This window comes from Streptomyces sp. S.PNR 29 (assembly GCF_030386795.1).
In the GTDB taxonomy this organism is placed as follows: domain Bacteria; phylum Actinomycetota; class Actinomycetes; order Streptomycetales; family Streptomycetaceae; genus Streptomyces.
On sequence record NZ_JANUQM010000008.1, the window covers coordinates 57,672 to 114,572 of the forward strand.

The window sequence follows — 56,901 nt, forward strand, 5'->3', positions numbered from 1 at the left end:
ACCGCCTGGGCGCTCGCCGCCCGTGGCGGTGACGCGGTCGCCGTCGAGCGGTTCGTGCGCGCCCTGCACCGCGACGTCCTCCGCTATGTGGCACACCTGTGCGGCGACCCCCAGGCCGTGGACGACCTGGCCCAGGACACGTTCCTGCGGGCGCTCGGCAGCCTGCACCGCTTCGAGGGGCGGTCGTCGGCCCGCACCTGGCTGCTGGCCATCGCCCGCCGCGCGGTGACCGACAGCCACCGGTACGCGGCGGCCCGGCCCCGCCTGCACGACGTGGCGGACTGGCGGCTGGCGATCGAGCTCGCCCAGCCGTGCGACCTGCCGGGCTTCGACGAGGGCGTCGCTCTCCTCGACCTGCTGGCCGCGCTGCCGGACGAGCGGCGGGAGGCGTTCGTCCTCACGCAGCTGCTCGGCCTGCCGTACGCGGAGGCGGCCGAGCTGAGCGACTGCCCGGTCGGCACGATCCGCTCCCGCGTGGCCCGCGCCCGCACGACGCTCATGGCACTGCTCACCGAGGCCGAGGCACCCACCCCGGCCGCACTCGTGGCCGCCTGAACGACCCACTCGTCGACCGGGTGTTCGTCTCCACGGCACCCGGTCTTCATGTCGGCGATCGCACGGTGTACGACAGGCAAACCAAGATCAGCCGACGCTTCGTCAGTCTTTCGACCTGAGAGGTTTCGCATGACCCGTCACTGGTCCAGCCGGATCAGCGTCCTGGCCCTCGCCACGGCCCTCGCTCTCCTCACCCCGTTACCGGCGGCGGCCGGCAACGAGCCCCCGCCGGCCCTGACACCCCGCGCCGAGACGCCCGCCCTGCACGACGACGAGGCGGGCGGCAACGCCGACGCCGACGACCCCGCCATCTGGCGCAACACGGCCGACCCCGACCGCAGCCTCGTCGTCGCCACGGCCAAGGAGGGCGGGCTGCGCGTCTACGACCTCGCCGCGCGACTGGTGCAGTCGATCCCCGCTCCGCCCGGTCCCGGCGCCGGTGACGCGCCCGGCCGGTTCAACAACGTCGACCTCGTCCACGGCCTGAAGCTGACCGCCGGCCGAGCCGACGTCGCCGTCACCACCGACCGGGGCAACGACCGCCTCCGCTTCTACCGCATCGACCCGAACACGCCCGGCCGCCCCCTCTCGGACATCACCGACCCGTCCGCCGTCCCGGTGTTCTCCGCCGGCCAGGCCGAGATCAACGACCAGCGCACCGCCTACGGCCTGGCCACCTGGACGGACCGGGCGACCGGTCGCTCCTACGCCCTGGTCAGCCGGCGGGAACGCACCAGGATCGCCCTGCTCGAACTGACCCCGACCGCAGGCGGCAAGGTCGCCTACCGGAAGATCCGCACGCTGGACCTGCCCTCGTCCTTCCGGCTGCCCGACGGCTCGTCCTGGTCCCCGTGCGCCGAACCCGGCGAACTGCCCCAGGTCGAGGGCATGGTCGTCGACCCGGACAACGGCGTGTTGTACGCAGGTCAGGAGGACGTGGGGATCTGGCGTCTGCGCGCCGACCTCACCGCCGCGCCCGAACTGGTCGACACCGTCCGTGAATACGGCGTCCCGGCCACCTACGACGACGCGACCGAGGAGTGCGTGGCCGGCGACGACCCCGGTTACGGCGGAACGCATCTGTCCGCCGACGTCGAGGGACTCACGTTCGTCACCGAGTCCGGCGGCGACGGCTATCTCCTCGCCTCCAGCCAGGGCGACAACACGTTCGCCGCATACGACCGGGAGCTGAAGGACGACAACGAGTACGAGGGCGGTTTCCGCGTCACCGCCGCCTCGGCGACACTCGACGGCTCCGAGGAGTGCGACGGCGCCGCGGCGCTCGGCAAGCCACTGGGTGCCAGGTACCCCAACGGTCTTCTCGTCGTCCAGGACGGCCACGACACGCCCGGCGACGAGGAGCGGGCCGCCACGGGCTTCAAGTTCGTCGACCTCGGCGACGTCGTCGAGACCCTGGACTAGGCCCTGTCGTTTGGATCATCCCGGCGTCGCAGGGTCTGGTGCGCACATCTGCGGCGTTGTCGTCAGTTGCCAACGCTCCGCGTTGGCGCCCTCCTCCGCCTTGCAGCTGCACGCACCAGACCCCGTTCGGGTCGGCGGGAAGGCGCCGTGACTGCAGCCGGCCTGATCCAAACGACAGGGCCTAGGCGGCTCGGCCGGCCGAGTGGTGCGCCGCGGTGTGGTGTCCGTACTCCCTCATCACCGGAAGCCGGCACCGCGGCACGGGCTCCGAGTCTCCACGCTTCGGGCAGAGAAACCCCACAGTCGCCCATTCGGGCGAGTGCCCGCTCAAAGGAGTGCCTGCGTGGTCGTTTCCGGCATGGGCCCGGGGGAACCCGCAGAACCCTCGACAGCGGACCGGAGGTGCGGAGATGACCGGCCAGCAGGAGCCGAGGAAGGATCCCCGGAAGGATAGGTACACACGGGCGCGCAACGACGAGGAGCCGGGTGCGCACTCGGGCGCCGAGAGCCAGGCGCAGGAACGCACCATACGCGGCACGGCCAGCGCGAAAGAGGGCTACCAGCCGGAGCGCGGTACGACGGCGGGCAAGCCGCTGGAGGGTGTCGAGAAGAAGGAGGCCCGGCGGGAGCCGAGTCCGGACGAGGGTGAGGGGGAGGCCGGCGCCGGCTGACGGACCGCCTCCGCTCTCACCCTCCGACCGCCTCACCGTGCCGCGCCCACGCCTCCTCGCGCAGGCCCGCGCACAGCAGCACGTCGGCGGCGGTGCACGCCAGCGCCTCCGTCGCGGCCGTCAACACGTCCCGGGCCCGCTCGGAGGCGGCGGCCTCGGCGAACTCGGGTGTGTGGTCGGAACCGTCCTCGTCCATGATCGCCACGAACGGGTGGATGGCGGGGACCCGCGCGCTCACGTTGCCGATGTCCGACGACCCCAGGTACACGCCCGGGACCGGCGGCGTGAGCGTGATCCCGGCCCGGGACAGGTGTTCCGCGAACCGGTCGGAGAGCACACCGCTGTCGCGGAAATGGTCGTAGCGCACCGTGGCACGCTCCACCTCGGCCCTGGTGCCGGTGGCTCGGGCGACCCCCTCGGCGCACTCGCGCAGCTGCCCGATCAGGTCCTCCAGCGCCGGGGTGGTGGCCGCCCGTAGCCCGAACAGTCCCTCGGCGTACTCCGGGACAATGTTGGTGGCCGTGCCGCCGTGGGTGACGATGCCCTGCACATGAGAGGCCTCCGGCAGGCGACGGCCCAGCACGGCCAGGACGTTGAACAGCTCGACGAGGGCGGCCAGCGCGTCGATGCCCTCGGTCGGGTTGCCCGTGGGGTGGGCGGCGCGCCCGTGGAAGGCCACCCGGTACTGCACCTGCGCGGTCAGCGGCGCCCGCCGCCAGTTGTACACCCCGGGGTGGAACATCAGCGCCGCGTCGACGTCGTCGAACACCCCGGCGTCCGCCTCGACGGCCTTTCCGCCACCGCCTTCCTCGGCGGGACTGCCCACGGCCGTCACGCACCCGGCGGAACCGCCCAGCACGGTGTGCACAGCGAGCGCCGCTCCGAGGCCCGCCGCCGCGATGAGATGGTGGCCGCAGGCGTGCCCGAGCCCCGGCAGGGCGTCGTACTCCAGCAACAGCGCCACGGTGGGGCGGCCGTGGCCCGAGCGGGCCGTGAACGCGGTCGGCATGCCCGCCACTCCTCGCCGCACCGAGAAACCCGCGCGTTGCAGCTCGCCGGTCAGCAGGGCCGCCGCCCGGTGCTCGGCGAAGGCGTACTCGGGGTCGGCGTGCAGCCGCCGGGCGATGGACCACAGTGCACCGGCCCGGTCGGCCACCTCCTTGCGGAGGTCCTGATGGACGTCGTCGAGCGTGCGGGCCACGCGGCCTCCTCGGCGTCGGGTACGGGTGTCCGTGACCGACCGGGTTCCACCGTGGGGTCCCACGACACCCTGGCGGTGACCTGACACCTTCCGGTGCGGAGCGGAGCCCCCGCACCGGAAACGCCGTACGGTTCCTACAACCGCTGCCACAGGGCCGGAGTGGCCTCGGGCGACCAGGAGCCCTGCGCCTGGTGGCTCTGCAGGCACTGGTAGCGCACTCCCGCGTGGGTCACCGTGGCCCCGGCCTCGTAGACGCGGCCCGCGGCCCACGCCTTCGTGCCGTTGCCCTGCGGCGGGGCGGGCGGATCGGCCTGAGCGGACGTGGTCCTCAGGGTGAGGCCGTAGGTGCTCAGGATCGGATTGACGGGCTGGTAGAAGGTGGTTCCGCCGCTCCGGCAGTCACCGGAGCCGCCGGACGTGACGCCCTGCGCCTGGGCGCCCGAGACGAAGGGGCCGCCGGAGTCGCCCGGTTCGGCGCACACCGTGGTCCGGGTCACGCCGTAGATGGTGCCCTCGGGGTATCTGACACTCGTGTTGTGCTGCTGGATGGTGCCGCAGTGCCACCCTGTCGTGGAACCGGAGCGGCAGACCGACGCGCCGACGAGCGCCTGGACCGAGCCGGTGACCTGCGCCCTCTGGCCCCCCTGCCCCCTGATGTCAGCGGTGGCGCGCCAGCCGCTGTTGACGCCCACCCAGGCCATGTCCCGGACGGGGAACGTGGACGCCTGGACCGTTCCCTGGGCGGCCCCGTTGAAGCCGGTGGTCCTGGCTCCGGCCCTGCCGCAGTGGCCCGCCGTGGCGAATCCCTGTGTCTGGCCCCTGGTGACGGAGAAACCGATGGAGCAGCGGGCGGTGCCGTTGATGTAGTAGGCGTCACCGCCGACGAGGTCCTCCAGCAGCCGCGGCCGGTCCGCCGACACCCGGACGCCCACGCCCTGGTCCTGGACGCCCGCGGCCTTGATGAAGGAGGTCGCGGCCGACAGCTTCGTCGCCTGGACGACGACCCGGTTCGCCGGCAGGTCGACATACCAGACCGGTGTCTCGCGCGTCCCGCCCCGGACGGCGGCCGCGTCCAGCTTCTCCTTGACGGCTTCGAGGTCGCTGAGCGGCTTCTTGACGACCGCGGCCTTCGCGCCCTGGGCCTGGATGACGGGCACGTCGGCGGCGTGGGTGGTGGCGACGGTGAGCTCGGCGGAGGTCGCCCCCCGTACCCAGGCGCCGGCGAAGTGCTTGCCCAGGGCGATGCGCAGGCGGCCCGCCCGGGTGCCCGCCTCCGCCTCGTTGACCAGCCGTGCGGCCGCCTGGGCCGGCGTCAGCTTCAGGTCGCGCTCCAGGGCGCGCAGCACCTGCGCCGACGGCTTGTCGGCGCCGAGCGTCTGCGCGGCGGTGGGCAGGGGGCCCGGCGCGGGCGGCTGCTCGGCCGCCACGGCCGAGGTGGTCCCCATGAGGACGAGGGCGCCGAGAGCGGTCAGGGCGGCGCGGCTCCTGACCGCGCCATGTCTGCCGACCATGGGTGTGCCTCCTTCGGACAAGGGTGGGTGTGCGTCAGAAGCCTTAGGCCTAGCCGGAAAGCCCCGGAGCGATGTCGGCGGCGGGTGTCTTTCGCGCTTTGGGGGACGCCCAGGGGTGCCATGTGCAGTACGCGGACGGGCGGGGAGCCGTCGGGGCGGCCAGGCCCCTGCAGGGACTGCGTTGACTCATCGCTGGCGTACGGCCTGATCCCGGAGGCCCACCAGGGCGAAGGACACGCCGAGCTGAAGCACTTCGCCCGACCGGCCCAGCCGGTGGACGTTGCGCATCGAACGAGCAAGGGACGCGGCGGAGTTGGACGCCGGCGTCGTCAACGCGACCGGTGGCCCCGCACCCGACGCCTGGCGGCGCGTCGTCGCCCTGCTGATCCAGTCCTTCGAGGCCCCGGCCCGCGGTCCCCTGCCCGCCTCGCCCGAGCATGACGCCCTCTACCAGGCCATGCTCCGTCCCGGTCCGGCGGGCGCCGCGGCTCCGGAGTAGGCGTCGCTCCCAGGTTGCCCCCGTCCAGCGGCACAGCCACCTGATGGCAAGGCCCGCGGCGCGACCCCTGGCGTCACGGCGCTGATCCACGACGACCAGGGGTGCGCCGGCGCATGCTCGGCCTCGCGCTCGGAGGGGCGGCGCAGGCGTCGGCGTCCGGCCGGCCAGGACACCAGCACACCTGATGGACAGCTGCCTGTACCACGGCGTCACCGTGATGCGCGCGGCCTGCTCGGCTCGTCCGCCGCCCGGAGTATGCGTCATTGCAGCCTCCCTGATCGCGCGCCACCGAGCCCGATCGGTGCGCGCCGGCATGTCCTCGCCCTTCGTCGGTATCGCCGCAGTCCCCCACAACGCGGTCAGAGCCATGGGCAAGGGAGCCCCACCAGGAAGGACGTCTTCGGTGCCGAGCGTGAAGGAAACCAGCCGGTTGCCGCGGTGATCGACAGCGAGGGGCTTGGAGGAAGGATTGAGCATGGGGAAGCCTGCCCCAACTCCTGCGCGCCCAACGCCGTGGACAGGCAGGAGCGCGGCGGCAGCAGCGATGCGCGCGTCACGATCAAAAGCGGCGTCCCAACCGCCTCAGGCAGTGGCGCGCGGCCCTCCTCACATGGGCACGACGCTGACCGAAGACACGGACCCTAGGCGGGTCTCAGGCCCGGGGCGCCCGCCTCGGTGACGAAGGACGCGGCCGTGGTGATGGGGGCGCCCGGTGTGGTGACGGCGGAGACGGTCCTGAAGTCGATCCGTGCCGCCCGGCGGTCGAGTTCGACCCGGACGTAGCCTCGTTTGCCGTTGTAGAACTGCATGTGCGGGTTGGCCCTCAGGTACGTGTCCCAGTCGGCGGGCTTCTCCACGCCGTCCTTGCCGCTGGTGACGGAGGTGCAGGTGAGTTCCGTGCCGAGGGTCCGCGAGCGCGGGTCGTCGAAGTCGTCCTTGATGTCGAACGCGTAGGCCACATGGACGTCGCCGGTGAGGACCAGCCAGTTGTCGATGCCGGCCGCCTTCGCCCCGGCGACAAGCCGGTTGCGTGAGGCGCGGTAGCCGTCCCAGGCGTCCATGGAGACCCAGGCCCGGGCGTCCGGGCCGAACTTGCGCTGCGAGAAGCACACCTGCTGCGGCATCACGTTCCACAGCGCGTCCGACGCCCGCCACCCGTCGATCAGCCAGCGCTCCTGCGCCTCCCCCGTCATGGTGCGCGTCGGGTCGTCGGCCTCGGACTCCGGAACGTGCGGCCTGTCGCCGTAGGCCTGGTCCGAGCGGTACTGGCGGGTGTCGAGCACGTCGAACTGGGCGAGCGTGCCCCAGTGCAGCCGGCGGTACAACTGCGCGTCGGGGCCCTGCGGCAGTTGCGCGGCGCGCAGTGGCTGGTTCTCCCAGTACGCCCGGTAGGCGGCGGCGCGCCGCAGCAGGAACTGCTCCGGCGGGCCGCCCTGTTCGTCGACGGCCCCGGCGTAGTTGTTCTCGGTCTCGTGGTCGTCCCAGGTGACGATGAAGGGGTGGGCGGCGTGCACGGCCCGCAGGTCCGGGTCGCTCTTGTACAGCGCGTAGCGCATCCGGTAGTCCGCCAGGGTCACCGCCTCCCGGTTGAACACGTCGGGCAGAGCCCCGACCTTGTAACGGCGTTCCCCGCCCGCGGAGTTCACGGCGTCCTCGTAGAGGTAGTCGCCGAGATGGAGGACGATGTCGACGTCGTCCTGCGCGAGGTGCCGGTGCGCGGTGTAGTAGCCGTCCTGGTAGGCCTGGCAGGCGACCGCGGCGAGTTTCAGGGGGGAGGCGGCGTCCCCGCGCCCGGGTGCGGTGCGGGTGCGGCCCGTCGGGCTGATCCAGGTGCCGGTGCGGAAGCGGTAGTAGTACTCGGTGCCCGGAGTGAGGCCCTTGACGTCGACGTGCACGCTGTGGCCGTACTCGGGCAGGGCCGTGGCGGTGCCCCGCCGCACGACGAGGACGAAGAACTCGTCCAGAGCCACCTCCCACTCCACGTCGACGCGCTGACCGCCCAGCCCGCCGTCCGCCCGGAACGGGGCGGGCGCCAGCCGGGTCCACAGCAGCACGGAGCCGGGCAGGGGGTCCCCGGAGGCGACACCGAGGGTGAACGGATCGTCGGCGAGGCGGGCCGCGTCGAGTTGCGGAGCGGCGAACGCGCCCCGGGCCGGCAGATGGGTGCCGAAGGCGAGTGCGGCCGCCGCCGCGGTGACGGTGAGGAAGCGCCGCCGTCCGATGTGCCGGGCCGCGGCACGGAGCACGGCGTCGTGCGGGGAGAAGGCGTGCTCGGCCAGTGGTCTGTGACGGCCCGTGGGCGCCATCCGATGTCCTCTCGTACGGGGCAGGCAGATGCCGGGGGCGAACGGCCCGCGGAGCCGGTCGGCCCTCTGGACGGTCGCCCCCGCGCACGCCGGCACCGGGTCCCGCGGGCCGGCACACGCGGTCTGTACCCGGGCCCGTCGCGCGGTGACGCCGACCCGCGTAACACGGACCATGCATGCTAAGCAGACAAACTGCTTTAAACGGGCGGGGCTTGCGGAGTGGTCACACAAGGGGGGTACGCCATGTGCCGGACACGGGGGTCATGGTGACGGTGCGGCAGCCGGCCGGGATGCCGAGATGCCGGGATGCCGGGATGCCGGACGGGCCGACTGTGCGGGCGCCTGGATCGCCGGGTGCCCGGCATTGGACTGTCAGTCCAGCAGCTGGACGTGTAGTCTAGAAATCCGACGAGGCGGACGAGGTGAGGGCACGGTGGCGGGCGAACGGGACCTGGACGGTGAACGGGACGCGATCCTCGCCGCGCTCACCCCGGTCGTGGACGGGATCGCGGCGACGTTCGGGCCGGTCTGCGAGGTGGTCCTGCACGACTACCGGCGCCCGGAGCGGTCGGTGGTCGCCGTCGCCGGTTCGGTGACCGGACGGCAGGTGGGCGGGGCGATGAGCGAGATCGGCATGCGCGTGCTGGCCCGCGGTGACGACGCGGGCGACGAGCTGAACTACCTCACGCGGACGGGCAACGGGACGCTCCTGAAGTCCTCCACGATGGTGCTGCGCGACTCCTCGGGCACGGTGTTCGGCGCCCTGTGCGTCAACCTCGACGTCTCCGCGGTCGACCGGGCCCACGCCCTGCTCGGCGCGCTCGCCGGCGTCGCGGGCCCCTCGGCGGACCCGCCGACGACCACCTTCGGCAACGACATCGACGCGGTGGTCGACGCCATCGTCGACGCCCATCCGCTGCGGCGGCACAAGAGCTGGGCGGAACTCGACCGTACGCAGCGCCTGGAGCTGTTCCGCAGCCTGGACGCCCGCGGTGTCTTCGCCGTACGCCGCGCCGTCGAGCAGGTCGCCGCCCGGCTCGGCATCTCCCGAGCCTCCGCCTACAGCTACCTCTCCCAGGCCCGAGCCGCGACCGACACGACTTCCGACCCCGATGGAGCAGACGCGTGACGACCACCACCCCACCGGTCACCCTCGACGACGTCCGCGATGCCGCCGCCCGGCTCAAGGGCGTCGCGCACCGCACCCCGGTCCTGCGCTCGCGGACCCTCGACGCACTCGTCGGCGCCGAGATCCTCCTCAAGTGCGAGAACTTCCAGCGCGTGGGCGCCTTCAAGTTCCGCGGCGCCTACAACGCGGCCTCCCGCCTCACGCCCGAGCAGCTGGCCCGGGGCATCGCCGCCTACTCCTCCGGAAACCATGCCCAGGCCGTCGCCCTGGCCGCCCGGGAACTCGGCACCACCGCGGTGATCGTCATGCCCGAGGACACCCCGCCGTCCAAGCGGGACGCCGCCGCCGGCTACGGCGCCGAGATCGTCACCTACGACCGCTACACCGGCGACCGCGCCGCCATCGCCGAGGCCCTGGCCGCCGAGCGGGGCCTGACCCTCGTCCCGCCCTACGAGCACCCGCACGTCATCGCCGGGCAGGGCACCGCCGCCCTCGAACTCATCGAGGAGGCGGGAGACCTGGACACCGTCATCACCCCGGTCGGCGGCGGGGGACTGATCGCCGGAAGCGCCACGGCGGCCAAGGGCCTGCACCCGGGGATCCGGGTCATCGGCGTCGAACCGGAGGCAGGTGACGACACCAAGCGGTCGCTGGAAGAGGGCCGGCGCGTCACCATTCCCGTCCCGCGGACCATCGCCGACGGTCAGGCCATCGACACCCCCGGGGAGCTGACCTTCTCCATCAACCGGAGGCTCCTCGACGGGATCGTCCTGGTCTCCGACGACGAGATCCGGGACGCGATGCGGTTCGCCTTCGAACGCCTGAAGATCGTCCTCGAGCCGAGCGGCGCCAGCCCGCTGGCCGCCCTGCTCTCCGGCCGCGCGGGTCCCCTGCCGCGCCGGGTCGGCCTGATCCTCTCCGGCGGCAACATCGACGCCGCGCGCTTCGCGCGGCTGTGCGGAACCGGCGCCTCCTGAATGGCGCCGCAGGATGGACGGACGGACGATGGAGGTGTGGGGCACGGCCCCCGCCCGGTCCGCTCGCGGCAGACGGAGACCGGCCCCGGCCGTAGGGCAAACGGCCGGAAAGGAGGAGCGTCATGCTTGAGGTGAAGACGCTCGACAAGCCGGACGAGCGGCGCGATTTCCCCCGGGGGCATCTGGAAGCCGTCCATATGACGCGGCTCGACTTCGCCGTGGCCACGTTCGAGCCCGGCTGGCGCTGGTCCGAGTCCGTGGCGCCGATCGCCGGGACCGACAGCTGCCAGATCCACCACAACGGCTATGTCGTCCAGGGCCGTATGCATGTCCGCATGGACGACGGTGCCGAGCGGGAGGTCGGTCCCGGCGACGTGTTCGTGGTCTCCCCGGGGCACGACGCCTGGGTCGTCGGCGACGAACAGTGCGTGGTGTACGACTTCGCGGGCGGCATGGCCCAGGACTACGCGAAGAAGGGCTAGAGACGGAAGTACGCGAAGAAGGCCGGAGCGGCTCCGCCCTCGCCCGTCACACCGGCAGCAGCCGGCCGACCAGAACCCCGAGCTGCCGGGCGTTGCGGCACTCGTGCATCTCGACCAGCTCCGCGTAGGCCTCGGCGGCCGAGTCGCCCGTACCCCAGCGGGAGCGCTGCTCGGGGTTCAGCCAGTAGACGCGGCGGGCCCGTTCGGCGATGTGCCGCACCGCCGGCAGGTTCGGGTCACTGTTGTTCGTGCGGGCGTCGCCCAGCACGAACACGGTCGTCCGCGGGCCGACCGCGTCGCCGTACCGCTCCGCGAACTCGCCCAGCGCCACGCCGTAGTCGCTGCTGCCGTGCCAGCTGGTGAGCGTCGCCTCCGCGCTGATGCGGGCCCCCAGCGCCCCCGGGTCGGCGGCGCCGTGCACGAGCAGCCCGGTCACCTCGTCGACGCGGTTGACGAAGGCGAACACCCGCACCTTGCTGAACTGATCGTGCAACGCCTGCACCAGCAGCATCGTGAAGTCGGAGAAGCCCGCCACCGAGCCCGACACGTCGCACAGCAGGACCAGTTCGGGCCGAACGGGACGGCGCCGCCGCAGCACCGGCTTCATCGGCACCCCGCCCGTCGACAACGACCCGCGCAGCGTCCGTCGCAGATCGATGGAGCCGCGCGAGGCACGGCGCCGACGGGCGGCGAGGCGCGTGGCGAGCTTACGCGCCAGCGGCTGCACCGTCCTGCGCAGCTCGGCCAGCTGGGCCCTCCCGGCGAACAGGAAGTCCACCCGGTCGGCCGTCGGGGCCACCGCCCGCCGCGCTGTCTCGTCCCGGCCCCGCCGCTCGGCGACCCGGCGCCGCGCCTCCGCCGCCACCATCCGGCGGAAGACCTCGATGCGCCGCCGGATCTCGTCCTCCAGCAGCCGGTCGGTGAACCCGGCGCCGGCGCCCTGCGCCCGGACGCTGTCGCGGACCCGGGCGAGCAGCGTCTGCGGACGGATCCGGTCGAGCGTCTGGTGCGACGACCAGCCGTCCGAGGCGGGGGAGGAGCCTCCCCCAAGCTCTCGGCTTCGCTCGACCAGGGGGGACCCCCACCCCCCGAAGCCGTCGACCGCCTCCGCCGCCAATCGTGCCATCAGCGCCTGGTCGTCGGCGGCGAGCGCGTCCGCGAGCCGGTCGCGCAGGTCCTCCCGGTCCGCCGGACCGGACTCGGGCGCGCCGACGCCCCGCGGGAAGTACAGGTCGAAGACCGGGTCGAACACCGGCCGCTGGTCCGCGGTGTGCAGCAGCGTCGCGGCCAGCCCTTCGCGCAGCAGCTCCCGGTCCGCCAGGCCCAGGGCCTGAACCGCCTGCGCCGCGTCCACGGTCTCGCCGGTGCCGATCCGGACGCCGTGGGCGCGCAGCGCCCCGACGAGCGAGGTCAGCCGCTCGGTGACACCGGTGGTCACAGCGCGTCCAGGTCGAGCTTGGCGGCCGCCTTCAGGACGTCGTCCTGATGTTTGAGGACCACGCCGAGGGTGTCCCGTACGACGCTCTCGTCGAGCGTGTCCGCGCCGAGCGCCAGGAGGGTGCGCGCCCAGTCGAGGGTCTCGGCGACCGACGGCGCCTTCCTGAGGTCCATGGCGCGCAGCGCGTGGACCACGCGCACCACCGACTGGGCCAGCGCCGCGTCGAGCCCCGGCACCTTCAGCCGTACGATCCGCCGTTCCAGCTCCTCGTCGGGAAAGCCGATGTGGAGGAACAGGCAGCGGCGGCGCAGCGCCTCCGACAGCTCACGGTCGGCGTTGGAGGTGAGGACGACGAAGGGGCGGCGGGTCGCGCTGATCGTGCCCAACTCCGGGACGGTGACCTGGAAGTCGCTGAGCACCTCAAGGAGCAGGCCCTCCACCTCGACGTCCGCCTTGTCGGTCTCGTCGATCAGCAGCACCTTCGGGTCGTCGCCGCGGATCGCGGTCAGCAGCGGCCGGGCGAGCAGGAACTCCTCGCTGAAGATGTCCGTGCGCGCCTCGTCCCACGTCTCGTCGCGGCCCGCGCTGATGCGCAGCAGCTGCTTGGCGTGGTTCCACTCGTACAACGCCCGGGATTCGTCGACCCCCTCATAGCACTGCAGGCGCACCAGCCGGGCGTCCGTGACCTCGGCGACGGCCTTGGCCAGCTCGGTCTTGCCGACCCCGGCGGGGCCCTCCACCAGCAGCGGCTTGCCGAGGCGGGCGGCGAGGAAGACGGTCGTGGCGACCGCGGGCGAGGCCAGGTAGCCGGTCTCGGCGAGGCGGGTGGAGACGTCGTCGACGGAAGTGAACAACGCAGGGCCTCCGGCTCTGGTCGCGGCAACGGCGGTGTCCGGACACCCCTGGGAGTGTCCGGACACCTATCTAAGCGCTTGCTCACAGCTTCTGTCACGCGGTTACGGCCACCGCCCGCACGGCCGGAGCGCGCAGCACCCGCCGCGCCGTGCCCAGGCTCGTGCCCAGCGTCACCGCGGCCGCCACCGACACGACCGCGATCCAGACGCCGAAGACCTGGCCCGGCAGCACCGCGTCGGTGCGGACCACGGTGAACGGGACGATCCCCGCCAGCGCGGCCACCGTGCCGAAGAGGACACCGGTCAGCGTCAGGATCAGCCCCTCGGCCCCCACCACGCCCAGCACCTGCCCGGGAGTCGCTCCGGCGAGGCGCTGCTGCCCGAACTCCCGGACGCGGTACGTCGTCGCCGCGTACAGCGAGTTGACCAGCATCACGCAGACGAAGACCACGATGATGCCGACGACCGTGAAATTGAGCGTCTCCAGGTTCTTGGCGTCGACCGACTTCACCCTCCCCGAGGCCGCCACGGCGTCGCTCTCCACCGCCTGCATGGTGAGCGTCGCCGTCGACACCGCCGTGAACAGGATCAGCGACATCAGGATCCCGGCGAGGTGACCGGCCCGCTCCCGCAGGTTGCGCACGGCCAGCCAGCCGCTCGCACCGCTCAGCGGCAGCCGGGCCGGCACGCCCTTCAGCAGGCGCGGCGCGAGCAGCGCGAAGCCCACCGACAGCAGGATCGATCCGTACGCCGGCGTCGCCATCAGCGCCTCGTCCGCCGCCGAGAAGGCGAAGGTGGAGCAGACCGAGGCGGCACCGAGCACGAGGGCCGCGTACGCGAGGACCTTCCGTGCCCCGCCCCGCCGCCCGCCTGGCCGCGTCGCCCGCCGTACGGCGAGGAACGCGGCGCCCGCCGCCGCGAGCAGGGTGATGTCGACGCCCGTCATCAGCGCGACGGGACCGAAGGAGTGGTCGACGGAACGCGCCACCTGCCCGCTGTCCCGGAAGACCTCCAGCAGCGCCCGCCCGCCCAGCATCGCCGGACCGATCGCCAGGGCCGCGCCCACCAGCGCCACGGCCACCGCCTCACCCACGACCATCCGCTTGATCTGCGCCGGGGTCGCCCCCGAGCAGCGCAGCAGCTCCAACTCGGCCGCCCGCTGGCGGACGTTGACCGTCAGCGTCGAGGCGACGGCGAAGAACACCAGTAAGGTGCCGTAGCCGCCGACGACACCAGCGGCGGTGCTCAGCGTCTCCGCGCTCACCGAGTCCACGCCGTCCTGCGCCGCCGTGTCGTGCATCGAGTTGAAGGTCATGATGATCGTCGCGCCGAGGAAGGCGGACAGCAGCGTCGCGAGGAACCGCCCGGGCCGGTGCCGAATCGACCGCATCGCCAGTACGAACATCCCTCACACCCCCGCCGGCATGTCGTCGCCCAGGTGTGCCAGCCGCTCGGCGACCGCGTCCGCCGTCGGCGCGTCCAGCCGGCCGGCCAGCCGCCCGTCCGCCAGGAACAGCACGGAGTCGGCGTACGAGGCCGCCACCGGGTCGTGCGTCACCATCACCACGGTCCGGCCGTGCACCCGCACCGCCTCCTGGAGCAGCCGCAGCACGTCCCGCGCGCTGCGCGTGTCCAGGGCGCCCGTCGGCTCGTCCGCGAAGATCACCCGGGGCTCGGCGACCAGCGCACGGGCGATCGCCACGCGCTGCCGCTGACCGCCCGACAACTGGTCCGGCCGGTGCCCGAGCCGGTCACCGAGGCCGACGGCGGTGAGCACCTCCCGGGCCCGCTTCCGGTCGACGCGCCGACCGGCGAGTTTCAGCGGCAGCACCGTGTTCTGCGCGACCGTCAGCGTCTGAAGCAGGTTGTACTGCTGGAAGACGAACCCGACCCGGCCGCGCCGGAACCTCGTCAGCTCCGCCTCACTGCCGCCCGTCAGTTCCATGCCGTCCACCCGCACGATGCCGTTGTCGGGCCGGTCCAGCCCGGCCGCGCACTGCAGCAACGTGGACTTGCCCGAGCCGGACGGCCCCATCACCGCGGTGAAGGTGGCGCGCTCCAGGCAGAGCGTGACCCCGTCCAGCGCCGTCACGGCGCTGTCGTCCGTCCCGTAGGTCTTGCTGACCTTGACCAGCCGCACCGCCTCGGCGGCGGGTCCCTGGTCGCGCGTACGTCGTGAGCCCGAGCGAAACATCGTCATCACTCCCCGTCCGGCACTCCCTGTGCCCTGTCCAAGAAGCTACGGAGACTCAGGCGCGGGCACATGGGGCGCAGAACCCGTATCGGAGGGTGTACTCAATGACACCCCCCGGCCGTGTGCGGCAGGATGATCGCCATGACAGACGGATTAGGCTGGCTCGCCGCTCCCCGGTCCATCGCCTTCGGCGGCTACAGCATCGTGATCGCGCGCGATCTCGCCGGGGAGGAGGTCGCGCGGCGGATCACCGAGACCGTGTCCGGACCGAGGCGCCGGGCCCGGTACATCGGGCAGCTCACGGGAGCTCAGCTCAACGACGTGCTGGAAGGGTTCTTCGGGAACGTCTTCGAGGAGATCGCCCTGCGGTACGGGGAGTCGGACGAGTGGGCGTACGTCGTCAAGTACGGCGGATGGCAGGGCTCCTTCGGCGACCAGTCCCCGGTCTCGCGCGGTGACGCCCACGTCTTCCACCTCGAATTCGAGGAGGAGAACGGCAAGCCGGTGCCGCCGCGGTTCGCGTACTTCCATGACGGACGGCTCAAGTGCGCCTTCAACCTCCATCTGGACGGCTCGTGGGGATACGACGGCGTCGAAGGAGACCCCGAGGTGGCGTCACGGGTCGAGAGCGTGCTGGCCGGCGCCGGACTGCCCGACCCGGAGCTGGACCGGGACCTGGTGCACCGGATCTCACTGGAGGTCATCGAGGAATGCTTCGGGCTCACCCTGCCGAGAAGGCGGATCCTCGAAGAAACGCTGCCCACCGCGTTCCTGGGCAGGCCGTGACATGCCTGTGACCGGAGGTATGGCCTCCACCACAGCGCCCGCCGGCCCTTCTTGATCGACTCCGGACATGCACAGATCTCCTGCCGACCGCGTCGCCTTGGCGACCGCGGCGGCCACGGCCGCCGTGGTTCTCGCGGGCTGCGCAAGTCCCCGCCCCGGCACGGGCGACGAGGCGGCACCGCCGGCTCCTCCCCGCCCTTCGGTGACCGAAGCGCGTGATGACAGCGCCGGCCTGCGGGAGGCGGAGGACGCCGCCTGCGCCACCGCGACAGCGGGGCCGTCGGACGACGGGACGGACACGGCGTCGCCCTCGGCGGAGCCCGTCGGCGACCAGCCCCCCAACTACGCCGACAACAACGCCTATCGGCGTGCCCTGCCCCTGAAAGGCGTGAACGCCTGCCGCGGCGACGTCCACGTCACCCGGCTGACCGAGGGCCTGAAGCGCGTCCCGGCGGACAGGGCCGAAGTCGACGCGGCGCTGTCCCGCCTCGGCTACGGCCACGAGGTCGAGCGGATCAACACCGTGGACGGCACCGTGCGGTTCGACATCGGCCTCGGCGGTGTGTGCGTCACCGGAACGCTGGCGCCCGGCCACCGGCCCACCGTCGAGGCTCACGGACCCTACCTGGAGGGCGGCTGCGCCGAGCCCGCCTACGGGCACTGACGCCGATGGCCACCACAGCGCAGCAGGTGCTGCTCCGTGTCGCCGCGGGGGTCGCGGTCGCCGCCTCCGTCTGGACCGTGGCGGACATGATGTACGGCGATCCCCCCTCCGGACGGGGGAACGAGACGTCCCGCGGCCGGTCGGAGACGGGGGTTCCCGAGCAGGGCGGGGCGTGCCCGGCGTCCGGTGTCCGCATCACCGCCGGTCCGGTGGACGCCGCGATGGGCCTGCGCGCCATGAGCCTCACGCTGCACAACTGCGGCACCCGCACCTACCGGGTCGAGGGCTACCCCGGGCTCGGCCTGCTCGACGAGGACGGCAAGCCCGTGACCGGCGTGACGGTGACCCGGGGGAGCGGCGGCATCGCCACCATGCCCGGCTTCGACGACCCGCCGCGGGAGGTGGCGCTGCGACCGGGCGAGAGTGCCACCGCCGGCCTGGTGTGGCGGAACACCGTCGCCGGTGCGGGAGCCCCGACGAACGTGCCCTCCGTGACGGTGCGGGCCACACCAGGGGCGGAGCCGGTCACCGTGCGACCGGACGGCGGCCTCGACCTCGGCACCACCGGCAGACTCGGGGTCGGCCCATGGCACACCGAGTGAGGTCGCCCAGGAAGCGGTCCGACCGCCACAAGGCGGTGGACTGCGCCGTGTCCGGTCTGCTCCTCGCCGTGGACCTCCTCCTGGTCGTCGCGATCCTCGTCCTCGGCAGCGAAGGCGTCTTCACGGAGGACTGGATGGGCTACCCCGGGATGACGGACCCGGCGGGTGAGACCTTCCAGCACAGCGCCGTGTGGTTCCTCATCACGGCCGAGGCCGTGACCGTCGGTCTGGCCGTCGCCTGCCGCCTCTGGATCACCGCCGGCACGCAACTCGTCGCCCTCACCGCCGGGTCGGTCTTCATCGGGTCCCTCTCCACCTACTGGAACCCCTGAGACCGCTCAGTCCACGAGGACGACCTCCAGGGTGCGCGGACCGTGCACGCCCTCCACGCGGTCCAGTTCGATGTCGCTGGTCGCCGACGGGCCGGAGATCCAGGTCAACGGGCGGGACGGGTCGAGGCGTTCGAGGGCCTGCGGAACGGAGGCGACGACCTGGTCCGGGACCCGTACGACGCAGATGTGGTGGTCGGGGACGAGGGTGATGCGGCGGCGGCCCTGATCGGGGGAGGCGTCCAGGACGATGGTGCCGGTCTCGGCGATGGCGACCGCGCACGCCGTGACCACACTGTCGACCCGGTCCAGCTCCAGCGGCGTGCTCTCGGCCCGGTCGGGGACCTGTCCGACGTCGGTCGCCGCCAGCCAGCCCGGGTCCAGGCCCGGCGGGACGAGCACCGTCGTCGCGGCCCGCTCGCGAAGCAGCCGCGCGATCAGCCCGGCGAGCCCGTCGGCGTCGCTGCGGTGCACGATCGCCCGGTAGTCCGCCAGGTTCTCGGCGAGCAGATCCACCGTCTGCTCGACACTCCGCTCACCGTGCTCGCGCAGATAGCCCCGCTGAACCGCCTGCTCGTACGGAGTGTCGTCCTGCCGTACGTCCGCCAGGGCGCGCCGCACCCGGCCCAGGATCCGCTCCTTGCTGCTCACTTCGCGCCGTCCTTTCCGCCGTTGGTGCGCTGCCACCAGTCGCGGAACGGCTCCGCGGGCACCGGCGGCAGATCCCGGGTGCCGCTCCACGCCTTGCCGGGCCCCGGCAGCGTGCGGGGATGGAGGCGGCGGGTGCGGGACGCCAGCCGCTGGCCGGTGCGCAGGGCGCCCGGACGCGTGAACGCCCAGCGCGCCGCCCGCATGGCCGCGCGCTCGGCGGCGTGCCCCTTCGCGGGCTGGAGGATGACCTTGTTGCCCTCCCGCGTCACCTGGCCGCCCTCCACGACCCGTTCCCGCAGATGCACCAGCACCTCGGGGATGTCGATGGCGACCGGGCACACCTCGTAGCAGGCGCCGCACAGCGACGACGCGTACGGCAGCGAGGCGTCGATCTCGCTGCCGGTGCCCCGGAGCTGGGGGCTGAGGATCGCGCCGATCGGGCCGGGGTAGACCGAGCCGTACGCGTGGCCGCCCGCCCGCTCGTACACCGGGCAGACGTTCAGACACGCCGAGCAGCGGATGCAGCGCAGCGCCTGGCGGCCGACCTCGTCGGCGAGGGTGTCGGTGCGGCCGTTGTCCAGCAGGACCAGGTGGAACTCCTGCGGCCCGTCGGCTGTCCCGGAGTCCGTCGTACCGGTCCACATGCTCGTGTACGGGTTCATCCGCTCGGCCGTCGAGGAGCGGGGGAGGGTCTGCAGGAACACCTCCAGGTCCTGCCAGGTCGGCACGATCTTCTCGATGCCGACGACGGAGATCAGCGTCCGAGGCAGGGTCAGGCACATCCGCCCGTTGCCCTCCGACTCCACGACCACCAGCGTGCCGGTCTCGGCGACCATGAAGTTGGCGCCGGAGATGCCGACCTTGGCGCGCAGGAACTTCTCGCGCAGGTGCAGGCGCGCCGCCTCGGCGAGTTCGGCGGGGGCGTCGGTGAGGCCCTCCGGGGCCGGGCGGCCCCACTCGCTCATCTCACGGGCGAAGATGTCCCGGATCTCACCACGGTTGCGATGGATGGCGGGGACGAGGATGTGCGAGGGCCGGTCCTTGCCCAACTGCACGATCAGCTCGGCGAGATCGGTCTCGTAGGCATGGATTCCCTCTTCGAGGAGCGCCTCGTTGAGCCCGATCTCCTGCGTGGCCATCGACTTGACCTTGACGACCTCCGACTCGCCGGTCCGCTTGACCAGGTCGGCCACGATCCGGTTGGCCTCCTCGGCGTCGGCGGCCCAGTGCACGGTACCGCCGGCCGCCGTGACCGACGCCTCCAACTGCTCCAGATACCGGTCGAGATGGCGCAGCGTATGGTCCTTGATCCGCTTCCCGGCCTCCCGCAGCGCCGCCCAGTCGGACACCTCCGCGACCGCCTTGGCCCGCTTGGCGCGGATCGTGTGCGTGGCGTGGCGCAGATTGCCGCGCAGGGTCTGGTCGCGCACGGCCTCCCGCGCGGCCTCGGGGAACGCCGGCATCCCTACAAAAGTGCCGCTCATACCGCCGGCTCCTCCTCCGTGCTCGCCAGGATCTCCGCGATGTGCACCGGCCGCATACCCGTCCTGAGCCGGGCCATCGTCCCACCGATGTGCATCAGACAGGAGTTGTCGGCCGCGCACAGCACCTCGGCGCCCGTCGACTCGGCGTTGCGCACCTTGTCCGCGCCCATCGCCGCCGAGACATCGGAGTTCTTCAGCGCGAACGTGCCGCCGAAGCCGCAGCACTCGTCGGCGCCCGGCAACTCCACCAGCTCCAGTCCCTTCACGGCCTGGAGCAGCCGACGGGGCCGGTCGCCCAGGCCGAGGCCGCGCAGCCCGTGGCAGGTCGGGTGGTACGTCACCCGGTGCGGGTAGTAAGCCCCGACGTCCGTCACTCCCAGGACGTCCACCAGGAACTCCGTCAGCTCGTACGTCTTCGGCACCACGGGCGCCAGGGTCGCCGCGAGTCCGTCCCCGCGCCCCTCGGCCCGCGCCCGCTCCCCCATCCGCGGATAGAGCTCACGCACCATCGCCCCGCACGACCCCGACGGCGTGACGATGGCCTCGTAGTCCCGGAAGACATCGGAGAAATGCCGGGCCAGCGGCTCCGCCTCATGCCGGTATCCGGTGTTGTAGTGCGCCTGCCCGCAGCAGGTCTGGGCCATCGGGAAGTCGACTTCGACGCCCAGCCTGGTCAGCAGTTTCACCACAGAGCGCCCGGTGTCCGGGTAGAGCGTGTCGTTGACACAGGTCAGGAACAGGGCGACACGCATCGCGGCTCCTTCTGGTCGGTCATCGGATGAGTGCAGAGTAGTCGGGTGGCGACGGGCCGGGGGAGCCCCCGGTCACCGTCCGGCCAGTCGGGCCTGCGCCTCCCGCCACCGCTCCGGGTCCCCCTGCGGTTCGTACCGCGTCAGCGGCTGGGTACGGGTGAGCAGTCGGCGCATACCCGCGAGATCGCCGACCAGCCCGTGGGCCCGCGCCTGGACCAGGACGTTCCCCAGCGCGGCCGCCTCCGTCGGCCCCGCCACCACCGGCAGCCCGCAGGCGTCGGCGGTCAGCTGGCACAGCAGCGCGTTGCGGGTGCCGCCGCCGACGACGTGCACCACGTCGACCGGGTGGTCGGCGAGCCGCTGCGCGTCCTCGACGGCCCTGCGGTGGGCGAGGGCGAGGGAGTCGAGGATGCACCGGGTGACCTCGGCGGGGGAGGAGGGCACCGGCTGCCCCGACGCCCGGCACGCCTCGGCGATCCGCTCCGGCATCCTGCCCGGCGCCAGGAACGCCGCGTCGCCCGCGTCCACGACCGACCGCAGCGCCGGCACCTTGGCCGCCTCCAGCAGCAGCCCGCCCAGGTCCGGGTCGCCCCAGGCCCGTACGCACTCCTGCAGCAGCCACAGGCCCATGATGTTGCGCAGGTACCGGACCGTGCCGTCCAGCCCCAGCTCGTTGGTGAAGTTGGCGGCGCGGCTCTCCTCGGTCAGCACCGGCGCCGACAGCTCCAGCCCCGCCAGGGACCAGGTGCCGGTGCAGATGTACGCGAACCGCTCGGCCCCGGCCGGGACGGCGGCCACCGCCGACGCCGTGTCGTGCGAACCGACCGCCGTCACCGGCACCGGCCCGGTCAGCCCGGTCTCCTCCAGCACCTCCGGCCGCAGCGCACCCGCCGGGTCGCCGGGTCGCCTGAGCGGCGCGAACAGACCGAGGTCGATGCCGAGCCGGTCCGCCACGTCGTACGCCCAGTCCCGCGTGCGCGGGTCGATCAGCTGGGTGGTCGAGGCATTGGTCAGCTCCGTGCCCTGCTCACCCGTCAGCCAGTACGTCAGCAGGTCGGGGATGAGCAACAGCCGGCCGGCATGCGACAGCTGGGCGCCGGCCCGCGCCGCCGTCAGCTGGTACAGCGTGTTGAACGGCGCGTACTGCAGCCCGGTCGCCGCATACAGTTCGGGGGCGGGCACGGTCGCCCACACCTTCTCCGCGATGCCCTCCGTACGGCTGTCCCGGTAGTGCACCGGGTTGCCGAGCAGCGCCCCGTCGGCGTCCAGCAGACCGTAGTCCACGGCCCAGCTGTCGATGCCGACCGAGTCGACCTGCCCGGCTGCCCGCAGCCCGTCCAGGACGCCGGCGTACAGCGCGAGGATGTCCCAGCGCAGTCCCTCGGGCACGCGGACGGGCCGGTTGGGGAAGCGGTGCGCCTCGGACAGCTCCAGGGAGTCGGGGTCGACGCGGCCGACCATGACGCGCCCGCTGGACGCGCCGAGGTCGACCGCGGCGTACGTCTTCACGCCCGTCACCGCAGGAAGGCGGCGGCGACGCCGGCGTCGACCGGGACGTGCAGGCCGGTGGTGTGCGTCAGCTCGCCGCCGGTCAGCGCGAACACGGCGTTCGCGACATGTTCCGGCAGCACCTCCCGCTTGAGGATGGTCCGCTGGGCGTAGAACTCGCCCAGCTTCTCCTCCGGCACCCCGTACACAGCGGCCCGCTGCGCACCCCAGCCGCCGGCGAAGATCCCGGACCCGCGCACGACCCCGTCCGGGTTGACGCCGTTGACCCGGATGCCGTGCTCGCCCAGCTCGGCCGCCAGCAGCCGCACCTGGTGCGCCTGGTCGGCCTTGGTCGCCGAGTACGCGATGTTGTTCGGGCCGGCGAAGACCGCGTTCTTGGACGCGATGTAGACGATGTCGCCGCCCAGCCCCTGCGCGATCATCACCCGCGCCGCCTCGCGCGAGACGAGGAAGGAACCGCGCGCCATGATGTCGTGCTGGAGGTCCCAGTCCTTCGCCGACGTCTCCAGCAGCGGCTTGGAGACGGAGATGCCCGCGTTGTTCACCACCAGGTCGACGCCGCCGAACGCCAGCGCCGCCGCCTTGAAGGCCTCGGCGATCTGCTCCTCGGAGGTGACGTCCACGGTCACGGCGACGGCCTTATCCGGTCCGCCCAGCTCCTCGGCGACCGCGGCGGCGTTGTCACCGTTGAGATCCGCGACCACGACACACGCGCCCTCGGAGACCAGCCGGTGCGCGATCGCCTTCCCGATCCCGCTGCCCGCGCCCGTGACCAGCGCGACGCGCGTGGCCAGCGGCTTCGGCTTCGGCATCCGCCGGAGCTTGGCCTCCTCCAGCGCCCAGTACTCGATGCGGAACTTCTCCGACTCCTCGATCGGCGCGTACGTCGACACCGCCTCCGCCCCGCGCATCACATTGATCGCGTTGACGTAGAACTCGCCGGCCACCCGCGCCGTCTGCTTGTCCTTGCCGAAGCTGAACATGCCCACCCCCGGGATCAGCACGATCGCCGGGTCGGCACCGCGCATGGCGGGGGAGTCGGGCAGAGCGTGCCTCTCGTAGTAGGCGGCGTACTCCTCCCGGTACTCGGCGTGCAGCTCCCTCAGCCGTGCGATCGCGTCCTGAAGCGGGGCCGTCGCCGGCAGGTCGAGGACCAGCGGCCGGACCTTCGTACGCAGGAAGTGGTCGGGGCAGGAGGTGCCGAGCGCGGCCAGCCGCGGGTGCTCGGCCCGCGCCAGGAAGTCCAGCACGACGTCGGAGTCGGTGAAGTGTCCGACCTGCGGTTTGTCCTCGGAGGCGACGGCACGGACGTACGGCGCCAGGGCCGCCGCCCGCTCCCGCCGCTCCGCCTCGGGCAGCGCCTCGTACCCGTCGATCACCGGACCGAAGGGTTCCGGCTTGCCGCGCTCGGCGAGGAAGGCCTCGGCGGTGCGGATGATGTGCAACGAGTTGCGCTCGCACTCCTCGGACGTGTCACCCCACGCCGTGATGCCGTGCCCGCCGAGGATGCAACCGATCGCCTGCGGGTTGGCCTCCTTCACCGCCGCGATGTCCAGCCCGAGCTGGAAACCGGGCCGCCGCCACGGCACCCACACCACCGAGTCGCCGAAACACTCGGCGGTCAGCTTCTCCCCGTCGGCGGCACACGCGAGCGCGATACCGGAGTCGGGGTGGAGATGGTCGACGTGCGCGGCGTCCACGAGACCGTGCATCGCGGTGTCGATGGACGGAGCCGCACCGCCCTTCCCGTGCAGGCAGTAGTCGAACGCGGCGACCATCTCGTCCTCGCGCTCGACGCCCGGGTAGACGCCCCGCAGCGCCCGCAGCCGATCCAGCCGCAGCACGGCCAGCCCGGCCTCGGTCAGTGTCCCGAGGTCACCACCGGACCCCTTCACCCACATCAGCTCGACGTCACCACCGGTGACGGGGTCGGTGTCGGTGCCCTTGGCGGAGGCGTTGCCGCCGGCGTAGTTGGTGTTGCGGGGGTCGGAGCCGAGCCGGTGAGAACGCGCGAGGAGGGCGGCGGCTTCGGGGTGGGTCGACATGAGATTCCAGTCCTATCTGAATGAGGTCTGAATGAGGTCTGAATGAGGGTCGGGACATGCCCTTGGGGGCGCGGGGAACTGCGCGACCAGCCATGAACGGCCCGCAGTCCGCAGACGACAGAGCCCGGCAGACGCTTACGCCCCCCAACCGGCCTGCTGTCCACCAACGCGCTCCGAGGCGATCTTCTCCGCCCACCCGGACCGCTGATACGCCACGATCGGGTCGGGGTCCAGCCCCATCTCCTCCCGCACCTCACGAAGCAACGGCCGCACATCCGTGTTGTACGCATCCATCAGCACGGCGTTGGCGCCGAGGACGTCACCGGAGGCCTGCGCCGCGGCCAGCGCCTCGCGATCGACGAGCAGCGCCTTCGCCGTCGCCTCCTGCACGTTCATCACCGACCGGATGATCGCGGGGATCTTCGCCTCGATGTTGTGGCACTGGTCGAGCATGAAGGCGACGTCGGGGGAGAACCCACCCCCGCGCACCACCTCGTACATGATCCGGAACAGCTGGAAGGGATCGGCGGCACCGACCATCAGGTCGTCGTCCGCGTAGAACCGCGAGTTGAAGTCGAACCCGCCGAGCTTCCCCTCCCGCAGCAGCGTGGCCACGATGAACTCGATGTTCGTCCCCGGGGCGTGATGCCCCGTGTCGACGACCACCTGCGCCTTGGGGCCGAGCTTCAGACAGTGGACGTACGCCGTCCCCCAGTCCGGCACGTCCGTCGTGTAGAAGGCCGGCTCGAAGAACTTGTACTCCAGCAGCATCCGCTGCCCGTCACCCAGCCGCTCGTACACCTCGGCCAGCCCCTCGGCCAGCCGGTCCTGCCGCGCACGGATGTCGTCCTGGCCGGGATAGTTCGTGCCGTCCGCGAACCACAGCTTCAGGTCCCTGGACCCGGTGGCGTCCATGATGTCGACGCACTCCAGCAGATGATCCACGGCCTTGCGCCGCACGGAGGCATCCGGGTGGCAGATGCTCCCGAGCTTGTAGTCGTCGTCCTGGAAGGTGTTGGAGTTGATCGCGCCGAGCCGCACGCCACGCTCCTCGGCATGCTTGGCCAGCGCCGCGTAGTCGTCGACCTTGTCCCAGGGGATGTGCAGGGCGACGGTCGGGGCCACGCCGGTGAACTCGTGCACCTTGGCCGCGTCGTCCAGCTTCTCCTGAGGCGTGCGCGGGACACCCGGTTGCGCGAAGACCTTGAAGCGCGTTCCCGAGTTCCCGTACGCCCACGACGGCGTCTCGACTGCCTGGGTCTTGAGAGCGGCCTTCACCGCGGCGAGCTCGGTCACTTCGGGGCTCCTGTGACATCGGGTCGGAAGGTGTTCTGAAACGGTCTACCGAAACGCTTACCTGTGAAACGATTCAAGAGGCGAAGCTATGAGCCCCCCGAAGGGGTGTCAACCCCCACGACCAAGCCTCTTGCTCGTGACCTGGGCGTGACCTTCTGGCGTCGAAATTTTTTCGACACGAACCCATTGACGTGACATGGGCTGCATGCCTAACGTCCCGGCAACCCAGTTGAAACCTTTCACGACGCCGTGAGGGCCGTCCCGCCGGCGTCGTCGAGGAGCCTCCATGACCCACCCGTCCGACACGGGTCCGGCCCCGGTTCTTGCGCTCAGGGACATCTCGAAGTCCTTCGGCGCGGTCCGCGCCCTGCGGGACGTCTCCCTTGAGCTGTTCGCCGGGGAGGTGCACGCCCTCGCCGGGGAGAACGGCGCGGGCAAGTCGACCCTCATCAAGACACTCGCCGGAGTGCACCGGCCGGACGCCGGCCAGGTGCTGCTCGCCGGTGAGCCGGTCGTCTTCCACGGCCCCGGCGACGCCCGCGACGCCGGCATCGCCGTGATCTACCAGGAGCCGACCCTCTTCCCCGACCTGTCGATCGCCGAGAACATCTTCATGGGCCGCCGGCCCAAGCGCGCCTTCGGCCGCATCGACCACAAGGCCACCCACTCCGCCACCGCCGCCCTGATGCAGCGCCTCGGCGTCGAACTCGACCCCGACCGCCCCGCGCGTGGCCTGTCCATCGCCGACCAGCAGATCGTCGAGATCGCCAAGGCGCTCTCCTTCGACGCCCGCGTCCTCATCATGGACGAGCCGACCGCCGCCCTCACCGGCAGCGAGGTCGCCCGCCTCTTCGGCGTGGTGCGCACCCTGCGCGAACAGGGCGCCGCCGTCCTCTTCATCTCCCACCGGCTGGAGGAGATCTTCGAGATCTGCCAGCGGGTGACCACCCTGCGCGACGGCGCCTGGATCGCCAGCGAACCGCTGGACGGGATGACCGAGGACGACCTCGTCCGGCGCATGGTCGGCCGCGATCTGGACGAGCTCTACCCCAAGCAGGACGTGCGGCCGGGCGAGGTCGCCCTGAGCGTGCGCCGGCTGACCCGCGAGGGCGTCTTCACCGATGTCTCCTTCGACGTGCGGCACGGCGAGATCGTCGGCCTCGCCGGACTCGTCGGCGCCGGACGCACCGAGGTAGCCCGGGCCGTGTTCGGCATCGACCGCTGGGACGCCGGCGAGGTCTCCGTGGACGGCAAGGCCCTGGTCAACGGCGCCCCGTCCACCGCGATGGCCGCCGGGCTCGCCCTCGTCCCGGAGGACCGGCGCGCCCAGGGACTGGTGATGGACATGTCCATCGAGCGGAACATCGGGCTCACCGGACTTCGTACGACCGTCAGGGCGGGGCTGATGGACCGGGGCGCCGAGCGCAGCCGCTCCCTCGACTGGGCGGTCAAGCTCCAGGTGAAGTACGCCCGGATCGCCGACGCCGTCTCGACCCTGTCCGGCGGCAACCAGCAGAAGGTCGTCCTCGCCAAGTGGCTCGCCACCGGCCCCAAGGTGCTGATCGTCGACGAGCCGACCCGCGGCATCGACGTCGGTACCAAGGCCGAGGTGCACCGGCTGCTCAGCGAACTGGCCGCCGACGGCGTGGCCGTCCTGATGATCTCCTCCGACCTGCCCGAGATCCTCGGCATGGCCGACCGCGTGCTGGTGATGCACGAGGGCCGGCTCACCGCCGAGATCCAGCGCTCCGACGCCACCGAGGAAACCGTGATGGCCGCAGCCACCGGGAGGGCCGCCGCATGACGGTGACCACCCCTCAGCAAGCCCCTGTCGCAGAGGTGCCCAAGTCCAGTGGCACCCGGCTCGTGGACCGCGTCTTCAAGATGCGCGAGCTGGCCATCCTGGTCGTCTTCCTGGCGATGATCGCGGTCACCCAGGCCGGCAACAGCGAGTTCCTGTCCGAGCAGGGCATCAAGGACCTGCTGCTGAACGCGACCATCCTGGTCCTGGTCGCCACCGGCCAGTCCCTGGTCGTCATCACCCGCAACGTCGACCTGTCGGTCGGCTCGACGCTCGGCATCAGCGCCTTCGCCGCCGGTACGTACCTCCAGGGCGGCGGCGACTCCGTCGTGGCCGTGCTCCTGGCGGTCCTGATGGGCGTCGGCTTCGGCCTGCTCAACGGTCTGCTGGTCAGCTTCGGGCAGGTTCCGGCACTCGTCGTCACCCTCGGCACGATGTACATCATCCGCGGCATCGACTCCATCTGGGTGGGCTCCCGCCAGATCACCGCCGCCGACCTGCCCGGCGGATTCGTGGACTTCGGATCCGGGGGCGTCTCCGCGGTGCCATGGCTGGCGATGATCGCCCTCGCCGTGCTCGTGGGGACCGCGTACTACCTGAAGCACTTCGGCAGCGGCCGTGAGCTGTACGCCCTCGGCTCCAACCCGGAGGCCGCCAGGCTGGCCGGCATCGCGGTCCGCAAGCGGATCCTCGTCGCGTACACCTTCTGCGGCGCCCTCGCCGGGCTCGCGGGCGCGATGTACCTGGCCCGGTTCGGCAACGTCGACTCCGGCACCGGCAACGGATACGAACTCACCGTCGTCAGCGCGGTCGTGGTCGGCGGCGTGGTCTTCACCGGCGGCTCCGGCAGCGTCTACGGCGCGGCCCTCGGCGCGCTGCTGCTGACCTCCATCAACAGCGTCCTGCCGGCCCTCGGCGTCAGCTCCGTCTGGGTCCTCGCCATCAACGGCATCCTGCTCATCCTCGCCATCGCCGTCGACCGGATCGTCGCGCTGCGCGTGGCCTCCGCACTGAAGAAGAGGAACGCCCGCCATGGCTGACTTCTCCCTGAGCCGAGCGATCCGCTGGGACACGGTCGTCGGCGCGCTCCTGATGGTCGTGCTCCTCCTGTCCTTCGGAACGGTCGACGGTTTCGGAAACGCTCTCAACCTGTCGTTCCTGATCGGCAACACCCTTCCGATCGCGCTGATCGCCCTGCCGATGACGCTCCTGGTCGTCTCGGGCGAGATCGATCTCTCGGTCGCCTCCACCGCCGGTCTCTCCGGCGCCGTGATGGGTGCGCTGTGGAACCAGGGCATGACGATCGAGACGATCATTCCGATCTGCCTGGTGCTCGGCGTGGTCTGCGGGCTGATCAACGGTCTGCTGGTGACCAGGCTGGGACTGCCGTCCCTCGCCGTCACCATCGGCACCCTCGCCGCCTACCGGGGCATCGCACAGATCGTGCTCGGCTCCGACGCGGTGACCGACTTCCCCACCCAGTACCTGGACTTCGCGGCCGGACGCATCGGCGACACCTTCGTCCCGTACGCCTTCCTGCCCTTCCTGGTCCTGCTCGCGATCGCGGTGGTCGCGCTGCACGCCACCCCCTTCGGGCGGTCGCTGTTCGCGATCGGCGCCAGCGAGGAGGCCGCGCGCTTCGCCGGAATCCGCGTCAAGCGGCAGAAGCTGATCCTGTTCACGGTGACCGGGCTGATGGCCTCCCTCACCGGCATCTTCTGGGCGCTGCACTACGCCAGCGCCCGCTACGACAACGCCACCGGGCTCGAACTCTCCGTCGTCGCCGCCGTATTGCTGGGCGGCATCGACTTCGACGGCGGCAAGGGCACGCTCGGCGGCGCCATCGCCGGGGTGTTTCTCCTCGGGGCGCTGCAGAACGTGATGAGCCTGCGGGACGTCTCCGCCCAGTCGCAGATCGTCGTCACCGGAGTACTGCTCGTCCTCTCCGTGCTCGGCCCCCGGGTCGCACGCCAGATCTCCGTCGCGAGGGCCGGGCGCAGAGCCGCCTCAGCGCCGGTGTCGAAAGCGCCCACGCCCACCTCGTAGGGGGCGCCCCGACCAACCTCGTCATCGCTCACCCTCGTAAGGAACCCACCATGCGCAAGTCATCCCTCCGTCGTGCCTGCGCGGCCCTCGCCGCCGGAACCTCCCTCGCCCTCGCCCTGACCGCCTGCGGCGGCACCACCAAGAAGGACGTGGCGAACGAGGGCGGCTCGGCCGCCGCGGCCGGCAAGGCCGACCCCAACGCCGAACTGAAGAAGGGCCTGACCGTCGGCTTCCTGCCCAAGCAGGTCAACAACCCCTACTTCACCTCCGCCGACAAGGGCGGCGAGAAGGCCCTGACCGAGCTGGGCTCCACGTACAAGGAGGTCGGCCCGTCCAGCGCCACCGACACCTCCGGCCAGGTCTCCTACGTCAACACGCTCACCCAGCAGCAGGTGGACGCCATGGCCGTCTCCGCGCAGGACCCCGGCGCCCTGTGCACCGCGCTCAAGCAGGCCATGAAGAACGGCATCAAGGTCGTCACGTACGACTCCGACACCAAGCCCGACTGCCGCAACGCCTTCGTCTCGCAGGCCTCCGCCGAGGACCTGGGCCGCACCGAGGTGCAACTGCTCGCCAAGCAGATCGACTACAAGGGCGAGATCGCGATCCTGTCCGCCGCGCAGACCGCGACGAACCAGAACACCTGGATCGACTTCATGAAGGACGAGCTGAAGAAGCCCGAGTACAAGAACATGAAGCTGGTGAAGGTCGCGTACGGCAACGACGACGCCCAGCAGTCCTTCCAGCAGACCCAGGGCCTGCTCCAGGAGTACCCGAACCTGAAGGGCATCATCTCCCCGACCACCGTCGGCATCAAGGCCGCCGCCCAGTACCTGTCCGGCTCCAAGTACAAGGGCAAGGTCAAGCTGACCGGCCTCGGCACCCCCAACGACATGCGCAAGTACGTCAAGAACGGCACCGTCGAGGCGTTCGAGCTGTGGGACCCGGCGAAGCTCGGCGAGCTGGCCGCCCGTACCGCGGTCGCCCTGTCCTCCGGACAGATCACCGGCAAGGAGGGTGAGACCTTCAAGGCGGGCTCCATGGGCGAGTTCACCATCGGCAAGGACGGCGTGATCAGCCTCGGCAAGCCGACCGTGTTCGACGCCAAGAACATCGACCAGTTCAACTTCTAGTCCCCGGGAGGGTGTTGATGCAGCGCGTGTGCTTCCTGCTGAAGGTACGGGCGGACCGCCTCGACGAGTACCGCGAGCGGCACGCCGCCGTCTGGCCCGAGATGCTCGACGCCTTGCAGGCGACCGGCTGGCGCAACTACTCGCTCTTCCTGCGCGAGGACGGCCTGCTGGTCGGCTACCTGGAGACCGAGGACTTCGAAGCCGCCCTGGCCGGCATGGAGGCCACCGACGTCAACGCCCGCTGGCAGGCGGAGATGGCGCCGTTCTTCGAGTCGTTGGACGGCGCCCGGCCCGACGAGGCCATGAAACCGCTCACCGAAGTGTTCCACCTCGCCTGACAATGGAGTCCCCGAGATGAACAGACGTACGCTGCTGGGCGCCGCCCTCGCCGGCGCCGTGGTGACCCCCGCCCTCGGCTCCGGCACCGCCCGCGCCGCCGACCCCGGCCCCTCGGTCACCCGGCTGGGCACGACCACGCTCGACAGCCAGGCCATCTTCTTCGTCTCGTACGACGGCCTGGTCAACAACAACTCGTTCCAGAAGAACGGCCTGCTGACCTACAAGGGCTACCAGTACGCCGTCTGGTACACCGCCGACCGCAACGCGGTCGTCGGCCGCCGCGTCCTCGGCGGGAGCACCTGGTCCACCGTCAAGGTCGGTCACACGCTGCGGTACGACGACTCCCACAACGTCATCTCCATGGGCGTCTCCAAGGTCGACGGCCGCCTCCACCTCAACATGGACTCGCACAGCGACGGCTTCACCTACGTCAAGTCGGTGGCCGGGCTCATGGACAACCCCGCCGGGCTGAGCTGGACCACGAGCCGCTTCGGCGCACCCCAGTCGACGCTGGACGGACTCGCGCTCACCTCGCAGTTCACCTACCCGCAGTTCATCTCCACGCCCGATGGCAAGCTCCAGCTGAGCTACCGCGTCGCCGTCTCCGGCAACGGCCGCAACGCACTCGCCGAGTACGACGGCACGAAGTGGACCAACCTCGGCGAGTGGACCAGCTCCACCGGCACCTACACCAGCGAGCACGGCTCCTCCACCGCCCGCAACATGTACCTGCACGGCATCGACTACGACATCAACGGCCGCCTGCACGCCTTCTTCACCTGGCGTGAGCAGAACGGCGCCGTGATGTGCAACAGCGGCGGCATCACCAACCACGACACCGGCTACGTCTACTCCGACGACCGCGGCCGCACCTGGCGCAACAACGCCGGCACCGTCGTCGGCACCACCGGCGGCTCCGACAGGGTCTCCGTCACCGACAGCGGACTCGTGGTGGACCCGCTGAACCCGGACCACTCCCTGATGAACCAGGAGAGCCAGTTCACCGACTCCGCCGGCCGCCCGCACGCGATCATCTCCTACGTCCCCGGCCGCTTCGGCCAGTGCACCACGAACTACGTCGCCGACCGCACCGCCAACGGCCGCGCCTTCCACGTCCGCAAGAACGCCTCCGGCACGTGGCAGAAGACCGAGATCCCCGTCCCGCTCAACTCCAGCCAGCGCACCAAGCTGATCCTGGACAAGTACGACAACGCCTATGCGATCTTCCCGTTCGGCCGGATCGCCGGCGCCTCGGCCGCCTCCGGGTACACCGACTGGAAGATCCTGTTCGACGGCAGCGGTCTGAACGCCTTCGGTGAGGTCGTCATCGACGAGACGCGGGTCGCACAGGACGGCGTGCTGTCCTTCATGTACCAGGAGAAGTCCAGCGGAACGACACCCTCCGCGCTCCATGTCATCGACTTCCGGCTGCCCGCCTGACCGAAAGTCGCAAAGGGGCGGCATGACGGTAATGTGAAGGCCTTCCGGCCGCCCCCCGTCCCCTTTGGAGGTCCCTGTCCGATGGCCCAGTCGGTGGGTATCAAGGACGTCGCCCGCGCCGCCGGAGTCTCCGTGGGCACGGTCTCGAACGTCATCAACCGTCCGGACACGGTCGCGACCGAGACCCGCGCGCGCGTGCAGTCCGCGATAGACCGGCTCGGCTACGTCCGCAGCGAGTCCGCGCGTCAGCTGCGCGCGGGCCGCAGCCGGATCATGGGGCTGCTCGTCCTCGACATGGGCAACCCCTTCTTCGTCGACGTCGCCCGTGGCGCCGAGCGGGCCGCGCGCGAGGCGGGGCTCGGCGTGATGGTCTGCAACAGCGCGCAGAGCGCCAGTGAGGAGGCCGAGTACCTGTCGCTCTTCGCCGAGCAGCGGGTGCGGGGCGTGCTGCTCACTCCGGCCGACGCGACCGGCCGCAACATCAAGACGTTCCGCCGGCACGGCATCCCCTTCGTCCTCGTCGACCGGGTCGCCGAGGGCACCACCGAGTGCTCCGTCTCCGTCGACGACGTCGCGGGCGGCGCCCTGGCCGTACGCCACCTGGTCGACGCCGGGCACCGCTCCATCGCGTACGTCAGCGGCCCGCCCGGCCTGAACCAGGTGCGGGACAGACGCACCGGCGCCCTGAACGCCCTCGCCGAGGCCGGCCTGGGCCCCGAGGCGCTGCGGGAACTGCCCACCGAACGGCTCGACGTCGCCGCGGGCCGGGACGCCGGCGCCCGCCTGCTCGGCCTCGCCGACCGCCCGACCGCCGTGTTCTGCGCCAACGACCTGCTCGCCCTCGGCGTGCTGCAGGCCATGTACGCGGCCGGCGTCGGAGTCCCCGACGACCTCGCCATCGTCGGCTACGACGACATCGAGTTCGCGGCCGCCGCGGCCGTCCCGCTCACCTCCGTACGGCAGCCCGCCGTCACCATGGGCGTCATGGCCGCCGAGCTGCTGCTGGAGGAGACGGAGGCGGAGAGCAGGGGCACGGCGCACGAGCACCGGCGGGTCGTCCTCCAGCCCGAACTGGTGGTGCGCCGTTCCAGCCTGTCCGCCCGCTGATCCGTGGAGCCCTGTTGACTGCCAGCTACCGTCAGCCCGGCCTGGTACTCACCGACCGCCGTTTCACCGTGCCCCTCGACCACGACGCCCCCACGGGCGAGACGATCGAGCTGTACGCCCGTGAGGTCGTCGCGAGCGACAAGGCGCACCAGGACCTGCCGTGGCTGGTCTACCTCCAGGGCGGCCCCGGCTTCCGCGCCGACCGGGTCCTGGGCAGGCAGGCCTGGCTCGGACGCGCCCTGCGGGAGTACCGCGTCCTCCTCCTCGACCAGCGCGGCACCGGCCACTCCACGCCCGCCGGCCGGCAGACGCTCCCGCTGCGCGGCGGACCCGCCGAACAGGCCGACTACCTCACGCTCTTCCGTGCCGACTCCATCGTCCGCGACTGCGAGGCCATCCGTCCCGAGGTCACCGGCGGCGCCCCCTGGACCGTCCTCGGACAGAGCTTCGGCGGCTTCTGCACCGTCACCTACCTGTCCATCGCGCCTCAGGGCCTGAACACCGCAGTGATCACCAGCGGACTGCCCTCCCTCGACGCCCATGCCGACGACGTCTACCGGGCCGCCTACCCGCGCATGGAACGCAAGACCGCCGCGCACTACGCCCGCTACCCGCAGGACGTCGGACGCGCCCGCCGTATCGCCGACCATCTGCTGACGCACGACGTCGTCCTGCCGAACGGCTACCGGCTCACCGTCGAGGCCTTCCAGTCCCTCGGCACTCTCCTCGGCACCGGCAACGGCAGCCACCGCCTCCACTACCTCCTGGAGGAGGCCTTCGTCCGCACCCCGCAGGGCACCGCACTGTCCGACGTGTTCCAGGAGCAGGCACAGTCCCTGCTGTCGTACGCGAGCCACCCGCTGTACGCGCTCGTCCACGAGGCGATCTACGGCCAGGACGAGCGGCCCACCGCATGGTCGGCCGAGCGGGTCCGCGCCGAGTTCCCCCGGTTCGACGCCGCCAAGACGCTCGCGGGCGACGAACCGCTGCTGTTCACCGGCGAGTCCGTCCACCCCTGGCTGTTCGACTGCGACCCGGCACTGCGTCCGCTGCGCGAGACCGCCGAGCAGCTCGCCGCCCGTACCGACTGGCGGCCCCTGTACGACCCTGCCCGCCTCGCCGCCAACGAGGTGCCGGCCGCGGCGGCCGTCTACCACGACGACCTGTACGTCGACACGGCGCACTCCCTGGACACCGCGCGGACGATCCGCGGGCTGCGCACCTGGGTCACCGACGAGTTCGAACACGACGGCCTGAGGGCTGGCGGACCGCGCGTCCTGGACCGGCTGCTCGCGCTTGCGCGGGACGAGGTCTGATGTCAGCGCCGACGGCTAGTCTGCGAGCATGACCGACCCGCAGATCGCACCCCTCCAACCCATGCCCGGCGACTGGCAGCGTGCCCTCGCGGTGGTGGCCCACCCCGACGACCTGGAATACGGCTGCTCGGCGGCGATCGCGGCCTGGACCGACGCCGGCCGCGAGGTCGCCTACGTCCTGGCGACCCGGGGCGAGGCGGGCATAGACACGCTGGAGCCCGCCAAGTGCGGCCTCCTGCGGGAGCGGGAACAGCGGGCGAGCGCGGCGGTGGTGGGCGTGTCGGTGGTGGAGTTCCTCGACCACAAGGACGGTGTCATCGAGTACGGCACCGCGCTGCGCCGTGACATCGCCGCCGCGATCCGCCGCCACCGGCCCGAACTGGTGATCACCCTCAACCACCGGGACACCTGGGGCGGCGTCGCCTGGAACACGCCGGACCATGTCGCCGTCGGCCGCGCCACGCTCGACGCGGCGGCCGACGCGGGCAATCGGTGGATCTTCCCCGAACTCGCCGAGCAGGGCCTCCAGCCGTGGAACGGCGTCCGCTGGGTGGCCGTCGCCGGGTCCGCCACGCCGACGCACGCCGTGGACGCGACTCCGGGCCTGGAGCGTGCGGTGCGCTCACTGCTCGAACACCGCACGTACATCGAGGCGTTGACCGACGAGGATCCGGAGACGTATGTCCGCGGATTTCTGTCCCGGAACGCCAACGCCACGGGGGAGCGGTTCGGCGGGAAGCCGGCGGTGGCGTTCGAACTGTTCAGCAGATGAGTGAGTGGACGAGGGGGGAACAGTGGACGAGGGGGAGCACATGACGGGCACGCAGGCCCTGGCCGACCGGTTCGAGGAACACCGAGGGCAGCTCAAGGCGGTGGCGTACCGCATGCTCGGCTCGCTGGCCGAGGCGGAGGACGCCGTCCAGGAGTCCTGGCTGCGGCTGAGCCGCACGGACACGGACGACATCCAGAACCTGGGCGGCTGGCTGACCACCGTGACCGGCCGGATCTGCCTGGACATGCTGCGCTCACGCACCGCACGCCGCGAGGAGCCGATGGACGACGCCTTCGTCCCGGACCCGGTGCTCAGGCCCCTGTCCCAGGTCGACCCGGAACAGGAAGTGCTCCAGGCGGACTCGGTGGGACTGGCCCTGCTGGTCGTCCTGGAGAACCTGGAGCCGGCCGAACGGCTCGCGTTCGTTCTGCACGACATGTTCGCCGTGCCGTTCGACGACATCGCCCCGATCGTGGAGCGCAGTGCGGCCGCGACCCGGCAACTGGCGAGCCGTGCCCGGCGCCGGGTGCGGGGCGCCACCCCGTCGGCCGACACCGACCTCGGTCGGCAGAAAGAGGTGCTGACCGCCTTCCTGGCCGCCTCGCGCGGAGGGGACTTCGAGGCACTCCTCGCCCTGCTTCACCCGGACGTGGTGCTGCGCGCCGACTCGGGTTCCCTGGTCCGGGGCGCGGCCGCGTCCAAGGTGGTCCACGGTGCGAAGGCGGTGGCCGAACAGGCGCTCATGTTCGCCCGCTTCGCCCGGTCCGCGCAGCTGATGCTGGTGGGCGGCTCGGTCGGCGTCGTCACCGCGCCCGAGGGCCGGCCGCTGTCCGTCATGGGCGTCACCGTCGCGGACGGCCGTATCACCGGCATGTACATCCTGGCCGACCCCGAGCGGCTCGGACGGCTGGAGCTGCCGGACCTCGCCGGATGGCCGGCGGTGTCGGATGGATGACAGGACCCCCACACGGCAGGAAACTCATCGGTGAGGTTTAGCCTGGAACCCATGCAAGAACACATGTCCGAACGATCGGACCTGCGGGGCGACTGCGCACAGTGCTTCGGCCTCTGCTGCGTCGCCCTCCCCTTCTCCGCCTCCGCGGACTTCGCGGTCGACAAGGACGCCGGCACGCCGTGCCGGAACCTCCAGGACGACCACCAGTGCGGCATCCACGCGCGGCTGCGGCAGAAGGGCTTCACCGGCTGCACGGTCTACGACTGCTTCGGCGCCGGGCAGAAGGTCTCACAGGTCACCTTCGGCGGACAGGACTGGCGGACCGGTTCCCGCGAGCACGCCCGCCGTATGTTCGATGTCTTCCCGGTCGTACGGCAGCTCCACGAGCTGCTCTGGTACCTCACCGAGGCGCTGGCCCTGCCCGCGGCCCGCCCGGTCCACGCCGACCTGCGCCGGGCCCTGCGGAAGACCGAGCGGCTCACCCGCCAAAGCCCCGGCGATCTGGCCGCTTTGGACGTGCCCGCGCACCGGCAGGACGTCAACGTGCTGCTGCTCAAGGCCAGCGAACTGGCCCGCGCGGGCATACGCGGCCGCAAGAAGGACCGCCGCGGCGCGGACCTGGTCGGCGCCCGCCTCAAGGGTGCCGACCTCAGGGGCGCCAGTCTGCGCGGCGCCTACCTCATCGCCGCCGACCTGACCGGCGCCGACCTGCGGGATGCCGACCTGATCGGCGCGGACCTGCGCGACGCCGACCTCACGGACGCCAACCTGACCGGCGCGTTCTTCCTGACCCAGCCCCAGCTCGACGCGGCTCGCGGCAGCGCCGGTACCCGGCTGCCGGCGTCACTCGCCCGGCCCGCGCACTGGACAGCGCGGCTCTGAGGGAGCGTCGTCCGGCACGGTCACGGGCGCGGCAGCCGGAGCCGGGGCCGTCCGCCGCTCCAGCCGGAGCCGCAGACCGTCCGGCATCAGCGTCAGCCGCTCGGCCACCCGCAGCCGGTAGCCCGGATCGGGCCGCAGCTCGTAGCGGCGCAGCAGCAGGCCGAGGACCAGCGTGGCCTCGTGCAGCGCGAACTGCCGCCCGATGCAGGCACGGGCCCCGGTCCCGAACGGTTTGAAGGTGTGCGGGGCGCGGGACCGCACGGCCCCGGCGTCGAAGCGGTCCGGGTCGAACCGCTCCGCGTCCGGCCCCCACACCGCGGGGTCGCGGTGCAGCATCGCCGTGAGGACCAGCGCCCACGCGCCCCGCCGCATCGGGTGGACGCCGATCAGCATCGTGTCCTCGCGGGCCTCCCGGGCGAAGGCGGGAGCGGTCGGCCACAGCCGCAGCGACTCGTCCAGCACCCGGCGCACGTACCGCAGTTTGGCCACCTGCTCGTAGCCCGGCGCCTGCGCGTCGCCCCAGACGTGGTCCACCTCGGCTCGGGCGCGGGCCGCGACGTCGGGGTGCCGGGAGAGGTAGTGCAGGGCGAAGGAGAGCGCGCCCGAGGTGGTCTCGTGGCCCGCGACCAGGAAGGTGATGACCTGCCGGCGGACGTTCTCGGGCGACAGTCGCTCCCCGGTCTCCGGGTGTGCCGTCTCCAGCATCCGGTCGAGCAGGTCCCCCTCCCCGTCGGCGGTGCGACGGGCTTGTACCAGTCCGTCCACGGTGCGGTTGAGGTAGGCGATGCCGGCCGCGTTGCGGCGGCTCGCGCGGCGCAGCAGCAGCGGAGTCAGCGGTGCGGGAACGGCGTTGAGGCGCTGGGCGTAGCTGAGAGTGCCGACCATGGCGGTCACGAAGGGGTGCGGGCGGGAGCGTTCGAAGGAACCGAAGTCGTGCCCGAACCCGGTGCGCGCGATGGTCTCCAGGGTCAGTTTCGTCATGTCGCCGGGCACGTCCACCGTCCGGCCCGCCGCCACCGCGCGGTCCCAGTGGCCGGTGAGCCGTTCCGCCACCGCCAGCATCATCGGGTGGTAGCCCGCCATGGCCTCCCGGCTGAAGCCGGGTGCCAGGACGTCGTGTGCCAGCTGCCAGTTCGGCTCGTGGTTGTACGCCGTGAACAGTCCGTCCCCGGCGACCGGCCGCAGATTGGCTATGCCGAGCCCCACGTGCTTGGCGAAGCGGGCCTCGTCCGCCATGTCGGCCGCCGGCTCGGCACCCCATACGAACACGAACTCCTTGCCGAACACCTTCCGCCGGAAGATCGGCCCCAGTCGGCGGGCGTACCGCATGGAGTCCTGCACGGGAGTGCGCCCACCCGCGCCGAGTACGTCACCGAGCAGCGGCAGCCGGTGCGGCGGATGCGGGAGGCGGTGCAACTCCGGCCAGCCCAGTTCCGCGCCGCGGAAACCCCTGGGCAGTCCGTTTCCGGCCGGCCTCTTCGTCCTCTCCGCCATGACGCGATCTCCCTTGATCCAACGGCAGACTGAGCTGTTGTACGTGGGTTCAATAGCGCGGTTCAGTCTGGTCCTGTCGTTGAACGGGCGTCAAGTAAAGTGCGCGTATGGCCGCGAACCAGGAGCAGCGCACGCGTCGCCGGCTCAGCTCCGAGGAGCGCAGGGAGCAGCTGCTGGCGGTCGGGGCGAGGCTGTTCTCGGAGAGCCCCTACGACGAGGTGTGGATCGAGCAGGTCGCGGAGATCGCCGGAGTGTCGCGCGGGCTGCTGTACCACTACTTCCCGACCAAGCGGGACTTCTTCGCGGCGGTCGTCGAGCGCGAGAGCGAGCGCATGCTGCGGATGACGGCGGCCGTGCCCGGAGTCCGGGTGCGTGACCAGCTCACCGCGAGCCTCGACACCTACCTGGAGTACGTCCGGACGCACGCGCACGGCTACCGCGCCTTCCACCGCGCCGACGCGGCGGGGGACCAGACCGTGCGGCGCGTCTACCAGCAGGCGCTGGACGCGCAGGAGCGGCAGATCCTGGCGGCCCTCGCGGCGGACCCCGAGTTCGGCCCGGTCCTGGAGGAGCGGGCCGACGTACGGCTGGCCGTGCGAGGGTGGCTGGCGTTCACCACCGCCGTCTGCCTGGAGTGGCTGCGGGGGTCCGAGCTGAGCCGGGAACAGGTGCGGGAACTGTGCGCACGTGCCCTGCTGGGTGTCCTCACGCCCTGAAAACTCCCGTAAAGATCACATGACGTGGTTGGCGCGCGCCCCGATCTTCGATAGGTTAGGCAAGGCTTACCTAAGGAGGTTGGGATGGGTGACAACCACCCCTGGACGGCCGCGCCTGCCGCGGCGGAGCGGGCCCGCTCGGTGCTCGCGACCGCATGGTCCTGCGCGGTGACCGCGGACGGCGGCCGGGAGGAGTTCGTCGGCGCGCACACCGTGGCGGAGGACGGCCGGGTTCTCCTGGACGTGCCGGAGGACAGCGCCCTGCTCGCGGCGGCGATCTGCGCGCCCCGCGGCGAGCCGTCCGCCGTGCTGGAGTTCGCCGACGTCGCGCCCGTCCCCGTACGCAACCGTATCCGGGCCCGGCTCTGGCTCGCGGGCTGGTGCACCCCCGAGGACGGCCGGCTCGCCTTCCGGGCCACCCGCGTGGTGCTGCGGCAGCCGTCCGGTGCCGTGGTCGTCGACCTCGACGAGTTCGCCGCCGCCGCGCCCGACCCGCTGGCCACGGCCGAGGCCGGACTGCTCACCCACCTCGCCGACTGCCACGCCGACGCCGTCGAGCGGCTCACCCGCCTCGTCGACTCCGACAGCCTGCACGGCGCGGTCCGCGTCCAGCCGCTCGCCGTCGACCGGCACGGGCTGACGCTGCGCATCGAGCGCGCCCGCGCCCACGGCGACGTGCGCCTGGCCTTCCACACACCGGCCGACGACGTCGCGCAGCTCACGGAGCGTATGCACGTGCTGCTCGGGCAGGCGAGCGCCACCTGCCCCCGCGCCCTACAACGGCAGCGCACAGACGGCGACGGGTGACGCGAACGGCTCGCCCGCGAGCCGCAGTTCGCCGCTCGACCCGTCCACGTGGAAGACGCTCACGGTGCCGGACTTCTGGTTCGCCGCGAACAGCAGCGTCCCGTCCGGCGAGAAGGCGATCTGGCGCGGGAAGTCGCCGCCCACCGGCACCGTGTCCAGCAGCCTCAGCCGGGCGCCGTCCGCCTCGACCGCGTAGCGCGCGAGGCTGTTGTGGCCGCGGTTGGCGAGATACGCGTACGCGCCGTTCGCGGTCACCAGGATCTGCGCCGGGTAGTTGGTGCCCGGCCCGGTGCCCGTGGACTGCGGCTCGCCGATCGTCAGACGGCCGCTGTCCGGGGCGTACGCGCAGACCGCGACCGTGTTGTCGACCTCGTTGGCCAGGTAGGCGTGCCGTCCGTCGGGGTGGAAGGTGAGGTGGCGCGGTCCGGCGCCCGGCCGGGTGTGGGCCTGAGCCACCTCGGTGAGCGTGCCGGCCTTGTCGTCGAGGCGGTAGGTGTAGACGGTGTCCGTGCCCAGGTCGACCGCGAGGACGTGGCCCCCGTCCGGGCTGGTGAGGAACTGGTGGGCGTGCGGGCCCTCCTGGCCGGGCCCGGGGCGGGGGCTGGAGTGCGTGACAAGATCGGTCCTCTCCCCGAGCGCCCCGGAGGCCTCGATCGGGTGCACGGCCACGCTGCCGGAGCCGTAGTTGGCGCTGAGCAACCAGCGCCCGCCCGGGTGCACGGACAGATGGCAGGGTCCCGCGCCGCCGGTGCTCCGGCTGCCCAGAATCTTGCGGTCGGCGAGCCGGACGGCGGTCACGGCACCGTCGTCGCGTTCGTTCACCGCGTACAGGGTGCGGCCGCTCGGATGCACCGCGAGGTACGACGGATCGCCGACGCCGGTGAGCGTTCCCGCGCCGGTGACACGGCCTGTCCCGGGGTCGTACGTGGCCAGGCCGATGCCTTTGCCGCCGCCCTCGGCCGAGGTGTAGGTGCCCAGGTACAGCGGGCGGGGGCCGGACGGCCTGCCCCGGTCGCCCGGGGTGCCCGGGGTGCTCGGGCTCGCCTCGGGGGAGGTGGGTGCCGTCGGCGCCCGCGCGTTGTCGCACGCCGGGAGTGCCGCTGCGGCGGCGGTTCCCGCGAGGGCGCCGACGAACCGGCGCCTGCTCCAGCCACCACTGCCCATGTCCGCACCTCAAGGTCGTCGCTCGTCCCGGTCGTGACAGCCACCTTGACGTGGATCAGCGGCCGGGCGCAAGAAACGCCGGGTCCGTGCCCCGCACGGCCGGGGCGGCTCCGGTACCGGCTCCGGCCCGGCGCCCGCGTCAGTAACGCCGGCCGATCCCGGTACGGTTCTGCCACAGGTGCTCCTGGACGCCCAGACGCTCGCGCAGCCGGGTCAGGCGCGGCAGCCGTGCGCGCTGCTCCTGCGAGACGCGGTCCAGTTCCTCCAGCAGCCGGCGCGAGCGGTGCTCGGTGTCGAGCTCGTCGAGGATCCGGTTCACCTCGGTCAGGACGGCGCCGAGCAGCTGCCAGTGCCGCGCTTCCAGCTCGGCCTCCTTGCGCAGCAGTATGGCCAGCCTGTCGCGGGTGCCCGCCGCGGCGCGCAACTCCGCGGTGAGCCGTGCCTCCGCCGACTCGGCGCTCTCGCTGAGGTGGGTGGTCACCAGCACCGCGAAGCTGACCACGGCGTCGGCGATCTCGGACAGCAGCTGCTCCACGGTGGCGCCCGTCTCCGGGGCGAACAGCGGTTCGGGGTCGCGCTCCTTGGCGAGGTCGGTGAAGGTGCGCGCGAGCACCCGCAGCACGACCGTGCAGATCTCCAGGGTGTCCAGGCCGGTGCGCAGCACCACCCGGTGCAGCAGGCCCTCGCGGACGCGGGGGTTGAGCTTCAGGCTGTCCTCCGCCTGTCGCAGGGCCGCGTCCACCTCGACGATGTCGTGGTCGATGCGGCGGGCCTCGTGCAGCCGTGCCGTCGCGTGGTGGACGGGCGTGCGGCCCGCGGCCTCCTCGCCCATGCGCAGCATCAGCTGCCGCAGCCGCCGGGCCAGCCCCTCGATCGACTCGCCCGCCTCCTCCACCCACACCGGGGGAGCGAGGAGCAGGTTGAAGGCGAGCCCGACGACCGCGCCGATCAGCGTCTCCACCACCCGGGCCCACGCCGTGTCCCCGATCGTGGTGACCCCGAGCACCAGCATGGCGCTGATCGCCACCTCGGGCACGTACTCGTCGACCCGCACCAGATGGCCGACCGCCAGCGCGGCCACGATCAGCAGTGCCAGACTCCACCAGGTCAGGCCGACCAGGAGGCTGAAGGCGATGGCGACCAGGACGCCGGCCACCACCGCGTTCACCCGGCGGATGCCGTTGGTGAGCGTGGCGTACAGGGTGACCTGCACGACCAGCAGCGCGGTCAGGGGCGCGGTGAGCGGTGCGGACTCGGGGCTCAGGCGCAGCGCGATGACGTAGGCGATCGTCGCCGCGGCGGCCGACCGCAGTGTCTGGACGGTCACGGGATCCCGGTGCCGCTTCAGGAACCGCGAGGCCGGCGCGGTCCACTCACGTACATCTCGCATCCTCGGGCTGTTCCCCTTCACCAGGCGCACCGAACGTTTCCAGACAGACGGTAGCCCGCCCGTGGGGAGCCCGGACCGCTCGGCCGGCGCGATCAGTGTTCCGGCCGAGCGCTGGTCAGCGGAACGCCGGTCAGCGCAGCCGTCGGGCGTAGAGGTCGTACCACGCTCCGCGGGGCCCCGGTGCCATGTTCTCGGCGGTGGACTCGAAGACCACGGTCCGGCCGTGGGCGTCGAGCGCGCCGTCACCGACGGAGAAGGAGGCGACCGGCGTGCCGGCGAGGTCGACGTTCAGCGTCCTGGTGCGGCCGGTGCGCAGGTCCGTGAGATAGACACCGGTGGTGACGGCTTCCGTCGCGGCCCGTTGCCCGGAGAAGAGCAGATACCGGTGGTCGCCGCTCAGCTGTGCGCCGGTCGTCGTGCCGTCGTGCCGTTCGGGAGCGTCGATGCGCCGGAGTTCGCCCGTGCGCAGATCGCGTACGAAGACGTTCATGGCCGCCGCTTCGGTGGTGCCGTTGTTGGGGTCGCCGGGGACCAGGTTGCCCGCCGTCGAGTGGAAGACGGCGTAGCGGCCGTCGGCGCTGATGCGCGCGGCGTACGACTTGCCGTCGGCGGGAGTGCCGTCCGGCGTTTCGTCGAGCCGCTGCCGGACGCCTGTCTTCCGGTACCAGACGTAGACCTTGGAGTCGGGGAACGGGCGGTAGGCAGAGGGCCGGTCGGTGTAGACGACCGTGTTGCCGTCGTCGCTGACATACGGCTCCGAGGAGTTGCGGTCCGCGGGCAGGCGCTGGATCCGACCGGTCTTCATGTCCTTCACGACGGAGGCCTCCTGTGATCCGCCGAGCCCCCTGGAGTAGGCGGACCACACCACGTACCGGCCGTTGGCGCTGACGGACGCCCCGTACGACAGGACGAGATGATCGTCCAGAGCGCCGCCGACGTGGCTGAGCCGGCCGGTCTTGAGGTCGCGGAGATAGAACGACCCGTACCGCCCCGGTTCCTGACCCGGTATCAGGTCGGGTGACTTCGAATGGAAGACCACGTACCGCCCCGTGGCGCTGATCGCCGCACTGCCGGCTTCCATGGCCGCCTGCTCGCCGTCGGCGGTCAGATTCACCCGCTGAGTCCGCCCGGTACGCAGGTCGCGCACGAAGACGTCCTGGACGCCGTTGGTGTCCCCCGGCACCACGTTCGTGGCGCTCGACTCGAAGACCACATGGCGGCCGTTGGTGCTGATCGCCCCTTCCAGGCTGCTGTCGTTGCCGTTCGCGCCCTGTGTGAGCCGTACCGTGTACGGCTTGTCGGGCTTCCCGGGCCGACCGGACGTGCCCTGCCCCGTCCCCGCTCCGGCCGGTGCGGCCCATGCCGCCAGGCATGCCGTCGCCAGCGCGGCGACGCCGGCGACTCTGCATGACAAACGCATGCTTCTTCCCCCATGTGACGCTTTCCCCCGGCCCTGCGCCAGGGGCCCCGCCTCATGAAAAGCGCTCCCATCAGCACCGGTCAATGCACGAGCCGACGTACAACCCTCACGTCCGATCCAGTACAACCCCGCCGGGAGGCCGGCCGTCCGCGCGCGGTGAACCGGTGCCCGCCATGGGGGAAACCCCCGTCGTCGCCTCATGGTGTTCCGCACCACGGGACGGCGGCCCGCTCCATGGTCTCCGGGCCCGCACCGCGAAACCCTTGGATCATGAAACGACATCGAGCCGGAACCGTTCCTGCCCTGCTCGTCGCCCTCGGCGCCCTGATGGCCGGCAGCCAGGCCGCGGTCGCGGCGACCGCGTCCGCTCCGCCCGCGCCCGGGACCGGGAGCGCGACGGTGACCGTGACCGCGTCGTCCGTCGTGGAGGCACTCGACCGCGGCGCCCAGCCCCTGCGCACCGTCGAACCGGGCGGCGACACCCGCGACCTGCGTCCGCTGGACCGGATGATCGGCGACGCCCGCGTGGTCGGCCTGGGCGAGGCCACCCACAGCTCGCACGACTTCTTCGCGCTCAAGGACCGGGTCTTCCGCCACCTCGTCGAGGAGAAGGGCTTCCGCACCTTCGCCCTGGAGGCCAGCTGGAGCACCGGCCTGCGCCTGAACGAGTACGTACTGCACGGCGAGGGCGACCCGCGGCGCATCATGCGCGACGAGTTCCAGCGCGACTACCTGTGGTGGAACAACACCGACTACCTGAGGCTCGTCGAGTGGATGCGGGCCTACAACGTCCGGCATCCCGGCGACCCCGTCCGGTTCATGGGTGACGACCTCGCCTGGTCCGGGCCCGAACTGTACGACGACGTCGGGGACTATGTGGCCCGCACCCACCCCGAATCGGCCGCCCGCCTGGACGAGCTGTACCGGGGACTGCGGCCCACCGTCGCGACCGGCCCGTACATCGATCAGTACGTCAAGAAGCCGCTGGCGCAACGCGAGGAGATGGCGGAGCGCACCGGCGAGGCCCTGCGGCTGCTGAAGCGGCAGGCGCCGGGCGGCGATCGGGAGGCCTATGACCGGGCCGTGCAGAACGCCACCGCGATCGACCGGACGGCCCGCCAGTACGCGTTCGACTTCGACGACCCCGCCCAGGAGGCCGCGTCCATGCGCTTCCGGGACGAGGCGATGGCGGCCAATGTCCTCTGGTGGCAGAAGCACACGGGCACCAAGGTGCTGCTGTCCGCGCACAACTCCCATCTCGGTTACGAGACGATGGACCCCGCCCACTACCCGAAGATGCAGGGCGCGTTTCTGCGCGACCGGCTCGGCGCCGGGTACGTGAGCGTCGGACTCACCTTCGACCGGGGCTCGTTCAACGCCACCGGCAAGGACGGCGTCATCCGGCGCTGGACACTGGGCCCGGCCGAGCCGGGCAGCAACGAACACACCCTGGACCGGGTGCGCCACCGTGACTACCTGGTCGACCTGCGGACCGTCGGTGCCCCGGCCGACGCATGGCTGCGGCAGGCCCGGCCGACCCGCAGCATGGGCACCGGCTACCCGGACGGTCCGTACGACGTCGCGCTCGCCCGTACCCATGACGTGCTGGTCCACCTCCACCAGGTGGAGGCGGCGGGGCTGCGCGACCGGTGACCGGTGGCGACACCGGTCAGACGTACACCTTGTCGAGGAAGGCGGACAGGTTGCCCGTGGTGCGGGCGATCTGTTCGTCGAGGGTGAGACTCTCCTCGAAGCGGGTCCCGGTGTCCGGGAGCTTCTTGCCGCGTACGTACAGGGAGCACGCGAGGTCGGTGCACATGTACACACCGACCGAGTTGCCCTCGCGGCCCGCCGGGCCCGCCTTGCGCGCGGTCATCAGCGAGACGCCGCCCCGCGGATGGGTCGTCAGGCACAGCGAGCACATGCTGCGGTGCAGGAAGCCCCGCTGCGCGGGCTGGAAACGCAGCGCCACACCGACGAGACGCTCCTCCCGCTCGACCACCAGATAACTGCGATCGGGCGCCCCGGGATCGCGCCAGCCGAGGAAGTCCAGGTCGTCCCAGGGGCGTTCGGCGAGATCGCGGGGTATGGCCAGGCGTTTGGCCTCGCCCTTCGAGCAGTTGATAAATGAGTTGCGGATGTCCCGCTCGGTGAGTGATCTCATGGGGAGTCTCCTGGGGGTTTCGTCCGACGGAACCTAGGGGCTCTAGGTTTATGCCTAGGGTAAGTAGCCATGCCGAGGAGGGCCAGTGAATTTCACGGACGTCGCGTCACCGCGGGCGCGGGCGGCGCTGCGCCATGTGGCGGCCCGCTCCACGGGACCGGCCGTCGACCCGGAGCTGCGCATCACCCTGAACTTCCACCCCGACCGGCTGGTGCGCGGGGTGCCGATCCTCACGGCGCTCGCCCAGGACGGCACGTACCACTCCCAGTTCGTGACCGGCACGAGCAACGGCGGCCTCACCGCGCACCCGGGAGGTGACCGCTGGCGCTGGGAGAGCCGGATCTTCGGCGGCGCGTACGACGACGCGGCGCCGCACGACCGGCCCGTGTACGGCGCGCTGAACTTCCGCCGTCAGGTGGTGGGCGCCGCCCCGAGGTTCGGCTCCTCGCACTTCCGGCTGGCAGGGTCGGCGCTGGCCCGCGCCACGTTCTGCTACCCCGACAGCGCCGCCGAGCCGACGCACTTCGGGGTCGCCGACGGCATGTCCCTCATCGCGCTGGCCGAGGCGGACCAGCAGGACGCCCTGAACGACTACATCGAGGCGCAGGTGCACGGTGGGATCGTCCTCGCACGGGACGTGGAGGCGCTCGTGCTCGACGCCTGCTACCGCGGCACCCCGGTCGAGGCAGCCGCCCGGCGCCTGCCGTGCCCCGTCGAGTGGCATCCCGGCTACCGGATCACCGTGGGCGAGCTGCGCCGCCACGCGGACTACCGCGGACCGGAGTACGCCGAACTCGGTGCCCGGATCGCCCGGGACGGCCGCGTCGACCCCAGGGCCATCGGCGACGCCGCCCGCACCGGGCGCTTCGAGCTGCAGGACCTGAAGATGGTCTGGCACACCCTCGCCCGCTTCGGCGCACCGGAAGGCGCGGGCACGGCGCGCTCCGCGCCGGCCGACGCGGGTGGCCGGGGTGGGGGAGTGGGGGTGGCTTGTGGTGTGTCCGTCGATGCGGGGGGCGGGAGCCTGGGGGAGGGCACGGTCTGTTCCGCGACCGTCGGCGCGGGTGGCCGGGGTGCGGGCGCGGGGTCGGCCTGTTCCGGGACCGTCGGGGCGGACGGCCCGGGTGCGGAGTCGGGGACGGCCTGTCCCACTCCCGCGGACGGCGGTGACCTGGTCCCGGGAGAAGGCGCGGACTACTCCGCCTCTGCCGGCGCCGGTGGCCAGACGCCAGGGGCGAGTACGCCCAGCGCGTAGGCACGGGCGACCAGTTCGGTCCGGTTGGTCGCGCCCCAGCGGGCGGACAGGCGTCGCAGGTGGTAGGTCACGCCGTCCGAGGTGAGGCCGGTCTCGCGGGCGGCGCGGGCCGTGGTGGCGCCCCCGGCCAGCAGCGCCAGGATGCGGGCCTCCATCGGCGTCACGCGTACCGGCGTCTGCGCGCAGGGCTCCCGTTCACCCTGCACCCGCAGCATCACCAGCAGCGCGGGCGTGTCCTCCACGGTGTCGCTGACCGGGTCCGCCGTCAGCTCCCCGTACCGTTCCGCACCGCCGGGCGCCCGCCAGCACACCGATACCTGATACCGCGACCGGTGCCGCAGTCGCAGCGCCTGTGCGATCCGCTCCACCTGCGTCGCCTCCCGCGGGCTGAACAGCTCCAGCACGTCACGGCCGCGCAGCCGCCCCGGAGTCGTCCCGCACTCCGCCGCCATCGCCGGGTTGGCGAGCAGGACCGCCCCGTACACGTCACACACCGCCACCGGCACCGTCACCCGGTCGAAGAGCGTCAGGGCGCGGTTGCGCCACACCACGGCCTCCAGCCGGTCCGCGTCCACCAGCGCCTCCTGCCACGACATGCCTGCACGCACCACAAAATCACGTACCACTCTCACCTGTTCACCAGGCAGGAGGCCGGCGCCGAAGAAGGTGGCGCCGGACCCGGCAGCCCCCGGCACTCAGCCGTACGGCACCGCGCCGGCCCGCTTTAGCGGGAGCACAAGCGCTTGCGCAAGGCCCGGCGGACGATTTCGACTGCATGATCATGTAGTGCGGTGGCGCCGCCCGCCCGGTCCCGTGGATCACGCTGGATCGCAGTACTTCCGTACCGCGAAAGGCAGTTGTCGCGCCATGTCCCCCACCGCGCCGCACCCGCAGACCTTCGGCACCCTCCCCGGCGTCCCCGTTGTCGACATCACCGCCACCGGACCCGGCCTCACCCCGATCCAGCAGGTCATGGACCTGATGCGGGAGCACGGGCCGGTGCTCGTGCGGCGGCTGCACGGCCGGGACACGCTGTTCGTCGCCGATCTGGACCTGGTGACCGACCTCGCCGACGAGCGGCGGTTCGCCAAGAACATCGGGCCCGCCCTGGAGAACGTCCGGGAGTTCGCCGCCGACGGGCTGTTCACCGCGTACAACGACGAGCCCAACTGGGCCAAGGCGCACGACATCCTCATGCCCGCCTTCGCGCTCGGCTCGATGCGCACCTACCACCCCGTGATGCTGAAGGTGGCCCGCCGCCTCATCGACACCTGGGACCGCGCCGCCCGTGCCGGGCAGCCGGTGAACGTGCCCGACGACATGACCCGGATGACGCTCGACACCATCGGCCTCGCCGGGTTCGGCTACGACTTCGGCTCCTTCGACCGCGACGAGCCCCACCCCTTCGTCGAGGCGATGGTCCGCTGCCTGGAGTGGAGCATGAACCGCCTGGCCCGCATCCCGGGCCGGGACTACGCGGACGCCGACGCGGCCTTCCGCGCCGACGCCGGCTACCTCGCCCAGGTCGTCGACGACGTCATCGCCTCCCGCGCCGGCACCGACCAGAGCCAGGCCGACGACCTGCTCGGCCTCATGCTCACCGCCGAGCACCCGGCCGACGGCACCACGCTGGACGCCGCCAACATCCGCAACCAGGTCATCACCTTCCTGATCGCCGGGCACGAGACGACCTCCGGTGCGATGTCCTTCGCGATGTACTACCTGGCCAAGCACCCGACCGCGCTCCAGCTCGTGCAGCGCGAGGTGGACGCGCTGTGGGGCGACCAGGCCGACCCGGAGCCGACGTACGACGAGATCGGCAGGCTGACGTACACCCGCCAGGTCCTCAACGAGGCGCTCAGGCTGTGGCCGACCGCCGCCGCCTTCAGCCGGCAGGCCCTCGACGACACACTGCTCGGCGGGCGGATCCCGCTGCGGGCCGGGCAGGGCGTGATCGTCCTCGCGCCGATGCTGCACCGCCAGCCCGTCTGGGGCGACAACCCCGAGCTGTTCGACCCCTCCCGTTTCACGCCCGAGGCGGAGGCGGCCCGTCCGGTGCACGCCTTCAAGCCGTTCGGCACCGGTGAACGCGCCTGCATCGGACGGCAGTTCGCGCTGCACGAGGCCACCATGCTGCTGGCGATGCTCGTCCACCGTTACCGGCTGCGGGACCACGCCGACTACCGGCTCACGGTGAAGGAGACCCTGACCCTCAAGCCCGAGGACTTCACCCTGACCCTCATACCGCGCACCGACCGCGTGCACCCCCCGCTGCCCGGCGCAGCCCCCGTCACCGACGAGGCCACGTCGGCCACGACCCCGCTGCCCGCCCGGGTCCGCTCCGGCACCGGCGCCCTCTTCCTGCACGGCAGCAACTACGGCACGTGCCGCGAGTTCGCCGACCGACTGGCCGACGAGGCCGCCGCGCTCGGCTGCGAGACCGAGGTCGCGCCCCTGGACGCGTACACCGGCGGCCTGCCCACCGACCGCCCCGTCGTCATCACCGCCGCCTCCTACAACGGCCGCCCCACCGACGACGCCACCGCCTTCGCCGCCTGGCTGGAGGACACCCACGACCTCACCGGAGTGACCTACGCCGTCCTGGGCGTCGGCGACCGCAACTGGGCCGCCACCTACCAGCACGTCCCCACCCGCATCGACGACCGCCTCGCCGGCCTCGGCGCCACCCGGCTCCTCGACCGCACCGCCGCCGACGCCTCCGGCGACCTGAGCGGCACCGTCCGCGACTTCACCGCCCGGCTGCGCACCGCCCTCCTGGAGCGGTACGGCGACCCCGAGGCGACCGCCCCGGCCGACGAGCCGGCGACGGCCTACGAGGTCCGCACGCTGACCGGCGGCCCCCTGGACGCCCTCGCCGAGCGGCACGGGCTGGTGCCCATGACCGTCACCGAGGCGTACGACCTCACCGCCCCCGGACACCCCCGCAGGAAGCGGTTCGTCCGGGTGGCCCTGCCCGACGGCGTCAGCTACCGCACCGCCGACCACCTCACGGTCCTGCCCGCCAACGACCCGGCCCTCGTCGAACGCGCCGCCGCCGCGTTCGGCGTCGACCTCGACGGCGTCCTGGACATCCGCGCCACCCGGCCCCGCCGCGACGGCCTCGCCGTGGACCGGCCCCTGACGGTGCGCCTACTGCTCACGCACCACGTCGAGCTGCAGGAGCGCCCGAGCGCCGCCCAACGGGCCGCGCTCGCCGCCGCCAACCCGTGCCCGCCCGAACGGATGGCCCTTCAGGCCCTCACCGACGACGACCCGCGCACCCTGGTGGAGATCGTCGAGGACCACCCCGCCCTGCGCGGTGCCCTCGACTGGCCGCGGCTTCTCGACCTGCTCACCCCGCTGCGGCCCCGGCACTACTCCATCTCCTCCTCGCCCGCCGTCGACCCCGGACACGCGGACCTGATGGTGTCCCTGCTCCAGGCCCCCGCCCGCTCCGGCAGGGGCGTCTACCGCGGCACCGGATCCGGCTACCTCGCGGCCGTCCGGCCCGGCGACACGGTGTACGCCCGGGTCCAACCGTGCCGGGAGGCCTTCCGCATCGACGCCGCCGACGGTTCCGTACCGGTCGTGATGGTCGCGGCCGGCACCGGCCTGGCCCCGTTCCGCGGAGCCATCGCCGACCGCGTGGGGCAGCTCGCCGCGGGCGCCCACCTCGCCTCGGCCCTCTGCTACTTCGGCTGTGACGCGCCGGACGCCGACTTCCTGCACGCCGGGGAACTCCGCGCCGCCGAGGCCGCCGGAGCGGTCTCCCTCCGGCCCGCGTTCAGCGCCGCCCCCGAGCGCGGCATGACCTTCGTGCAGCACCGCATCGCCGCCGAGGCCGACGAGGTCTGGGACCTGCTGAACGCCGGAGCGAGGGTGTACGTCTGCGGCGACGGCGCCCGGATGGCGCCCGGTGTCCGGGAGGCGTTCCGTACCCTGTACCGGAAGCACACTCCGGACGCCGACGAGACGGCCGCCGAGGAGTGGCTCGACCAACTGATCGCGGCCGGGCGTTACGTCGAGGACGTCTACGCGGCCGGCTGACCGAAGGAGAGGGGTGGGCGCTCGGTGGGGGACTCCTGGGAACGGGCCCGGCGCATCCTGGAGGCGGCGGGCCTGCCGCCCGGCCGGCTTGCCCGGATCCGGCCGCTGACGGGCGGGACGTACAACGCGGTCGAGGAACTCGTCCTCACCGACGGCAGCCGTTACGTACTGAAGATCCCGCCCGCGCCGGCCACCCCCGGACTGCGGTACGAAAGCCGGCTCCTCGTCTCCGAGGCGGAGTTCTACCGCGCGGCCGCCGAGGCCGGCGTACCGGCGCCGCGCGTCGTGGACCTCGGCGGCGAGACCGGCGAACCGTATCTGCTGATGACCGCCTGTCCGGGAGACCCCTGGGACGGATCCCTCACGGAAGCCGAAAAGGCGCGCCTGCGCGCGGAGTTGGGGCGTCAGGTGGCCCGCCTGCACCGAGTGACCGGGCCGGGCTTCGGCTACCCGTCCGGTGCCCTCGGCCCGCTCGCGCCCGACTGGCCGACCGCCTTCGCCGCGATGGCCGACGCCGTCCTCGACGACGCCCGCCGCTACGGCGCCCGCCTGCCCCGCCCCGCCGACGAGGTGGCCCGCGCGCTCGGGGCCGCCTACGGGGCGCTCGACGAGGTCACCGTCCCGCGTCTGGTCCACTTCGACCTGTGGGACGGCAACATTCTGGTGGACCGCTCGGCGGGGGAGGCCCGCATCGGCGGGCTCATCGACGGGGAGCGCATGTTCTGGGGGGACCCCCTGGCCGACTTCGTCTCCCTGGCACTGCTCGGGGACATCAGGACGGACGAGCCGTTCCTGGCCGGTTACCGGGACGCCGGCGGGCGGGCCGGGTTCGATGTCCCTGCCCGCCTCCGGCTCGCGCTCTACCGTGCCTACCTCTACCTGATCATGCTCACGGAGACGATCCCCCGGGCGGTCGGCGACGAGCGCGAGGGGTGGGTGCAGGAGACGGTCGCCCCGGAACTCATGGCGGCGCTGGAGGAGATCCGGCAGCTGTCCTGACGGCGCCACCGAGGTTTCGCAGGTCACCGCGGAGGTACTCGGTCCCGCTCGCACGAAAGCAAGGGCGACAGGAAAGGAGTGTGCCGTGACCGACCACCGTCTCGAAGCGCCGGGGGAGAACGGTGAGCCCGTCCCGCGGGACATGCCGGACCAGCAGGCGGACACCGGCGAGGACCGCTGGGAGGTCGCTCCCTCCGACGCGGAAGCCGACAGCGAGAAGGAAGACGAGCGCGCCACCGACGTTCCCGACACCGACGAGGCGGGCACGGGCCGGCAGGGCGCCCCGCACTCGGCCACGGTCAATCCGGAGCACCCCACGCCGGAAGAGCCGTCCGCCTGACCGCGGCACAGGGGGGGTCCGGGACGGACGACAACCACCGGAAGATGCGCGTACCCGGGCCCGCGACGCCGAGCTGATCCGAAAGAAGGGTCCTAGCCGACCTTGCGCCCCCGCAGGGGCTCCGTGTCGGCGCCGGCCCCCTGCTGCAGCCCCAGCAGGAACTCCTCCAGTACCTGGGGCGCCGTGCGCTCCGGACGCCAGCCCAGTTCCGTACGTGCGCGCGTGCAGTCCATCAGGGGCAGCCGCAGGACCGCGTCGAAGAGGTGCGGTGAGGCGGGCAACAGGTGCAGACCCCACGCGGCGGCGATCGCCGAGCGGACCGCCGTGCGGGGCACCCGGACCCGGCGGGCGCCGAGCATCTCGCCCAGCAGCTCCGCGTCGAGAGGCGGCTCGGCGGCCAGATTGAAGGCGCCACGCACTTCGGTGTGCACCGCGAGCCGGTACGCCTTGGCCGCGTCGTCGGTGTGCAGCGCCTGCACCCGCAGTCCCGGGACGTCGGGAAGGAACGGCAGCAATTCGGGACGCGCCAGCGGCCCCGGCAGGAAACGGCCGCCGAAGATCCGCCGCTGCTCGCTCGCCGACTCCCGCTTGAAGAGGAAGGCGGGCCGCATCCGCACGACCCGGACCTCCGGGTGCTCGCGCTCGAAGGTGTCCAGGGCCCGCTCCAGGTAGGCCTTCTCCCGGCAGTACGCGGCATCCGGCCAGCCGTGCGTCGGCCACGACTCGTCCACCGCGTGATCCTTCGGCCCCGGAGAGTACGCGCCGACCGACGAGGCGTGCACCAGCGTGGACACACCGGCCGCGGCCACCGCCTCGAACACCCGGATGGAACCGAGGACGTTCGTACGCCAGGTCGCCGCCGGATCGTGCGTCGGCTGGAACGCCCAGGCCAGATGGACCACGGCGTCGGCGCCCGTGAACTCCTTGACGAGGTCGGTCTGTTCGGATGCCAGGTCGACCGCGGACCAGTCCGTCTTCGGAGGCGACCAGTCGGGGAGCCGCCGGGCCAGGCCGCGTACGGACCCGACCTCCGCATCCTCGGAGAGAAGGCGCACCACGCTGGTGCCGACGTTGCCGGTGGCGCCCGTGACCACGATCCTGCTGCCGGTTCCGCTACTCACCTTCGGCTCCTCTCGGCCGTCTGCCCGGACGGGGAGGCCACCGAGTACCCCGCTCGCCCGCCCTGCACGCGGACCGGCGGGGGCGGGATCGGGCCAAACGGGCACGGCCGGGGCCGGCGCGCCCGGGAGAGGGGGTGTCCGCGAGTCGCTCTAGGCGGCGAACGCGTCCACGCCCGTCAGCTCCGCCGACAGCTCCCACAGCCGTGCCGCCTGCTCCGGGTCGACGGCCCAGTCCTTGACGCCGGTGCGTTCACCGTCGGCCGGGGCGGGCTCGGCGATGTCGCAGTCCTCCAGGTAGACACCGCCCAGGCCGTCCAGCTGCGGCGAGGTCGCGGCCCACACCTGGGTGGCCGCGCCCTGCTGCGGGGTCTTGAAGGCGTCGGGGTCGACGAGATTGCCGTGCTCGTCGATCCAGCCGTTCGCCACCATCTCCTCCTTCGGCAGATGCCGCTGGAGAGGGGTGAGGATGCCGCCCGGATGGAGGGAGAAGGCCCGTACGCCCCGGTCCCGGGCGAGCCTGTCGAGGTGCACGGCGAACAGGACGTTGGCGGTCTTTGCCTGCCCGTACGCCGCCCACTTGTCGTAGCCGCTCCGCCAGTGGACGTCGTCCCAGCGGATGCCGGAGAAGTGGTGTCCGCGCGAGGAGACGGAGACCACGCGGGCGCCGCCGGGCTCGATCGCCGGCCACAGACGGCACACCAGCGCGAAGTGACCCAGGTGGTTCGTGGCGAACTGCGCCTCCCAGCCGGGCCCGACCCGTGTCTCGGGGCAGGCCATGATCCCTGCGTTGTTGATGACCATGTCGACGGTGCGGCCGGTGGCCAGGAACCGCTCGGCGAAGGCGCGTACGCTCCCCAGGTCGCCCAGGTCCAGCTCGTCCACCTCGACGCCGGCCAGGCCGCCCACGGCTTCCCGCGCGACGGCCGGACGACGGGCGGGAACGACGACGCGCGCGCCGGCCTTGGCGAGGGCGCGTGTGGTCTCCAGACCGAGCCCCGAGTAGCCGCCGGTGACGATCGCGAGCCGTCCGGTCAGGTCGATGCCGTCGAGGACGTCGGCGGCGGTGCTGCGGGCGCCGAAGCCCGAGCCGATCTTGTGCTGTGCGGTGCTCATGTCCGGAACGCTATGAAGTGGAGCGCGCTCGAAGTCAAGCGGCGCGGGCAGCAGGCAGAAGAAAGCCCCGACCGGACGGGGGATTCCGGTCGGGGCGGCTCGGTGGTGGATACGGATGGCGGTCGCCTCTCGGCGAAAGGCTCCACAGGGCTTCAGCCGAACGATCGTCCCTGTGGGCAAAAGGTGAGGCCCGGGGACACTGTCCCATCCGTACCCACGGTCAGTTCAACGGGCAACCGCCTTTGGGTGTTCCGCTCTCCGGCACCTTTTGAGGTGATCCGCGTCACCGTTCCGTCGCGTCGGGAAAGGTCTCGGCCCACAGATTCTCCGCCTGCAGCAACAGGGTGCCCAGGACCGTCGTCCGCGAGGCCTCCTGCCGGGCGTGCTCCAGCAGCCCCTCCTGCAACTGCCGGTGCAACTCCTCCATCGTCTCCGCGGTCCGGCCGTCGGGGCATGGGCCCGCGTGTCCGTCCAGCAGGCGGCGGCTCTCCGCGTGACAGGCATCCCCGATCAGCTCCAGCAGGCGCGCGTACGAGCGCAGCACCGGCCCCTCGGGCGGGGCGGGCGTCCGGCGTTCGTCGGCGGCCACCGTGAGCGTCCGGGTCAGTTCGGTGATGTGCCCGGTGACGCGGCTGAAACGTTCGTCCTCCTCCTGGGGCGGGATGGCCGGCGGAACCCGGTGCAGGGCGCGCAGCGGACCGTACGTCAGACGCAGGCTCTCCCGGCTCCAGGCGCGGGCCGAGCGCAGTGCTTCGAGATGGCGTTGCAGCCGCGTCGCGGCGCTCGACCAGCCGGCGGCGGTCTGCGCGTCCCACTCGGGCGCCCGCAGGTCCCCGGCGATGGTGTGCAGGATGTCGCCCGCCTCCCGGGCGAGTTCCCCGAGGTTCTCCCGTACGTCCCGCAGATGGATCGGCGGCAGTATGAACGCGTTGACGGCGACGCCGATGATCGCGCCGAGCGCCGCCTGCCCCACCCGGTGGCCGACCGCGGATGCGGAGACGGTGCCCGCGGCGAGCGTGAAGATGGCCGTGGTCGCCGCATAGATGCCCTGGTCGCCGAAGCGGGGCCAGTTGGCGAGCAGCATCAGCACCGGTACGGACAGGGCCAGAGCGACCGTGGTGTCGCCGGTGAGCAGCTGCGCCGCCGACGCCAGCAGCGTCCCCGCGCAGATCGCCGCGAACTGCCGCGCGGCCCGCACCAGTGAGCTGTAGACGGTGGCCTGCACCAGTACCACCGCCACCCAGGGCGCCATCATCGCCAGAGGGTCGTTGAGCCAGTTGCGCGCCACGAGCCAGGCCAGCAGCGCCGCCAGCGCGGCCTTCAGCGACTGGACGACCAGATCGCGCTCCCGGCCCGGCCCCTGCCACGCGGCCCGCGCGGCCCGCCGGACAGCCTGCGCCTCCCGCCTTGCCGCATCCTGCAGATGTACACGCCGGCCTGCGGGGCGTGTCCGCTGTTGTACCGCATCCGTCACACGGGTCATTCGCTGTGGGTATCCGCGTTACCGCGCGTCTCACCCCAGGACACGGTCCGTCAGCGGGCTGACCGCCAGGGATGCCAGCAGGTCGGCGGGGTCGTCGTAGACGGCGTCGGCTCCGGCCTGCTCCAGGTCGGCGCGGGGGATGCCGCCGCACAGGACGCCGACGCAGCGCACCCCGGCGGCGCTGCCCGCGCGCATGTCCCACACCGTGTCACCGACGAACACCGCCCGCTCGGCCGGCAC

Annotated in this window: 51 protein-coding genes and 1 pseudogene (2 of these 52 running past the window's edge); 29 read left to right on the top strand and 23 right to left on the bottom strand. The window is 72.1% G+C overall.

All coding sequences use genetic code 11. The features are described from left to right. The 3 genes from NW895_RS21765 to NW895_RS21775 all read left to right on the top strand — a co-directional run. On the top strand, positions 1-555 hold the 3' portion of the coding sequence (locus NW895_RS21765) for a sigma-70 family RNA polymerase sigma factor (protein WP_289937446.1). Its footprint begins 69 nt before the window's first position; only the last 555 of its 624 coding nucleotides appear in the window; its start codon lies beyond the left edge, outside the window; the stop codon is at positions 553-555. Positions 556-684: 129 nt separating this feature from the next. Further along, positions 685-1,977 carry a phytase gene (locus NW895_RS21770; protein WP_289937447.1) on the top strand — a complete coding sequence of 431 codons (1,293 nt, stop codon included), beginning with the start codon at positions 685-687 and terminating at the stop codon, positions 1,975-1,977. Positions 1,978-2,387: 410 nt separating this feature from the next. Beyond that, a complete protein-coding gene (locus NW895_RS21775) occupies positions 2,388-2,648 on the top strand; it encodes a hypothetical protein (RefSeq protein WP_289937448.1) in 261 nt (86 codons plus the stop codon). Between the two features lie 16 nt (positions 2,649-2,664). On the opposite strand, the gene NW895_RS21780 is transcribed toward NW895_RS21775, so the two are convergent. Next, on the bottom strand, positions 2,665-3,849 hold the full coding sequence (locus tag NW895_RS21780; protein WP_289937449.1) for an amidohydrolase: 1,185 nt from the start codon (positions 3,847-3,849) through the stop codon (positions 2,665-2,667). A 134-nt stretch (positions 3,850-3,983) separates the two neighbouring features. Beyond that, a complete protein-coding gene (locus NW895_RS21785; protein WP_289937450.1) occupies positions 3,984-5,360 on the bottom strand; it encodes a trypsin-like serine protease in 1,377 nt (458 codons plus the stop codon). A 280-nt stretch (positions 5,361-5,640) separates the two neighbouring features. Between NW895_RS21785 and NW895_RS21790 the strand changes: the two genes are divergently transcribed. Further along, a complete protein-coding gene (locus NW895_RS21790) occupies positions 5,641-5,859 on the top strand; it encodes a hypothetical protein (RefSeq protein WP_289937451.1) in 219 nt (72 codons plus the stop codon). A 641-nt stretch (positions 5,860-6,500) separates the two neighbouring features. On the opposite strand, the gene NW895_RS21795 is transcribed toward NW895_RS21790, so the two are convergent. Then, positions 6,501-8,165 (bottom strand): alkaline phosphatase D family protein, encoded by a 1,665-nt coding sequence (locus NW895_RS21795; RefSeq protein WP_289937452.1) that lies wholly within the window; start codon positions 8,163-8,165, stop codon positions 6,501-6,503. 433 nt (positions 8,166-8,598) lie between these two features. On the opposite strand from NW895_RS21795, the gene NW895_RS21800 reads away from it, so the two are divergent. The 3 genes from NW895_RS21800 to NW895_RS21810 all read left to right on the top strand — a co-directional run bounded on the left by NW895_RS21800 (position 8,599) and on the right by NW895_RS21810 (position 10,753). After that, on the top strand, positions 8,599-9,294 hold the full coding sequence (locus tag NW895_RS21800) for a PAS domain-containing protein (protein ID WP_289937453.1): 696 nt from the start codon (positions 8,599-8,601) through the stop codon (positions 9,292-9,294). After that, entirely contained in the window at positions 9,291-10,271 is a 981-nt protein-coding gene (locus NW895_RS21805) for a threonine/serine dehydratase (protein ID WP_289937454.1), read from the top strand. The genes NW895_RS21800 and NW895_RS21805 overlap by 4 nt, the downstream gene beginning before the upstream one ends. Positions 10,272-10,393: 122 nt before the next feature. Then, positions 10,394-10,753: a cupin domain-containing protein gene (locus NW895_RS21810; RefSeq protein WP_289937455.1), complete on the top strand. Its 360-nt coding sequence runs from the start codon at positions 10,394-10,396 to the stop codon at positions 10,751-10,753. A 46-nt stretch (positions 10,754-10,799) separates the two neighbouring features. On the opposite strand, the gene NW895_RS21815 is transcribed toward NW895_RS21810, so the two are convergent. From NW895_RS21815 to NW895_RS21830, 4 genes are all read right to left on the bottom strand, one after another. Further along, positions 10,800-12,191: a VWA domain-containing protein gene (locus NW895_RS21815; RefSeq protein ID WP_289937456.1), complete on the bottom strand. Its 1,392-nt coding sequence runs from the start codon at positions 12,189-12,191 to the stop codon at positions 10,800-10,802. After that, positions 12,188-13,045, bottom strand: a complete 858-nt coding sequence (locus NW895_RS21820; protein ID WP_289937457.1) for a MoxR family ATPase — start codon at positions 13,043-13,045, stop codon at positions 12,188-12,190. The genes NW895_RS21815 and NW895_RS21820 overlap by 4 nt, the downstream gene beginning before the upstream one ends. A 94-nt stretch (positions 13,046-13,139) precedes the next feature. Next, a complete protein-coding gene (locus NW895_RS21825; RefSeq protein WP_289937458.1) occupies positions 13,140-14,450 on the bottom strand; it encodes an FtsX-like permease family protein in 1,311 nt (436 codons plus the stop codon). 3 nt (positions 14,451-14,453) lie between these two features. Then, positions 14,454-15,239: an ABC transporter ATP-binding protein gene (locus tag NW895_RS21830; protein ID WP_289937800.1), complete on the bottom strand. Its 786-nt coding sequence runs from the start codon at positions 15,237-15,239 to the stop codon at positions 14,454-14,456. Between the two features lie 141 nt (positions 15,240-15,380). Between NW895_RS21830 and NW895_RS21835 the strand changes: the two genes are divergently transcribed. From NW895_RS21835 to NW895_RS21850, 4 genes are all read left to right on the top strand, one after another. After that, positions 15,381-16,025, top strand: coding sequence for a hypothetical protein (locus NW895_RS21835; protein WP_289937459.1), 645 nt, complete (start codon positions 15,381-15,383; stop codon positions 16,023-16,025). A gap of 67 nt (positions 16,026-16,092) precedes the next feature. After that, a complete protein-coding gene (locus NW895_RS21840; protein ID WP_289937460.1) occupies positions 16,093-16,689 on the top strand; it encodes a hypothetical protein in 597 nt (198 codons plus the stop codon). Positions 16,690-16,694: 5 nt separating this feature from the next. After that, positions 16,695-17,291, top strand: coding sequence for a DUF4232 domain-containing protein (locus NW895_RS21845; protein WP_289937461.1), 597 nt, complete (start codon positions 16,695-16,697; stop codon positions 17,289-17,291). Beyond that, entirely contained in the window at positions 17,276-17,623 is a 348-nt protein-coding gene (locus tag NW895_RS21850) for a hypothetical protein (protein WP_289937462.1), read from the top strand. The genes NW895_RS21845 and NW895_RS21850 overlap by 16 nt, the downstream gene beginning before the upstream one ends. A 6-nt stretch (positions 17,624-17,629) precedes the next feature. On the opposite strand, the gene NW895_RS21855 is transcribed toward NW895_RS21850, so the two are convergent. The 6 genes from NW895_RS21855 to rhaI form a co-directional block, all read right to left on the bottom strand. Beyond that, positions 17,630-18,271 (bottom strand): lactate utilization protein C, encoded by a 642-nt coding sequence (locus tag NW895_RS21855; RefSeq protein ID WP_289937463.1) that lies wholly within the window; start codon positions 18,269-18,271, stop codon positions 17,630-17,632. Continuing rightward, the gene (locus tag NW895_RS21860) at positions 18,268-19,755 is read right to left on the bottom strand and encodes a LutB/LldF family L-lactate oxidation iron-sulfur protein (protein ID WP_289937464.1); all 1,488 of its coding nucleotides are present in this window, start codon (positions 19,753-19,755) and stop codon (positions 18,268-18,270) included. The genes NW895_RS21855 and NW895_RS21860 overlap by 4 nt, the downstream gene beginning before the upstream one ends. Next, a complete protein-coding gene (locus NW895_RS21865; RefSeq protein WP_289937465.1) occupies positions 19,752-20,507 on the bottom strand; it encodes a (Fe-S)-binding protein in 756 nt (251 codons plus the stop codon). The genes NW895_RS21860 and NW895_RS21865 overlap by 4 nt, the downstream gene beginning before the upstream one ends. A 72-nt stretch (positions 20,508-20,579) precedes the next feature. Continuing rightward, positions 20,580-22,016, bottom strand: coding sequence for a rhamnulokinase family protein (locus NW895_RS21870; RefSeq protein ID WP_289937466.1), 1,437 nt, complete (start codon positions 22,014-22,016; stop codon positions 20,580-20,582). A 5-nt stretch (positions 22,017-22,021) separates the two neighbouring features. Next, positions 22,022-24,061, bottom strand: coding sequence for a bifunctional aldolase/short-chain dehydrogenase (locus NW895_RS21875; protein ID WP_289937467.1), 2,040 nt, complete (start codon positions 24,059-24,061; stop codon positions 22,022-22,024). Between the two features lie 135 nt (positions 24,062-24,196). After that, positions 24,197-25,357 (bottom strand): L-rhamnose isomerase, encoded by a 1,161-nt coding sequence (gene rhaI / locus NW895_RS21880; RefSeq protein WP_289937468.1) that lies wholly within the window; start codon positions 25,355-25,357, stop codon positions 24,197-24,199. A gap of 286 nt (positions 25,358-25,643) precedes the next feature. Between rhaI and NW895_RS21885 the strand changes: the two genes are divergently transcribed. From NW895_RS21885 to NW895_RS21935, 11 genes are all read left to right on the top strand, one after another. Continuing rightward, on the top strand, positions 25,644-27,161 hold the full coding sequence (locus tag NW895_RS21885) for a sugar ABC transporter ATP-binding protein (protein WP_289937469.1): 1,518 nt from the start codon (positions 25,644-25,646) through the stop codon (positions 27,159-27,161). After that, positions 27,158-28,198 (top strand): ABC transporter permease, encoded by a 1,041-nt coding sequence (locus NW895_RS21890; protein WP_289937470.1) that lies wholly within the window; start codon positions 27,158-27,160, stop codon positions 28,196-28,198. Before NW895_RS21885 ends, NW895_RS21890 begins: the two co-directional genes overlap by 4 nt. Then, a complete protein-coding gene (locus tag NW895_RS21895; RefSeq protein ID WP_289937471.1) occupies positions 28,191-29,204 on the top strand; it encodes an ABC transporter permease in 1,014 nt (337 codons plus the stop codon). Before NW895_RS21890 ends, NW895_RS21895 begins: the two co-directional genes overlap by 8 nt. Positions 29,205-29,254: 50 nt before the next feature. Continuing rightward, positions 29,255-30,337, top strand: a complete 1,083-nt coding sequence (gene rhaS, locus NW895_RS21900) for a rhamnose ABC transporter substrate-binding protein (protein WP_289937472.1) — start codon at positions 29,255-29,257, stop codon at positions 30,335-30,337. Positions 30,338-30,354: 17 nt separating this feature from the next. Further along, positions 30,355-30,675, top strand: coding sequence for an L-rhamnose mutarotase (locus tag NW895_RS21905; RefSeq protein ID WP_289937473.1), 321 nt, complete (start codon positions 30,355-30,357; stop codon positions 30,673-30,675). A gap of 16 nt (positions 30,676-30,691) precedes the next feature. After that, the gene (locus NW895_RS21910) at positions 30,692-32,116 is read left to right on the top strand and encodes a BNR repeat-containing protein (RefSeq protein ID WP_289937474.1); all 1,425 of its coding nucleotides are present in this window, start codon (positions 30,692-30,694) and stop codon (positions 32,114-32,116) included. Positions 32,117-32,197: 81 nt separating this feature from the next. After that, positions 32,198-33,223, top strand: a complete 1,026-nt coding sequence (locus NW895_RS21915) for a LacI family DNA-binding transcriptional regulator (protein ID WP_289937475.1) — start codon at positions 32,198-32,200, stop codon at positions 33,221-33,223. A 14-nt stretch (positions 33,224-33,237) separates the two neighbouring features. After that, entirely contained in the window at positions 33,238-34,539 is a 1,302-nt protein-coding gene (locus NW895_RS21920) for an alpha/beta fold hydrolase (protein WP_289937476.1), read from the top strand. 28 nt (positions 34,540-34,567) lie between these two features. Continuing rightward, positions 34,568-35,311 carry a PIG-L deacetylase family protein gene (locus NW895_RS21925; protein WP_289937477.1) on the top strand — a complete coding sequence of 248 codons (744 nt, stop codon included), beginning with the start codon at positions 34,568-34,570 and terminating at the stop codon, positions 35,309-35,311. Positions 35,312-35,351: 40 nt separating this feature from the next. Beyond that, on the top strand, positions 35,352-36,266 hold the full coding sequence (gene sigJ / locus NW895_RS21930; RefSeq protein WP_289937478.1) for an RNA polymerase sigma factor SigJ: 915 nt from the start codon (positions 35,352-35,354) through the stop codon (positions 36,264-36,266). A 51-nt stretch (positions 36,267-36,317) separates the two neighbouring features. After that, complete coding sequence (locus tag NW895_RS21935) at positions 36,318-37,148, top strand: pentapeptide repeat-containing protein (RefSeq protein ID WP_289937479.1); 831 nt, start codon at positions 36,318-36,320, stop codon at positions 37,146-37,148. On the opposite strand, the gene NW895_RS21940 is transcribed toward NW895_RS21935, so the two are convergent. Then, a complete protein-coding gene (locus NW895_RS21940) occupies positions 37,110-38,642 on the bottom strand; it encodes a cytochrome P450 (RefSeq protein ID WP_289937480.1) in 1,533 nt (510 codons plus the stop codon). The two genes, NW895_RS21935 and NW895_RS21940, sit on opposite strands and share 39 nt — an antisense overlap. Before the next feature lie 107 nt (positions 38,643-38,749). On the opposite strand from NW895_RS21940, the gene NW895_RS21945 reads away from it, so the two are divergent. Both NW895_RS21945 and NW895_RS21950 read left to right on the top strand, forming a co-directional pair. Then, positions 38,750-39,358, top strand: coding sequence for a TetR/AcrR family transcriptional regulator (locus NW895_RS21945; protein ID WP_289937481.1), 609 nt, complete (start codon positions 38,750-38,752; stop codon positions 39,356-39,358). A gap of 84 nt (positions 39,359-39,442) precedes the next feature. Next, positions 39,443-40,165: a DUF2470 domain-containing protein gene (locus NW895_RS21950; protein ID WP_289937482.1), complete on the top strand. Its 723-nt coding sequence runs from the start codon at positions 39,443-39,445 to the stop codon at positions 40,163-40,165. Here the strand turns inward: NW895_RS21950 and NW895_RS21955 are convergent. The 3 genes from NW895_RS21955 to NW895_RS21965 form a co-directional block, all read right to left on the bottom strand. After that, entirely contained in the window at positions 40,133-41,329 is a 1,197-nt protein-coding gene (locus NW895_RS21955; protein WP_289937483.1) for a lactonase family protein, read from the bottom strand. The two genes, NW895_RS21950 and NW895_RS21955, sit on opposite strands and share 33 nt — an antisense overlap. 139 nt (positions 41,330-41,468) lie before the next feature. Beyond that, positions 41,469-42,719 carry an FUSC family protein gene (locus tag NW895_RS21960; RefSeq protein WP_289937484.1) on the bottom strand — a complete coding sequence of 417 codons (1,251 nt, stop codon included), beginning with the start codon at positions 42,717-42,719 and terminating at the stop codon, positions 41,469-41,471. A gap of 130 nt (positions 42,720-42,849) precedes the next feature. Further along, a complete protein-coding gene (locus NW895_RS21965; protein ID WP_289937485.1) occupies positions 42,850-44,139 on the bottom strand; it encodes a hypothetical protein in 1,290 nt (429 codons plus the stop codon). A 270-nt stretch (positions 44,140-44,409) separates the two neighbouring features. Here NW895_RS21965 and NW895_RS21970 point away from each other — a divergent pair, with 270 nt between their 5' ends. Further along, positions 44,410-45,792 carry an erythromycin esterase family protein gene (locus NW895_RS21970; protein WP_289937486.1) on the top strand — a complete coding sequence of 461 codons (1,383 nt, stop codon included), beginning with the start codon at positions 44,410-44,412 and terminating at the stop codon, positions 45,790-45,792. Positions 45,793-45,808: 16 nt separating this feature from the next. On the opposite strand, the gene NW895_RS21975 is transcribed toward NW895_RS21970, so the two are convergent. Continuing rightward, positions 45,809-46,303 carry an FBP domain-containing protein gene (locus NW895_RS21975; protein WP_289937487.1) on the bottom strand — a complete coding sequence of 165 codons (495 nt, stop codon included), beginning with the start codon at positions 46,301-46,303 and terminating at the stop codon, positions 45,809-45,811. Positions 46,304-46,388: 85 nt separating this feature from the next. On the opposite strand from NW895_RS21975, the pseudogene NW895_RS21980 reads away from it, so the two are divergent. Continuing rightward, positions 46,389-47,243 (top strand): annotated as a pseudogene (locus NW895_RS21980) (DUF3626 domain-containing protein); the annotation flags it as partial. A 254-nt stretch (positions 47,244-47,497) separates the two neighbouring features. Here NW895_RS21980 and NW895_RS21985 read toward each other — a convergent pair. Continuing rightward, positions 47,498-48,154, bottom strand: a complete 657-nt coding sequence (locus tag NW895_RS21985; RefSeq protein WP_289937488.1) for a PAS domain S-box protein — start codon at positions 48,152-48,154, stop codon at positions 47,498-47,500. A gap of 271 nt (positions 48,155-48,425) precedes the next feature. Between NW895_RS21985 and NW895_RS21990 the strand changes: the two genes are divergently transcribed. The 3 genes from NW895_RS21990 to NW895_RS22000 all read left to right on the top strand — a co-directional run bounded on the left by NW895_RS21990 (position 48,426) and on the right by NW895_RS22000 (position 52,944). Continuing rightward, complete coding sequence (locus tag NW895_RS21990) at positions 48,426-51,605, top strand: cytochrome P450 (protein ID WP_289937489.1); 3,180 nt, start codon at positions 48,426-48,428, stop codon at positions 51,603-51,605. 24 nt (positions 51,606-51,629) lie between these two features. Beyond that, positions 51,630-52,604 carry an aminoglycoside phosphotransferase family protein gene (locus NW895_RS21995; RefSeq protein ID WP_289937490.1) on the top strand — a complete coding sequence of 325 codons (975 nt, stop codon included), beginning with the start codon at positions 51,630-51,632 and terminating at the stop codon, positions 52,602-52,604. Positions 52,605-52,689: 85 nt separating this feature from the next. Then, positions 52,690-52,944, top strand: coding sequence for a hypothetical protein (locus NW895_RS22000; protein ID WP_289937491.1), 255 nt, complete (start codon positions 52,690-52,692; stop codon positions 52,942-52,944). A gap of 92 nt (positions 52,945-53,036) precedes the next feature. Here the strand turns inward: NW895_RS22000 and NW895_RS22005 are convergent, their stop codons facing one another. The 4 genes from NW895_RS22005 to NW895_RS22020 form a co-directional block, all read right to left on the bottom strand. Continuing rightward, positions 53,037-54,065 (bottom strand): SDR family oxidoreductase, encoded by a 1,029-nt coding sequence (locus tag NW895_RS22005; RefSeq protein ID WP_289937492.1) that lies wholly within the window; start codon positions 54,063-54,065, stop codon positions 53,037-53,039. A 150-nt stretch (positions 54,066-54,215) separates the two neighbouring features. Further along, positions 54,216-55,178, bottom strand: coding sequence for an SDR family NAD(P)-dependent oxidoreductase (locus NW895_RS22010; protein WP_289937493.1), 963 nt, complete (start codon positions 55,176-55,178; stop codon positions 54,216-54,218). A gap of 283 nt (positions 55,179-55,461) precedes the next feature. Continuing rightward, on the bottom strand, positions 55,462-56,661 hold the full coding sequence (locus NW895_RS22015) for an aromatic acid exporter family protein (protein ID WP_289937494.1): 1,200 nt from the start codon (positions 56,659-56,661) through the stop codon (positions 55,462-55,464). Between the two features lie 30 nt (positions 56,662-56,691). Further along, positions 56,692-56,901, bottom strand: the 3' portion of a protein-coding gene (locus NW895_RS22020; RefSeq protein WP_289937495.1) for an HAD family hydrolase. The gene runs 462 nt beyond the window's last position; the window shows 210 of its 672 coding nt (coding positions 463-672); its start codon lies beyond the right edge, outside the window; it ends in the stop codon at positions 56,692-56,694.

What these genes read in the sequence shown, in the direction of transcription:
- NW895_RS21935 (WP_289937479.1), top strand. Translation starts at nt 36,318, where the DNA reads ATGCAAGAACACATGTCCGAACGATCGGACCTGCGGGGCGACTGCGCA.
- NW895_RS21990 (WP_289937489.1), top strand. Translation starts at nt 48,426, where the DNA reads ATGTCCCCCACCGCGCCGCACCCGCAGACCTTCGGCACCCTCCCCGGC.
- NW895_RS21830 (WP_289937800.1), bottom strand. Translation starts at nt 15,239, where the DNA reads ATGTTTCGCTCGGGCTCACGACGTACGCGCGACCAGGGACCCGCCGCC.
- NW895_RS22010 (WP_289937493.1), bottom strand. Translation starts at nt 55,178, where the DNA reads ATGAGCACCGCACAGCACAAGATCGGCTCGGGCTTCGGCGCCCGCAGC.
- NW895_RS21840 (WP_289937460.1), top strand. Translation starts at nt 16,093, where the DNA reads ATGCACAGATCTCCTGCCGACCGCGTCGCCTTGGCGACCGCGGCGGCC.
- NW895_RS21910 (WP_289937474.1), top strand. Translation starts at nt 30,692, where the DNA reads ATGAACAGACGTACGCTGCTGGGCGCCGCCCTCGCCGGCGCCGTGGTG.
- NW895_RS21975 (WP_289937487.1), bottom strand. Translation starts at nt 46,303, where the DNA reads ATGAGATCACTCACCGAGCGGGACATCCGCAACTCATTTATCAACTGC.
- NW895_RS21970 (WP_289937486.1), top strand. Translation starts at nt 44,410, where the DNA reads ATGAAACGACATCGAGCCGGAACCGTTCCTGCCCTGCTCGTCGCCCTC.
- NW895_RS21850 (WP_289937462.1), top strand. Translation starts at nt 17,276, where the DNA reads ATGGCACACCGAGTGAGGTCGCCCAGGAAGCGGTCCGACCGCCACAAG.
- NW895_RS21925 (WP_289937477.1), top strand. Translation starts at nt 34,568, where the DNA reads ATGACCGACCCGCAGATCGCACCCCTCCAACCCATGCCCGGCGACTGG.
- NW895_RS21835 (WP_289937459.1), top strand. Translation starts at nt 15,381, where the DNA reads ATGACAGACGGATTAGGCTGGCTCGCCGCTCCCCGGTCCATCGCCTTC.
- NW895_RS21915 (WP_289937475.1), top strand. Translation starts at nt 32,198, where the DNA reads ATGGCCCAGTCGGTGGGTATCAAGGACGTCGCCCGCGCCGCCGGAGTC.
- sigJ (WP_289937478.1), top strand. Translation starts at nt 35,352, where the DNA reads ATGACGGGCACGCAGGCCCTGGCCGACCGGTTCGAGGAACACCGAGGG.
- NW895_RS21860 (WP_289937464.1), bottom strand. Translation starts at nt 19,755, where the DNA reads ATGAGCGGCACTTTTGTAGGGATGCCGGCGTTCCCCGAGGCCGCGCGG.
- NW895_RS21825 (WP_289937458.1), bottom strand. Translation starts at nt 14,450, where the DNA reads ATGTTCGTACTGGCGATGCGGTCGATTCGGCACCGGCCCGGGCGGTTC.
- NW895_RS22015 (WP_289937494.1), bottom strand. Translation starts at nt 56,661, where the DNA reads ATGACCCGTGTGACGGATGCGGTACAACAGCGGACACGCCCCGCAGGC.
- NW895_RS21775 (WP_289937448.1), top strand. Translation starts at nt 2,388, where the DNA reads ATGACCGGCCAGCAGGAGCCGAGGAAGGATCCCCGGAAGGATAGGTAC.
- NW895_RS21950 (WP_289937482.1), top strand. Translation starts at nt 39,443, where the DNA reads ATGGGTGACAACCACCCCTGGACGGCCGCGCCTGCCGCGGCGGAGCGG.
- NW895_RS21875 (WP_289937467.1), bottom strand. Translation starts at nt 24,061, where the DNA reads ATGTCGACCCACCCCGAAGCCGCCGCCCTCCTCGCGCGTTCTCACCGG.
- NW895_RS21940 (WP_289937480.1), bottom strand. Translation starts at nt 38,642, where the DNA reads ATGGCGGAGAGGACGAAGAGGCCGGCCGGAAACGGACTGCCCAGGGGT.
- NW895_RS21905 (WP_289937473.1), top strand. Translation starts at nt 30,355, where the DNA reads ATGCAGCGCGTGTGCTTCCTGCTGAAGGTACGGGCGGACCGCCTCGAC.
- NW895_RS21955 (WP_289937483.1), bottom strand. Translation starts at nt 41,329, where the DNA reads ATGGGCAGTGGTGGCTGGAGCAGGCGCCGGTTCGTCGGCGCCCTCGCG.
- NW895_RS21965 (WP_289937485.1), bottom strand. Translation starts at nt 44,139, where the DNA reads ATGCGTTTGTCATGCAGAGTCGCCGGCGTCGCCGCGCTGGCGACGGCA.
- NW895_RS21890 (WP_289937470.1), top strand. Translation starts at nt 27,158, where the DNA reads ATGACGGTGACCACCCCTCAGCAAGCCCCTGTCGCAGAGGTGCCCAAG.
- NW895_RS21785 (WP_289937450.1), bottom strand. Translation starts at nt 5,360, where the DNA reads ATGGTCGGCAGACATGGCGCGGTCAGGAGCCGCGCCGCCCTGACCGCT.
- NW895_RS21810 (WP_289937455.1), top strand. Translation starts at nt 10,394, where the DNA reads ATGCTTGAGGTGAAGACGCTCGACAAGCCGGACGAGCGGCGCGATTTC.
- NW895_RS21845 (WP_289937461.1), top strand. Translation starts at nt 16,695, where the DNA reads ATGGCCACCACAGCGCAGCAGGTGCTGCTCCGTGTCGCCGCGGGGGTC.
- NW895_RS21985 (WP_289937488.1), bottom strand. Translation starts at nt 48,154, where the DNA reads ATGTCGTGGCAGGAGGCGCTGGTGGACGCGGACCGGCTGGAGGCCGTG.
- NW895_RS21960 (WP_289937484.1), bottom strand. Translation starts at nt 42,719, where the DNA reads ATGCGAGATGTACGTGAGTGGACCGCGCCGGCCTCGCGGTTCCTGAAG.
- NW895_RS21795 (WP_289937452.1), bottom strand. Translation starts at nt 8,165, where the DNA reads ATGGCGCCCACGGGCCGTCACAGACCACTGGCCGAGCACGCCTTCTCC.
- NW895_RS21770 (WP_289937447.1), top strand. Translation starts at nt 685, where the DNA reads ATGACCCGTCACTGGTCCAGCCGGATCAGCGTCCTGGCCCTCGCCACG.
- NW895_RS21945 (WP_289937481.1), top strand. Translation starts at nt 38,750, where the DNA reads ATGGCCGCGAACCAGGAGCAGCGCACGCGTCGCCGGCTCAGCTCCGAG.
- NW895_RS21895 (WP_289937471.1), top strand. Translation starts at nt 28,191, where the DNA reads ATGGCTGACTTCTCCCTGAGCCGAGCGATCCGCTGGGACACGGTCGTC.
- NW895_RS21885 (WP_289937469.1), top strand. Translation starts at nt 25,644, where the DNA reads ATGACCCACCCGTCCGACACGGGTCCGGCCCCGGTTCTTGCGCTCAGG.
- NW895_RS21865 (WP_289937465.1), bottom strand. Translation starts at nt 20,507, where the DNA reads ATGCGTGTCGCCCTGTTCCTGACCTGTGTCAACGACACGCTCTACCCG.
- rhaS (WP_289937472.1), top strand. Translation starts at nt 29,255, where the DNA reads ATGCGCAAGTCATCCCTCCGTCGTGCCTGCGCGGCCCTCGCCGCCGGA.